This window comes from Acidobacteriota bacterium, from assembly GCA_028874215.1.
Classification (GTDB): Bacteria; Acidobacteriota; UBA6911; order RPQK01; family JAJDTT01; genus JAJDTT01.
Genome location: JAPPLF010000086.1, coordinates 1 through 54,922 on the forward strand (window position 1 = coordinate 1; position 54,922 = coordinate 54,922).

At 60.7% G+C, this 54,922-nt stretch carries 45 protein-coding genes, 1 tRNA gene, 1 other RNA gene, 2 pseudogenes and 1 riboswitch; of the genes and pseudogenes, 14 read left to right on the plus strand and 35 right to left on the minus strand.

All coding sequences use genetic code 11. From position 1 onward, the window contains the following. Positions 1–442: 442 nt before the first annotated feature. From OXT71_17020 to OXT71_17085, 14 genes and pseudogenes are all read right to left on the minus strand, one after another. Complete coding sequence (locus OXT71_17020) at positions 443–1,321, minus strand: hypothetical protein (protein ID MDE2928099.1); 879 nt, start codon at positions 1,319–1,321, stop codon at positions 443–445. 119 nt (positions 1,322–1,440) lie between these two features. Then, positions 1,441–3,366: an ATP-dependent helicase gene (locus OXT71_17025; protein MDE2928100.1), complete on the minus strand. Its 1,926-nt coding sequence runs from the start codon at positions 3,364–3,366 to the stop codon at positions 1,441–1,443. Positions 3,367–3,680: 314 nt separating this feature from the next. Next, positions 3,681–5,153 (minus strand): DUF1501 domain-containing protein, encoded by a 1,473-nt coding sequence (locus OXT71_17030; GenBank protein ID MDE2928101.1) that lies wholly within the window; start codon positions 5,151–5,153, stop codon positions 3,681–3,683. 95 nt (positions 5,154–5,248) lie between these two features. Further along, positions 5,249–5,683, minus strand: coding sequence for a type II toxin-antitoxin system VapC family toxin (locus OXT71_17035; GenBank protein ID MDE2928102.1), 435 nt, complete (start codon positions 5,681–5,683; stop codon positions 5,249–5,251). 11 nt (positions 5,684–5,694) lie between these two features. Beyond that, on the minus strand, positions 5,695–5,940 hold the full coding sequence (locus tag OXT71_17040; protein MDE2928103.1) for a plasmid stabilization protein: 246 nt from the start codon (positions 5,938–5,940) through the stop codon (positions 5,695–5,697). Positions 5,941–6,045: 105 nt separating this feature from the next. Continuing rightward, on the minus strand, positions 6,046–6,417 hold the full coding sequence (locus tag OXT71_17045) for a DUF1501 domain-containing protein (protein MDE2928104.1): 372 nt from the start codon (positions 6,415–6,417) through the stop codon (positions 6,046–6,048). Between the two features lie 63 nt (positions 6,418–6,480). After that, on the minus strand, positions 6,481–6,852 hold the full coding sequence (locus OXT71_17050; protein ID MDE2928105.1) for a helix-turn-helix transcriptional regulator: 372 nt from the start codon (positions 6,850–6,852) through the stop codon (positions 6,481–6,483). Positions 6,853–7,323: 471 nt separating this feature from the next. Continuing rightward, positions 7,324–7,575: pseudogene (locus OXT71_17055) on the minus strand (DUF1501 domain-containing protein). Between the two features lie 143 nt (positions 7,576–7,718). Next, positions 7,719–8,021, minus strand: coding sequence for a type II toxin-antitoxin system RelE/ParE family toxin (locus OXT71_17060; GenBank protein MDE2928106.1), 303 nt, complete (start codon positions 8,019–8,021; stop codon positions 7,719–7,721). Further along, the gene (locus tag OXT71_17065) at positions 8,002–8,259 is read right to left on the minus strand and encodes a type II toxin-antitoxin system ParD family antitoxin (GenBank protein MDE2928107.1); all 258 of its coding nucleotides are present in this window, start codon (positions 8,257–8,259) and stop codon (positions 8,002–8,004) included. Before OXT71_17065 ends, OXT71_17060 begins: the two co-directional genes overlap by 20 nt. Before the next feature lie 83 nt (positions 8,260–8,342). Further along, entirely contained in the window at positions 8,343–9,824 is a 1,482-nt protein-coding gene (locus OXT71_17070) for a DUF1501 domain-containing protein (GenBank protein MDE2928108.1), read from the minus strand. After that, positions 9,814–12,033 carry a PSD1 and planctomycete cytochrome C domain-containing protein gene (locus OXT71_17075; GenBank protein MDE2928109.1) on the minus strand — a complete coding sequence of 740 codons (2,220 nt, stop codon included), beginning with the start codon at positions 12,031–12,033 and terminating at the stop codon, positions 9,814–9,816. Before OXT71_17075 ends, OXT71_17070 begins: the two co-directional genes overlap by 11 nt. An 80-nt stretch (positions 12,034–12,113) precedes the next feature. Beyond that, positions 12,114–12,986, minus strand: a complete 873-nt coding sequence (locus OXT71_17080) for a phytanoyl-CoA dioxygenase family protein (GenBank protein ID MDE2928110.1) — start codon at positions 12,984–12,986, stop codon at positions 12,114–12,116. A 125-nt stretch (positions 12,987–13,111) separates the two neighbouring features. Next, entirely contained in the window at positions 13,112–13,633 is a 522-nt protein-coding gene (locus OXT71_17085; GenBank protein MDE2928111.1) for an isoprenylcysteine carboxylmethyltransferase family protein, read from the minus strand. Positions 13,634–13,850: 217 nt separating this feature from the next. On the opposite strand from OXT71_17085, the pseudogene OXT71_17090 reads away from it, so the two are divergent. Both OXT71_17090 and OXT71_17095 read left to right on the plus strand, forming a co-directional pair. Beyond that, a pseudogene (locus OXT71_17090) lies at positions 13,851–14,057 on the plus strand (HigA family addiction module antitoxin). 512 nt (positions 14,058–14,569) lie between these two features. Beyond that, positions 14,570–15,553 (plus strand): hypothetical protein, encoded by a 984-nt coding sequence (locus OXT71_17095; GenBank protein MDE2928112.1) that lies wholly within the window; start codon positions 14,570–14,572, stop codon positions 15,551–15,553. Positions 15,554–15,653: 100 nt separating this feature from the next. Here OXT71_17095 and OXT71_17100 read toward each other — a convergent pair whose 3' ends face one another. The 9 genes from OXT71_17100 to OXT71_17140 form a co-directional block, all read right to left on the minus strand. Next, positions 15,654–15,956, minus strand: a complete 303-nt coding sequence (locus OXT71_17100; protein ID MDE2928113.1) for a type II toxin-antitoxin system death-on-curing family toxin — start codon at positions 15,954–15,956, stop codon at positions 15,654–15,656. Between the two features lie 529 nt (positions 15,957–16,485). Further along, complete coding sequence (locus tag OXT71_17105; GenBank protein MDE2928114.1) at positions 16,486–17,607, minus strand: sialidase family protein; 1,122 nt, start codon at positions 17,605–17,607, stop codon at positions 16,486–16,488. Positions 17,608–17,737: 130 nt separating this feature from the next. Beyond that, the gene (locus OXT71_17110) at positions 17,738–18,598 is read right to left on the minus strand and encodes an ABC transporter ATP-binding protein (GenBank protein ID MDE2928115.1); all 861 of its coding nucleotides are present in this window, start codon (positions 18,596–18,598) and stop codon (positions 17,738–17,740) included. Then, positions 18,595–19,695 (minus strand): iron chelate uptake ABC transporter family permease subunit, encoded by a 1,101-nt coding sequence (locus OXT71_17115; GenBank protein ID MDE2928116.1) that lies wholly within the window; start codon positions 19,693–19,695, stop codon positions 18,595–18,597. The genes OXT71_17110 and OXT71_17115 overlap by 4 nt, the downstream gene beginning before the upstream one ends. An 11-nt stretch (positions 19,696–19,706) precedes the next feature. Beyond that, on the minus strand, positions 19,707–20,687 hold the full coding sequence (locus OXT71_17120; GenBank protein ID MDE2928117.1) for an ABC transporter substrate-binding protein: 981 nt from the start codon (positions 20,685–20,687) through the stop codon (positions 19,707–19,709). After that, complete coding sequence (locus OXT71_17125; protein ID MDE2928118.1) at positions 20,684–20,809, minus strand: hypothetical protein; 126 nt, start codon at positions 20,807–20,809, stop codon at positions 20,684–20,686. Before OXT71_17125 ends, OXT71_17120 begins: the two co-directional genes overlap by 4 nt. Before the next feature lie 21 nt (positions 20,810–20,830). Beyond that, positions 20,831–23,263: a TonB-dependent receptor gene (locus OXT71_17130; GenBank protein ID MDE2928119.1), complete on the minus strand. Its 2,433-nt coding sequence runs from the start codon at positions 23,261–23,263 to the stop codon at positions 20,831–20,833. Continuing rightward, positions 23,260–23,505 (minus strand): hypothetical protein, encoded by a 246-nt coding sequence (locus tag OXT71_17135; protein MDE2928120.1) that lies wholly within the window; start codon positions 23,503–23,505, stop codon positions 23,260–23,262. Before OXT71_17135 ends, OXT71_17130 begins: the two co-directional genes overlap by 4 nt. Before the next feature lie 4 nt (positions 23,506–23,509). Next, positions 23,510–24,085: a cob(I)yrinic acid a,c-diamide adenosyltransferase gene (locus OXT71_17140; GenBank protein ID MDE2928121.1), complete on the minus strand. Its 576-nt coding sequence runs from the start codon at positions 24,083–24,085 to the stop codon at positions 23,510–23,512. Positions 24,086–24,323: 238 nt separating this feature from the next. Beyond that, positions 24,324–24,523, minus strand: a riboswitch (cobalamin riboswitch). A 110-nt stretch (positions 24,524–24,633) separates the two neighbouring features. On the opposite strand from OXT71_17140, the gene OXT71_17145 reads away from it, so the two are divergent. The 7 genes from OXT71_17145 to OXT71_17175 all read left to right on the plus strand — a co-directional run bounded on the left by OXT71_17145 (position 24,634) and on the right by OXT71_17175 (position 34,556). Continuing rightward, the gene (locus tag OXT71_17145; GenBank protein MDE2928122.1) at positions 24,634–25,752 is read left to right on the plus strand and encodes an adenosylcobinamide amidohydrolase; all 1,119 of its coding nucleotides are present in this window, start codon (positions 24,634–24,636) and stop codon (positions 25,750–25,752) included. Further along, the gene (gene cbiB, locus OXT71_17150) at positions 25,743–26,720 is read left to right on the plus strand and encodes an adenosylcobinamide-phosphate synthase CbiB (protein ID MDE2928123.1); all 978 of its coding nucleotides are present in this window, start codon (positions 25,743–25,745) and stop codon (positions 26,718–26,720) included. Before OXT71_17145 ends, cbiB begins: the two co-directional genes overlap by 10 nt. 144 nt (positions 26,721–26,864) lie before the next feature. Further along, positions 26,865–27,065: a DUF4177 domain-containing protein gene (locus tag OXT71_17155; protein MDE2928124.1), complete on the plus strand. Its 201-nt coding sequence runs from the start codon at positions 26,865–26,867 to the stop codon at positions 27,063–27,065. 102 nt (positions 27,066–27,167) lie between these two features. Then, positions 27,168–29,528, plus strand: coding sequence for a DUF5916 domain-containing protein (locus tag OXT71_17160; protein MDE2928125.1), 2,361 nt, complete (start codon positions 27,168–27,170; stop codon positions 29,526–29,528). A gap of 202 nt (positions 29,529–29,730) precedes the next feature. Further along, positions 29,731–31,398: an Nramp family divalent metal transporter gene (locus tag OXT71_17165; protein ID MDE2928126.1), complete on the plus strand. Its 1,668-nt coding sequence runs from the start codon at positions 29,731–29,733 to the stop codon at positions 31,396–31,398. A gap of 923 nt (positions 31,399–32,321) precedes the next feature. After that, the gene (locus OXT71_17170; protein ID MDE2928127.1) at positions 32,322–33,248 is read left to right on the plus strand and encodes a macro domain-containing protein; all 927 of its coding nucleotides are present in this window, start codon (positions 32,322–32,324) and stop codon (positions 33,246–33,248) included. Positions 33,249–34,289: 1,041 nt separating this feature from the next. Beyond that, positions 34,290–34,556, plus strand: a complete 267-nt coding sequence (locus OXT71_17175) for a transposase (GenBank protein MDE2928128.1) — start codon at positions 34,290–34,292, stop codon at positions 34,554–34,556. A 450-nt stretch (positions 34,557–35,006) separates the two neighbouring features. Here the strand turns inward: OXT71_17175 and OXT71_17180 are convergent, their stop codons facing one another. The 3 genes from OXT71_17180 to OXT71_17190 all read right to left on the minus strand — a co-directional run bounded on the left by OXT71_17180 (position 35,007) and on the right by OXT71_17190 (position 35,803). Next, positions 35,007–35,234 (minus strand): hypothetical protein, encoded by a 228-nt coding sequence (locus OXT71_17180; protein ID MDE2928129.1) that lies wholly within the window; start codon positions 35,232–35,234, stop codon positions 35,007–35,009. A gap of 204 nt (positions 35,235–35,438) precedes the next feature. Then, positions 35,439–35,642: a hypothetical protein gene (locus OXT71_17185; GenBank protein ID MDE2928130.1), complete on the minus strand. Its 204-nt coding sequence runs from the start codon at positions 35,640–35,642 to the stop codon at positions 35,439–35,441. 2 nt (positions 35,643–35,644) lie between these two features. Beyond that, positions 35,645–35,803 carry a hypothetical protein gene (locus OXT71_17190; protein MDE2928131.1) on the minus strand — a complete coding sequence of 53 codons (159 nt, stop codon included), beginning with the start codon at positions 35,801–35,803 and terminating at the stop codon, positions 35,645–35,647. A 177-nt stretch (positions 35,804–35,980) separates the two neighbouring features. Here OXT71_17190 and OXT71_17195 point away from each other — a divergent pair, with 177 nt between their 5' ends. Beyond that, positions 35,981–36,145 carry a hypothetical protein gene (locus OXT71_17195; protein MDE2928132.1) on the plus strand — a complete coding sequence of 55 codons (165 nt, stop codon included), beginning with the start codon at positions 35,981–35,983 and terminating at the stop codon, positions 36,143–36,145. A gap of 224 nt (positions 36,146–36,369) precedes the next feature. On the opposite strand, the gene OXT71_17200 is transcribed toward OXT71_17195, so the two are convergent. The 5 genes from OXT71_17200 to OXT71_17220 all read right to left on the minus strand — a co-directional run bounded on the left by OXT71_17200 (position 36,370) and on the right by OXT71_17220 (position 45,618). Then, the gene (locus OXT71_17200) at positions 36,370–37,572 is read right to left on the minus strand and encodes a GIY-YIG nuclease family protein (GenBank protein ID MDE2928133.1); all 1,203 of its coding nucleotides are present in this window, start codon (positions 37,570–37,572) and stop codon (positions 36,370–36,372) included. Next, a complete protein-coding gene (locus tag OXT71_17205; protein ID MDE2928134.1) occupies positions 37,565–39,628 on the minus strand; it encodes a DEAD/DEAH box helicase in 2,064 nt (687 codons plus the stop codon). Before OXT71_17205 ends, OXT71_17200 begins: the two co-directional genes overlap by 8 nt. Beyond that, entirely contained in the window at positions 39,625–39,822 is a 198-nt protein-coding gene (locus OXT71_17210; GenBank protein MDE2928135.1) for a type II toxin-antitoxin system mRNA interferase toxin, RelE/StbE family, read from the minus strand. The genes OXT71_17205 and OXT71_17210 overlap by 4 nt, the downstream gene beginning before the upstream one ends. 88 nt (positions 39,823–39,910) lie before the next feature. Beyond that, complete coding sequence (locus OXT71_17215; GenBank protein ID MDE2928136.1) at positions 39,911–42,664, minus strand: lactate dehydrogenase; 2,754 nt, start codon at positions 42,662–42,664, stop codon at positions 39,911–39,913. Between the two features lie 998 nt (positions 42,665–43,662). Then, on the minus strand, positions 43,663–45,618 hold the full coding sequence (locus OXT71_17220) for a zincin-like metallopeptidase domain-containing protein (GenBank protein MDE2928137.1): 1,956 nt from the start codon (positions 45,616–45,618) through the stop codon (positions 43,663–43,665). 186 nt (positions 45,619–45,804) lie between these two features. Between OXT71_17220 and OXT71_17225 the strand changes: the two genes are divergently transcribed. Further along, positions 45,805–45,891 (plus strand) — tRNA-Leu (locus tag OXT71_17225). Positions 45,892–46,035: 144 nt separating this feature from the next. On the opposite strand, the gene OXT71_17230 is transcribed toward OXT71_17225, so the two are convergent. Beyond that, positions 46,036–47,253: an integrase arm-type DNA-binding domain-containing protein gene (locus OXT71_17230; GenBank protein ID MDE2928138.1), complete on the minus strand. Its 1,218-nt coding sequence runs from the start codon at positions 47,251–47,253 to the stop codon at positions 46,036–46,038. Positions 47,254–47,418: 165 nt separating this feature from the next. Then, positions 47,419–47,775: a transfer-messenger RNA gene (gene ssrA / locus OXT71_17235) on the minus strand. 90 nt (positions 47,776–47,865) lie between these two features. On the opposite strand from ssrA, the gene coaE reads away from it, so the two are divergent. The 3 genes from coaE to OXT71_17250 all read left to right on the plus strand — a co-directional run bounded on the left by coaE (position 47,866) and on the right by OXT71_17250 (position 52,385). Beyond that, on the plus strand, positions 47,866–48,477 hold the full coding sequence (gene coaE / locus OXT71_17240) for a dephospho-CoA kinase (protein MDE2928139.1): 612 nt from the start codon (positions 47,866–47,868) through the stop codon (positions 48,475–48,477). A gap of 197 nt (positions 48,478–48,674) precedes the next feature. Next, positions 48,675–51,089 (plus strand): sialidase family protein, encoded by a 2,415-nt coding sequence (locus OXT71_17245; protein MDE2928140.1) that lies wholly within the window; start codon positions 48,675–48,677, stop codon positions 51,087–51,089. A 15-nt stretch (positions 51,090–51,104) separates the two neighbouring features. Further along, positions 51,105–52,385 carry a sialidase family protein gene (locus OXT71_17250; protein MDE2928141.1) on the plus strand — a complete coding sequence of 427 codons (1,281 nt, stop codon included), beginning with the start codon at positions 51,105–51,107 and terminating at the stop codon, positions 52,383–52,385. Between the two features lie 11 nt (positions 52,386–52,396). Here OXT71_17250 and OXT71_17255 read toward each other — a convergent pair whose 3' ends face one another. Continuing rightward, the gene (locus OXT71_17255; protein ID MDE2928142.1) at positions 52,397–52,702 is read right to left on the minus strand and encodes a transposase; all 306 of its coding nucleotides are present in this window, start codon (positions 52,700–52,702) and stop codon (positions 52,397–52,399) included. A 371-nt stretch (positions 52,703–53,073) separates the two neighbouring features. Further along, positions 53,074–54,768, minus strand: coding sequence for a cache domain-containing protein (locus tag OXT71_17260; GenBank protein MDE2928143.1), 1,695 nt, complete (start codon positions 54,766–54,768; stop codon positions 53,074–53,076). Positions 54,769–54,922 lie beyond the last annotated feature (154 nt).

Here is a 54,922-nt window from a genome sequence, read left to right on the forward strand (position 1 = left end):
TGGAAAGAGTCTACATGAATGAAGCGGGGGTGTCAAGCATTAGATATAATTCCCCTTGTATTTGGACGGCCTTATCGAAGGTCAATGGCAATTCGGCGATCAGGTCTCACTTAAGCTCATATTCCGAGCTGCGCCTGCCAGTGGAATTGTCTGTCAGCCTTCTGCATTGGGAGCAGAACTGTTCCTATGGGCTTTTGGCTATGGAGAGTCGCCGCTTGAAAGTTTGTTTTCTACCGATCTCCATACGATAGTCGGCGATCTACCGAGCATCGTGTCAGGTGCGGTCGCGACGAAAAGGACCTAAACTGACTACACGCGAGAAGAGGACTGTTCCCTTCTGCCACTGTAGGTCGGGGGCAGAATGACCCGCCGATTATTGACCGTTCTTCAATAGTACATCCTGTGCGTAGCAAGGCCATGGCCAATATCATCTCATTCTCTCTCAGCATGACACCACACGAACCTTGAAGAGCTTCGCGATGTCCTGGAGCTCCTCTGGAAGTACACCGCCGAGTGCCAGTCGACAGTCCGCAGTCGGGATCTCACGATCATAAACCTGCTGAGCCCGCAAGACAGCCCTATACTTGATGCACTGAAAAATGCCACGATGGATCTCGCTGAATCCGGCATCAGCGGTCTTTACCTCGACAGCCACAGCTGTCTTTGCGAAGTAAACGTCAACCTTGTCACCGGACCACAAGACGTGCTCCTCTACGCCATTCTCATCCGTCTTCACACCAACTATTGCAGGAGTAACGGCGATTTGTTGTTTCAGAGTCTTGTGTGCTTCGCTTTCCGGACCGGTGTGCCATCCGCCAGACCGGGGATGTGGACGCTTCGGCGAGTGGGGCTTCTTCGGTTCGTCCAGACCACATGTTCTCAGTACGTCCCCCCAATGCGGAAAGTCGAAGATCTCCTCCAGGGCATGCTCGATAATTGCCCGCTTCTCCCGAACGCTGCAGCGCTCTGGATTGAAGCTGATACCCCGGACATCACAAAAGTGCTTCAGGTACTCGGTTGCACCGGCGCCGGGCACTCGTGATTTCTCGTTCACAACCATGAGGTTGATCAGTGGTACTGGCTTGGTCACCTTTTTCCGGGCCGCGTACTCTTTGCACACGTCACCAATCCTTCCAGCTGGATGGCCATAACGTACCGCTGGAACCGTCGAATTTCCCAATTCGCGTCGGACGATCTTGTCCTGCCACTCGCCATAGGTGATCTCGCGGCGATACTGTTGAGCATATTCGACAAGAATAGGAAAACCGATTCGGGCGGTACGTTCCGCCCACTTATCCCCTTCCAATCTTGAGATCTGCATAAATCCTCCATCCCTTCTTGACTGTTCTACAGTTAAGGGGGGCCAATGTATTTAAATTCCCTCTGACTGTAGTAAAGAACAGGTGACTGTTCCTATCTCCTCCTATCATATGTCCTCGCTCATCCTTGAACGCGCCATTGGTTTGCGGAGAGCCATTGATTCCCGGCAATTACGCCAGTGAGTCCCTGCGGCAACAAAGAACTTCGGGAAGTCCTAGCCCATCTCACGCCGTTGATCGTAACTATCCCGTCAGTGGTTCTGCCCATGTTCTTCATCAAGTCGTCGAAACGAACTCGTCTAGACCATGAAACAATCAACGAATCTTTCGCACGTGTGACCGCCACATAGAGTAGCCGGCGTTGTTCCGCAACAACCTTGCTCTTGTTCTCCCGGCCCGGCATGAGTTGGTCAGCAACCCCTGCAACTATGACGTTGTCAGCCTCGAGTCCTTTGGCGGAGTGAAGCGTCATGATCCTAACGCGTGGCTCCTCGCGATCTGACGTCAAGGGAGCCCTCGTAGCTATCTTGTACCTCATTGAATTAAGAATTTTGCCTAAGTCTGGGGTGTCCTGGGCAGCAAGCAGCTTACGTGCTGCTGTACGCAACTCTCGGAGATCTTTATCCAACCACCTTTGTTTCTCAGGGTCGGACTCTAATTCGGCCGATGCCGGACAAAATATAAGGTCGATGACCTCGCTTGGATCCAAGCCTTGCTCAATCAGTTTAATTGCTTTTTGGGCTCTCCTTTTAACATGAGTTTGGCCAGCGTGGGATACACTGATGTCGCCACTAGCAATTCCGCGAATCAGTTCGTGGCCTCCAACATCTGGCGATAGACCAGAGTATGCCAACGCGTTTCTACGAACAGCTTGCTTTGGCTCCGTTCCGTGAAAACCCAGCCATACACGAGTAGCTACCCAGTCTTCGGAATCCGCCAATAGGGAAGCCGCGGTGAAGGCCTCCTGCGCGATTGGATGTTCCACAATCTCCTCAGTAAATGCAGTCCTAGCGTCTTCGCCAACACTCTCTGCAATGCGGTATCCGATGAAACGTCGGGGAACGAGAACTAGAAAGGACTCGCCAGAGTGGGAACCTATGTAATTCGCCAAACCCTGGATTTCATCATCAAGTGTGTCCCATTGAACAAGAGTTAGTCGGCCTCGACGTCCACTCTGCGGAAGCATACGCGGCTTAGTGCTGCCCGCCTCGGCCATCATGAGGTTCGCGGCCCATAGAATCTGGCTACCACAGCGGCGGTTCTTGGAGAAAGTCAAATCGATGCACTCATACTCTGGCCAGGCTTTGTGGAAGTCGGAGATACCCTTTGGGTGATTAAATCGAAACCCGTATATCGATTGGTCATTGTCACCCATGACTGTCAGCGAACCCTTGCGCGACCACACCAGACCCACAAGTTCCTGTTCCGCTGCCGTTAGGTCTTGGTATTCGTCAATTACAACATGGTGGAATTCACCGGAAGGAATATCCTCGCTTTCGAGACCTAATACGCACAGGAATACGACCTCACCAATCAACATTGAGCGATGTTGTTGCAACCAACGCGTCACGGCGCCCGCGAAAGCTGCGTTCACGTAGTTTGCCCGTTGCGATCTACTTGCCTGCAAAAGACGTAGTTCCTCTCGGCGCGCGTAAATGTTTCCGATTGAACGCGCAGCTTTTTCGATGTCGTAGAGCAAAGCATCCTGTTCGAAATTCAGAAGGAAGCGAAGCCTCATACCCCGCAAGGCAGCTGGATTCTTTCGGAGTAGATCGTAAGCTAGCGAGTGCAAAGTCGAGACTCTGACGTCTCGTCCAAGCGCCTCCTTCAGCTCGCTAGCGATTGCCCTTGTGAATGTCCCGACGAACATTGTTGTCGGGTTGATTCCGTCCCCCTCAATAAGCCTTCTGGTACGTCGTTTTAGACAGGTGGTCTTCCCGGAACCGGGCCCCGCAACTACTCGAATCACCGGGGAGTTCGACTCTATCAACTCCCGAGCTTCCTCACCTTCGATTCCCTCCAGCCAAGGGGCTTCTTTTTTTCTCATCGTTCATCCCTCAACGAATATTCGTCAAACAACCTTCCCGAACTAGTATCTCGTCGAATCTAATGCAAACTGATCGGCGAACACGGCCTCAGTCTGACATCGTAGAGCCAGATGTTCCTGGCAGTGCGTCGCCCGGCACCTCGTAAAAAATCAAAAATGGACCTCAATTGGACTTCTATAGACCGCATTGAGAAGCAACTAATCGCGTATCCCACGCTGTCGATTTCCGAAACACCTGAGTTTTCAGAAGAGGACGAGCTAGAATTAATGCTGGCTCAGCATCGTCGGATCAGCCTCCACTTACCAGTACCCGATCAGGCAATCAGCTCGTGCACGACGTTGCCGTAGACGTCGGTCAGGCGGAAGTCGCGGCTGTTGTGGCGGAAGGTGAGCCGCTCGTGATCCAGGCCCAGCAAGTGGAGGATGGTGGCGTGGAGATCGTGGTGGGAGACGCGGTCCTTGATGGCGTGCATGCCGAGATCGTCGGTGGCGCCGTGGGTGATCCCTGCCTTGACGCCGCCGCCCGCCATCCACATGGAGAAGCCGTAGTGGTGATGGCCGCGGCCGAGGGACTCCTCCGTACGCGCCTCCTCCATCGGGGTACGGCCGAACTCGGTGGCCCAGACGACGAGAGTCTCGTCCAGCATACCGCGTGACTTCAGGTCCATGATGAGGGCCGTGATGCCTTGATCGGTGCGGGCCGCGTTTTTGCGGTGGTTGTTGATGAGTCCGCCGCGGTTGCCGTGCGCGTCCCACCATCGCCTTTGGGCGCCGTCGAGAATCTCCACGAAACGGACGCCGCTCTCCACCATCCGCCTCGCCGTGAGGCATTTCCTCCCGAAGTCGGTGTCGCCGTAGAGCGCCTTCACCGACTCCGGTTCGTTCCGGATATCGAAGAGCTGCGGCGCTTCCATCTGCATGCGGAATGCCGTCTCGAATGCCGCGATGCGCGCGTCGAGCTCGGGCTGAGTGGCGTGCATGCCGCGGTGGAGGCGATTCAACTTCCGCACCAGATCCAATTGCTTGCTCTGCTGGCCTCGGCTCAAGAATTCCGGCGCCGTGATGTGCGGCACGGGCGGCTTTCCAAGCTCGACGTCCGCCAGCGTGGCCTGGTGGATCCCCGGAAGGAATCCAGCATCGTAAAGCGCGCGCCCGCCGGACGGAAGGCCGTCCTTCATCACCACGAATCCCGGCATGTTCCGGTTCTCCGACCCCAGCCCGTAGGTCACCCAAGAGCCGAGACTGGGGTGGCCCTGTACGGAATAGCCCGTGTGCATGAGGATCTGGCCGGTGGAATGGATCGCCGAATCGGTGTGCATCGAGTTGATGAACGCGATGTCGTCGACCACCTTCGTCAGGTTCGGGAAGATCTCGCTGACCCAAGCTCCGCTCTGGCCATAGCGCTTGAACGAGAACACCGGCGGAACGATGCGGGTGTTGGTGTAGTCCTTCTCCGGGTTCAGGCCCTCCAGGTCTTCCTTGGAGAAGATTTCCCGGGCCAGTTTTCCGGCGTACTTTTTCAGAAGCGGCTTGTGATCGAAGGTCTCAAGCTGGCTCGCGCCGCCGACCATGAACAGGAGGATGACGTTCTTCGCCCTGGGGGCGAAGTGTGGTTGCTTGGGCGCGAGCGGCTCGCTGAGGTCACCTGGGGGTATGGCCGGCGCACCGCTCGCCGTCTGGTCCGTGAGCAGGCTGGCCAGGGCGATGCCGCCCAAGCCGAGTTCCTTGAGGAATCCGCGGCGGTCCCAACCAACCGGTCGAGTTCCAAAGCTTGCGTCAGTCAACATGGATGAACCTGCTCAGGCTCGTGAAGGTGTGACGGTATTGTACAGGAGAGAGGAGATGACTGTCCCCTTAAGAGTAAGAGAGAGTGCGCCTTGTTTCACGGAATAGCTCTTCTGCCCACCCAGGGGTCGATGACATCGATCCCTGTCCCCTCGAAATCCCGAACATTTCTTGTCGCCACCGCCGCGCCCCGAGAATGGGCGATGGCAGCGACTTGGCAATCGGCCTGTGCAATCGGTCGGCCCGCCTTGCGCCGCTGCGCAGCGATCTGCGCATAGGAGCGAGCCGCCTCGCCGTCGAAAGGCAGCACGCGACCAGAGAACAACTCGCTGAAGGCGCGTTCGGCCGCAATTGCGAGACCCCGGCGCCGCTTGCCTTCGGGCAGAAAAGCGATGCCAGCGCGGATCTCCGCCTCGGTCACCGCCGTCACGAACAGATTGCGCACCAACTGGTCGTTCACCCAATCAAAAACAGCGGGCCATGGATTATCATGCATCAACTCGGAGACGACATCGGTGTCCAGAACAATCATCAGCCGCCCCCTCAATCGAATCCAGGTGGCTCACGCATCGGTTCGCGCGGCGGAATATCCAGTTCCACACCGCCAAAGGGCCTGAACAGTTCCTGGAGCGCCGCGGCCAGCCCCTTCTTCGGGGTTGCCTCCATGTCAACCGCCTCACGCAGAATGGTCCGTGCTTCTTCCTCCATTGAACGCCCGTTCTCGGCCGCCCTGATGCGCAGCCGTGTTTTAACCTCGTCATCAAGTTTGCGGATCGTAATGCTCGCCATCGCTACGCCTCCACTTCTTCAGTTTCCGTACGTAAGCTATGCCGTGATTGCATTGCAATCAAGACCAAGATTTGCGCATTTTGGCAATCGCCTCTTTTCGCCCGATCAGGCGATGATGTCGTGGACGACATTGCCGTAGACGTCGGTCAGGCGGAAGTCGCGGCTGTTGTGGCGGTAGGTGAGCCGTTCGTGGTCCAGGCTCAGGAGGCGGAGGATGGTGGCGTGAAAATCGTGATGCGAGACTCGGTTTTTGATGGCGTGCATTCCGAGTTCGTCGGTGGCGCCGTAGGTGATCCCTGCCTTGACGCCGCCGCCCGCCATCCACATGGTGAAGCCATAGTGGTGATGGCCGCGGCCGAGGGATTCCTCCGTACGCGCCTCCTCCATTGCCGTGCGGCCGAGATCAGAACGAGAACGTGACCGTTCCCTAAAGCCGCCGCTTGCATGATGCCGCGCAGGCTCGAGAAGGTGGGGCAGTGGTGTATACGGCTCGCAGTGAGGGGGTGGCTGTCCCCTTCTCCTGATAAATCTCCATGTGAATCAGATCAGGTCGTCCACGTCGACGCCGAGCGCCTCGGCGAGCGCGGCCAAGGTTCGAGCCGAGCCGGTGCGGACGCCCCTCTCTATTTGTGACAGATAGAGGGGGTTGATACCAGCGGCACCGGCGAGCTGCTTCTGAGTCATGCCGCGATGGTCCCGGTATACCCTGACAGCGTTCTCTCCCGCCAGAAGGCGATCCACCAACTCGATTGGAAAAGACTCTCCCCCCACGGACTTGGCGTGATCGTAAAGCTCTTCGTCGGTTAGCCCTGCGGCGACATCCAACATCGCCAAGCGAGTGTACTCCCGCCACGGGATCACGGCGAATGCCGGGTTCCCGCCATCGTCGAGGATAACTTGTGGTTTGGTCATGGCCCCCTCCTAGTTTTTGTAAATATCGCCGCGTGGGCCGATGCGCAGGATGTCTATGACTCGGGCCTCTTCGTTCTGCTCAAAAATGATCCGCCACGGGCCCACCCGCAGCCGAAAGCCAGGACGGCCCCGCAACGGTGTGACGTCCACGTCCCGGGCACTGGGATTGTGGACTAGCTTGTCCAATTCGACCCGCACGCGGTGAGCATCCCGAGATCGCATTCTTCGCAGGGTTTTGATGGCGTGCTTCCGTATCGTCAACCGGTACATATTCGCCCTGCTCGCGACCTCAATATATATAGCATATCGCTTTATTTTGGTTCAATCTGATTGCTTTAGCACAATTGAGGGACCCTACGAGAGAGAGGAGGTGAGTGTTCCCTTCTTGTATGGCTGACAGCGCACGGAAGTCGGCGACAAGAAAGTCGCCGCTCCCAGAGGGTGATTGGAAAGTCGCCCCTCCTCGGCTGATCAGGCGATGATGTCGTGGACGACGTTGCCGTAGACGTCGATGAGGCGGAAATCGCGACTGTTGTGGCGGTAGGTGAGCCGTTCGTGGTCCAAGCCCAGGAGGTGGAGGATGGTGGCGTGAAAATCGTGATGCGAGACTCGGTTCTTGACGGCGTGCATGCCCAGTTCGTCGGTGGCGCCGTAGGTGATCCCCCGTTTGACGCCTCCGCCCGCCATCCACATGGTGAAGCCGTAATGGTGATGGCTGCGGCCGATGGTGGTCTTCGTCAGCGACCTGTCCGCCTCCTCGAACAGCGAGTACAGGACAGAGAGGGTGACTGCCCCCTTCTCGCGCGTCCACTGAGAAGCAGCGCCTTTTCACGGCGCACAAGAAGTGGCGGCCAGGACTTGGGTCCCTACAAGTGCCGCGCCGGTAACATCCGATCGTGCAATATACGGATCACGGCGATTCCGTAATCGGTTATGCGGCAGTAGACCAAATGTCGTCCTACCCTGCTTCGGCTGTAACCTTTGCGGATGTGATCGCAAGCTGTGCCCAGTTGAGGACTAACGGCAAGTTGAGCAAAGGCATCCGTCAATTCATCCGTGTAACGGTTGGCCTGTTTCAGCCCCCACTCTTCGCGTGAATAGAGCCAGATCGCTTCCAAATCGCGCTTGGCTTCCGGTGCCAATCGATATTCAGCGACCCTTTCGGGCATGCTTGGCAGCCATTTGGTCTTTGAAGACGTCGCCGTCGAAGGCCTGTGGTTGTCCGCTTTCCTCGCCTCGGATCAACGCGCTCCGTATCACATCAATCTCGGACTGGCGGGTTTGGTCACGCCGGATCAAATCACGGATATACTCACTGTCATTGACGAAATCACCGCCATCAATCTGCGCCTTGATCCATTTGTCCTGCTGGTCGGTAACAGTGATTGTCTTGCGGGTAGTCCCCATGTTGGCCTCCAATTCTGCACAGTCTACGTTCCCACCATAGATCACGCAGCATCGGGAAGGCATTTCCCGGGAATGAGGAACGGTCACGTAATGATGTCGTGGACGACGTTGCCGTAGACGTCGGTGAGGCGGAAATCGCGGCTGTTGTGGCGGTAGGTGAGCCGTTCGTGGTCCAGGCCCAGGAGGTGGAGGATGGTGGCGTGAAAATCGTGATGCGAGACTCGGTTCTTGACGGCGTGCATGCCCAGTTCGTCGGTGGCGCCGTAGGTGATCCCCCGTTTGACGCCTCCGCCCGCCATCCACATGGTGAAGCCGTAATGGTGATGGCTGCGGCCGATGGTCGTCTTTGTCAGCGACCTGTCCGCCTCCTCGAACGGCGTGCGGCCGAACTCGGTGGCCCAGACGACGAGGGTCTCGTCCAGCAGGCCGCGTGATTTCAGGTCGATGATGAGGGCCGCGACGCCCTGATCGGTGCGCGCCGCGTTGGTGCGGTGGTTCTTGATGAGCCCGCCGCGGTTGCCGTGGGCGTCCCATTTCCGCCCGTGGGCGCCGTCGAGAATCTCCACGAAGCGGACGCCGCTCTCCACCATGCGTCTCGCCATCAGGCACTTTCTCCCGAAGTCGGTGTCGCCGTAGAGCGCCTTCACCGAGGCCGGCTCATTCCGGATATCGAAGAGCCCCGGCGCTTCCATCTGCATGCGAAACGCCGTCTCGAACGCGGCAATGCGCGCGTCGAGCTCGGGCTGCGTCGGATGCATCCCGCGGTGGAGGCGATTCAACTTCCGCAACAGACCCAACTGTTGGCGATGCTGCCCCGGGTTCAGAAACGCCGGCGCCTCGATGTGCGGCACCGGCGGATTCCCGGGCGTGACGTCCGCCAGCGTGGCCTGATGGTAACCGGGGAGGAACCCGGAATCGTAAAGCGCGCGCCCGCCGTCGGAACGTCCGTCCGTCATCACCACGAATCCCGGCATGTTCCGATTTTCCGTCCCCAGCCCGTAGGTCACCCAGGAACCGAGACTGGGATGGCCCTGCCTGGAATAGCCCGTGTGCATGAGAATCTGGCCGGGCCCGTGAATCGGGGTATCGGCATGCATCGATTTGATGAATGTGATGTCGTCGACCACCTTCGTCAGGTGCGGGAAGATCTCGCTGACCCAGGCGCCGCTCTGGCCGTAGCGCTTGAACGAGAACACCGGAGGAACGATGCGTGTGTCGTAGAACGTCTTCGACGGATTCAGGCCGTCCAGGTCTTCCTTGGGAAAGATTTCTCGCGCCTCTTTTCCGGCGTACTTTTTCAGAAGCGGCTTGTGATCGAACGTCTCAATCTGGCTCACGCCGCCGACCATGAAGAGGAAGATGACGTTCCTTGCCTTGGGAGTGATGTGCGGCTGCCGGGGGGCAAGCGGATCGCTGAGATCAACCGCCGGCAGGGCCGGCGCGCCGCTCGCCTTCTGATCCGCGATCAGGCTGGCCAGCGCGATGCTGCCCAGGCCGAGTTCCTTGAGAAACCCGCGGCGGTCCCGGCCAGGCGGCCGAACTCCGCAGGCTGCGTCAGTGAACATAGATGAACTCGTTCAGGTTCATGAGCGAATGGCAGTACTGCACCAACGGGATTGGAGCATCCGGGGACCCGGTGTCCCCGCTTTCCTCCAACGCGCCGGCGCGCCGTTGACCGAGAAACGACAGGCCGATCTCGCGTTCCTCCGCGGTCGGTTGCCGGGAAAGAGCGATTCCGTAGGCCGCCTCGATCTGCCGGCCGGGGTCGTCTCCGACCCTGTCCCGCACCCGTTGCGCAAAGCGCTCCGCCTGCTCCCAGACGAACGGCGCATTCAGCATGAACGCCGTGCTGCTCGGGGTCGTGCTGATGTCACGACGGCCGATGCTCTGCATGTTGTCCGGCGGGTCGAAGATCTTCAGCACCGGATGGAGGTTCAAGCGCGCCGCCATGAGGTAAACGGACCGACGCCAGGTGTCCGGCGTGTCCTTGAAAGGCTTCTTGCGGTTGCCGATGGGAATGCTGGGCCCGTACAGGTCGGTGCGAAGAGCTCCGGAGATGCTCAACATGTGATCGCGGATGATTTCCGCCTCCATGCGCACCGGCCTGCGGTGCCACAGGTACTCGTTGTACGCATCGTTTTGGGCCTGAGCCGAATTGGCGCCGGCCGCCTGTTTGTAGGCGGCGCTGTTCATGATCAGCCGGTGGATCGGCTTCAGTCGCCAGCCCTCTCGGATGAGTTCGGAAGCGAGCCAATCCAGCAGTTCGGGGTGCGTGGGCTCGGTGCCGAGTTTGCCGAAATCATTCGGCGTGCTGACGATGCCGCGCCCGAAGTGATGCTGCCAGAGACGATTGACGATTACCCGGGCCAGCAATCCGCCGGCGCCGTGCTCCGCGTCGGTGAGCCAGTTGGCAAGCATCCGAAGCTTCGGCGATTCAATCTTCGTCTCGGAGCCATTGGCGGCCTCGGAGCCATCGGCGGCCTCGGGACGGGGCCGCCAATCCTCCGCGCTACGGCCGTTCCGCATCAAGACCCGCAGGAACCCCGGTTCGACCGGCTTGACGGGGCGCCCCCAACTGCCGCCGGCAAGAAGATGAGGTGAGGTCACCTCCAGGGCGACGAACTTGCCGCCTGCGTCCGGCTCCTCCTCGGCCTGGTCGAAGAATACGGCCGTCAACTGGTAATACTCTTCGGCGGTGATGGGGTCGATCTTGTGGTCATGGCAACGGGCGCACCCGACCGTCAGGGCAAGGAATGCTTGCCCGGTCGCCGACACCATGTCGTCGAGGCGGTGAAATTTGCGCTCATTGGGGTTTTCGGTCGTGCTCAGGTTGGTTCCCATCTGAACGAACATGCCCAGGTCCCGCCGGGCGGCGGCGAGTCCTTCCGGAGCGCCGGCAACCTGGTAGCGGACGAATTCATCGTAAGGCAGGTCGTCATTGAAGGCGCGAATCACGGCGTCGCGGTATCGATACGCGTCCTCTCGAATTGCGTTGTCCCCCTCATTGGCTCCCTTGCTCTCGCCAAAACGAGCCACATCCAACCAGTGCCGTCCCCACCGTTCCCCGAAGTGCGGGTTGGCGAGCAGCCGGTCGACGAGTTCGCGAAAGGGATCCGCAGAAGGATCTCGAACGAACGCCTCGACTTCTTCGGGCGCCGGCGCCAGACCGATCAGGTCGAAATAGGCCCGGCGAATCAGCGTGGGCCGATCGGCCTCCCGTGCGGGCTGAAACTGCATCTCGTGCAGCTTGGCGAGGAGGATACGGTCGATGGGCGAGTCGGTCCACGCGACCTCATCCGGACTGGCTGGGGAGACCTGTGGCGGATCGACTGTACGCAGGGGGTGGAAGGCCCAGTGGCGCCGACCTGACTCGAGATCCATCTTCTCCGTATCGGCGGCTTGCGCATCTCCCGGATAGGGCGCGCCGAGGTTCACCCACTTGACGAAATCAGCGATGACCGAGTCCGGCAGTTTGCCGCCGGGCGGCATTGCCAGACTGCGATCGGTGTGCCTGAGGGCCTCGATCAGAATCGACTGATCGGGTCGCCCCGGCGCGAGGGCGGGGCCGCGCGATCCGCCCTGCTCGACACCCTCCCGCGTGTCGAGCCGCAGTTTCCCAAACAGCATTCCCGCACGGGAGGCTTCCGCCGAGTGACACTGGTAGCAGCGCTCCGCCAGCACCGGACGGATCTTCTTCTCGAAGAAGTTGATACGGTCCTGACTGGGTTCCTCGGGGGCGCCGAGCAGGCTGAGAACGATTGCGAATACAAACACGCGATGACCTTACGCTTGTATTTGGGATTTTATGTTGGATCGTGGGACGAATTCCACCAGGCGAACAGACGTGTGGGCGATCAGTAAGTCCCGATCCCCAGCACGTCTTTTTCCCAGGGAGTCAGTCGTTTGATCTGTTCCGGGGAAAGAGCGCGAACTTCCGTGTACTCGGGGATGGTCTCCTCGAGGCCCAGCAGCTTTCGCATTTCCGGGAGGAGGCGATCCTGCACGCTCTGCGGGATGACGCGGGCGTTGTCGATCATCCCCTTGACCCACCAGCGATGAAAGAAGGCCAGGATGGAATGCCGTTCGTGGTTGCTGCGGTTGATGCCACTGGCGTGCCAAAGCGCCGCATCCCAAACGATGGCGGTACCCGCGGGAACGACCGCTTGGTGGGATCCCGGGGTGTCGGCATCCGGGTCGGGGATCCGGCAGGAATTGTGAGTGCCGGGCCAGACCAGGGTAGCGCCGTTCTCGGCCGTGAAGTCCACAACCGGCCAGGCGACGTTGATGGCCATCGGGTAGTGCTTTCCGCCCTCGAAGGGGACGATGCTGAACGGAGACCGGTCGGCGTGAATCTGAAACCCGCGCCCGGGCTCCCTGCCCTCGCTGGGACGAATGGAACGCGCCGTCGTGTCGTACAGGACCATGTCCTCACCCAGGTACTCACGGCACACGGAGAGAACCGGCGGGTTCAGGAAAAAGGTTTCGAAGAAGGGGTGCTTGCCCACGATGCAGTGGGCGGACCAGCAGTGCTCGGACGAAGTTCCCAGGCGCAGAGCGATCTCGCTCTCCCGTTGGTAGATGTCTTCGGCCGCCTCAATGGCTGGAGCCAGGTACTCGGCGTCGACAGCGTCCGGGATGATGGTGTACCCCTGCTCCCCCAGTTCTCCAACGTGGAATTCCAGTTCCGAAGGCGTCAGCTCTCTACCGCTTGAGAAACTGCTTTTCATAATTCATGCCCCAAGAAAACCGTAGTGGAAGCGCCACTGCCAGGCAGCGTTTTCGTTGGTCAAACAGCCTACTACACGATCTGCTTCGCGAAAATACTCCGAGAAGGTGACCATCGCCGCCGTCGTCAGGAGGCCGACGGATCCGAACCGCGCCATGGCGTCAGACGTGGCCACCATCGACCCACATTCAGCAAATAGGCCTCGTATGACCCTCCGAATCTTCGACGGAGTATCGGCTCCTCATAGAACAGCACATTCAGGTGGAACGCGACCAACACCACCCCGGCGTACGCGAACAGCACGACGTGGCCAAAGAGCAGCGCCTGGCCTGAAATGATGATCAGCACGCAGACGTACATCGGGTTTCGCACGTACCGGTAGAGGCCGGAAACCACCAGCACTTCGGTCTTAGCCACCGGCGCCGGTGTGCCCCGCCCCTCAAGGGCGAAGCGGGCGAAGCAGTCCAGCAGGCAGGCCAGACCCGCCCCAACCGCCGCGGCACCCACGACGCGCTCGCCCGGCAGGCCGAGCAGAGGCGGCTGCATCGTCCAACCGAACAGTGCGTACGGGCCGACGCCGGCAACGACTCCGGGAGCGACCCAGAAGAAGACGAACGACCCCAAGATCGCACGCGCACGGGCGCCCATCACAGACACGTCATGAGACCCTGCGAGTCTGGCAGGTGTTGTCCTGGAGGCTTCGCGCCTGTTGTCGTGCGCTTTCTGCGTGACTTTGCATGTGGTCTCGTCCCTCGTTCAGCATACCGGAACTCGCGCTGATTCTTATGATCTATGCCTGGGCAGCAAAGGCCGGACGGCGCTCGGGACTGACCAAGAAACGGGGACTGTCCCCTTTTCGGTCCGGGCCGCCGCGGGTTTGGGCGTCACGCGGCAGGCACTTTCGGAGTTGGTGAACGGGCGAACCGGGATCTCGGTGGAAATGGCGATACGGTTATCGAAGGCTTTCGGCTCGACGCCCGAGACTTGGCTGCGGATGCAGATGGCCTACGATCTCTGGCAAGCCCGCGGCCGCGCCGAGGAGATCGCGGTGGAGCGCTTTGTGGCGGCCTGATCGAGCCACTTGCTCTTCGGAGCATCGGCATCTCCGCAAGTCTCACAAAAAAGGGACAGTCAATTTCTCGCTTGACCAGTTGACAACCTCCGCGTCGTGGATTCATACCATACCGGTGAAACGTACAAATCTTGTCCTTGACGAGCGAATTCTGGAAGAAACCCTACGGCTCAGCGGCGAGCGTACCTACTCGAAAGCAGTGACTCGAGCGATGACGGAATTCGTTCGAAGGGCAAAGGCAGGTCGCATTTTGCAACTGGCCGGTTCGGGCCTTTGGGAGGGGGGCTTGGCCGAGATGCGCAACGACCGACCGCGCAGCCAACCCGAGCCTCAGCACGGGACCGGCCCTGCACCTTGTTGACACCTCGGTCTGGATCGAGGTGTTTGCGCGCCCCGCCCGACTCCACCTCGAATCGGTCGCCACGAGAAGGGGACAGGTTCGTTCTTGCTCGTGCTCCCTTTCATTTGACCGGCGATCTCGTAGCGTGTAAGGGTACTCATCAACTTCAAGTATGAGACACATCGTTGTTCTGCTGGTTTCCGCCCTGGTTGTTTTCGGCATTGGGACGGGTTGGTGCGAGGGGGCCGGGGTCGGGAAGCCTGATCAGGAAGGCATCGGGCGTTTCCTCCTGGTCGCGTCGGAAGGGCTCTATATCGTCGAATCCGATGGCCGTTGTTCCTGGTCATTCACGGTCCCTCCGCTCAACGGACAATCTCCCGGCGAGTTCGACCATCTCATCTACGACGGCTGGGCTCTCACCAACGGGAACCTTCTCTATGGAACACACCGTTATGTGCGGGAAATAAATCGCCAAAAGCAGACGGTGTGGGAATACCGGGTCAAGGGAAAGAACAAGGTCAAGACCTGCCTGCCCTTGCCCAACGGCCGTGTGGCGGTGCTCAACAGCCAGGAGCAGGCCATTCTTGAATTGGAATCGGGGACCGGACGGGTTCTGCACCGGATCTCCGTTCCCGCAGAAGGGACACTCCATACCCGATACAACCTGTTGCGTCGAACTCCGGAGGGAAATTACCTGGTTGCACTGCGTGCGGAGGAGAGGTTCGTGGAAGTGGATTCCGCCGGCAAGATCCTCCGCTCCCTGCCCGTCCCGAGCCTACCTGCGCTTGCCCAGACACTCAGCGACGGCGCCACCCTCTGCAGCGGCCGTTTCGGCCTGATCCGGTTTGATGCGAGCGGGAAGAAGACGTGGAGCTTTACTCCGGAGGATGCGGCCCCCCACTTCCCGCTGTTGATCGCAGTCGGGACTGTGGAGCTGCCGGACGATCGATTGCTGGTCGTCAACTCTGACTGGCACTATCTGAATCCGGGGGAGAATCGTGTGCAGCTCTTCATCACGGATTTCTCCAAGAACATTTCGTGGACCCTTCCGGTGAGCGCCTTCGATGGCTGGAAGCGGGGAGAGGTCGAGCCCAAAACGGGTCTGCTGGAACATCGAGGCGGGGTGGTCCAACTCCTGGGCCCGGAGATTCCTTAATCGTATTCGCGGATCTTCACACGCTGGAACGGACCCCGCGATCACGAGAACGTGACTGCCGTCTTCTCGGCTGTCCCGCGCGTTGCCCTTTTTCATACTTCTACTCACCTTCGATCCGATCCGCCCCCAGATTCCTCTGGCGCGATCTCACCAAGCGTTTCTTGAACCACTCCACAAGTTCTTCGTAGCGCATTTCGCCAGTGGCCACACTCGTAATGACATCCGCCAGTATCAGATCGTCTTCTATCAAGCTGTAGTCACTCCTCACAGCCAGCAATTCGACCAAGTACACGGCCGTACGTTTGTTGCCGTCTACGAAACCGTGGTTGGACACGATGCCGTGAACGAGGGCGGCGGCCTTTTGATGAATGCGTCGATGATAGCCGTGATAAGGCCGCGCAATCGCTGACTCGATTGCCTCCTGACGGAGTATCCCAGGTGCGCCCCCATCTATGAGCGCTTCCTTGTGACAGCGAATCGCGTCGGCCCAGGTGATCCGGTAGTGGCGTTTAGCGATTGGCCAGCACCTTCATAGCCCTACGGCGTCTGGAGGAGATTTCTTTGATGATTCGCTCGGATGTCCTGCTAACACGTCGCATGCGGTGGCGCGACGCCCGGTCCGTTCCTGCAGGCCGGTCGGCAATCCGTTTCGTCCGTGTGACTCTGGTTACCGCCTCTCCTTGTTTCTTCGCCACCACCCCAACCTCCTAGTTTGCAGGACCACCTAAAGGCTATCACAGGGTGAGGGTCACCCTTTTCCTCATCTCCAAAGCGAACTGCCGAAACTGGGCAGCTTGGACCGCCGGCCCAGAGCCTATACACACCCGAGAAGGAGACTGTCGCGTTCTTGACTGCCGTCCGCTATTCGACCGCCCGGATGGAGAGGCCTGCGACTTGTGCCTTTTCGACCCTTGAAGTCTCAGCTCACTGGATCACCGCGGCGGCACCTCCACCCGCCACAACTCGAGACACTCACCCGACTGGTAGAGAATCACGTTGGGCTCGACTTCGAAGATCGTGGGATAGGCCATTCTCCGCGAATAGTCGGCAACCGTGGTGGCGAGCCAGCCCTTTCCTGTACCGTCGGAATTGATCGCCAGTTGGCACTTCCTTCTCTGATCTTCGTGTTTCCAGTCCGCCTTTTTCCCTTCGCTGCGCTGCACCAACTGGCCGTAGGCCAACGCCAATCGCCCATCCTTCAGTCTCAGCAGATAGGGGTCCACCCCGGGGCCCAGGCCCATGTCTTCGGGTGGGCTCCAGGTTCTTCCACCGTCGCCGCTCCAGCTCGCCGCCATGGGTGAGTAGTGGCCGGTCCGCATCACGGCCAGCATCCGGCCATCGTCCAGCGGAAGCAACGCCCACTCGTTGAACCCTTCAGTATCATCCATCACTCCGGCACGCGGTGCGGCTACGGTGGAGAAGTACCGCCAGGTGTCTCCCTGATCGTCGGAGCTGATCAGGAAAGACCTCATCTTGAAGGGGGTCTCCATCTTGCTTCGAGGGTCCGTTGTCGGCATGTTGTCTTCCTCGAAGCTGCCGATCATGCACGCCAGCAGGGTCCCGTCCGGCGTCTCCCGAATGCCCCGATGAAAGAAGATAGTCGAGCTCTGCTGGTCCTGGACTTCCGAGAAATCGTCGACGGGAACCGATCCCGCCTCCGGAATGATGAGAACCGTGTCCTTTTTCTCCACCGTCTTGAAACCGTCGCGGGAACGCCACATTCTCCCCACGCAACGGCCCGCCTCGCGGCAGGTCACGTTCCAATAGAAGCCGAGGAACAACCCCTTTCTCCAGTACAGCGTGGTCAGCTTCTCGGCGAACAGGACGGAGCCGAAGGGCGGATCGGACTCGTCCACCGGCCAGAAATTCCTGCCACCGTCGTTGCTCTTGAGCGCCCCGTAGACATAGATGGTTCCATCCGGAGCCTCGACCGCCCTGGGATGACGGCATCTCGCTGCCGTCACCTGCACCTCCAACTCTGCCGCAGCCTGGGTCATGACCGAGGTCGCGGTGATGAACACCAGAAGGTGGAGTCCTCTCCGAACGTGCGGCATTGGCGGTACCTTCCCAACTTTGAGGCTACCCCGTCTTGTTGGACAGTTGAAAGTGATTCATTGATTTATTGAGGTCCAGTGGGATGAGGACCTGACAGATGAAAAGGTATCCGTCCCGGACGGTGCTCATTTAGCGCTCGCCTTCCTGGTGGGGATTTTCGTTGATGGGCGACTGCTCCGGATGCGAGCGGTTCCTCGACTCGGATCCGGTCCGGTCCCCGTTGCGACGATGAAAGACCAGAGTCTTGACCCCCCTCGCCGAGTGCAGGCGCTCGACCTGGACGGAGAACACGGCTTCAACCAACTCTTCTCGCAGGACCTCATGCACGGGACCGAAGGCCTGCAGGCCGCCCTCGTTCAGCAGGCCCGCGTGGTCGGCCCAGCGGACGACAGCATTGAGATCGTGCAGCGCCAGGGCGACCGCTTTGCCTTCGCCGGTCAACTCCCGGAGCAGCGCAAGGGTATCGAGCGTGTGATCCACGTCCAGACTCGAGGTTGGCTCGTCGAGCAGGATCACGTCGGCTTGTGTTGCCAGGCTGCGGGCGATCAGCACGCGCTGCTGCTCGCCGCCGGACAGCTCGTTGACCAAGCGATCGGCCAGATGGCCGACGTCGGCTCGCTCGATTGCCGCCTCGATCGCCGCCGTGTCCACGGGCGTCGGGGATTCGAAGCGGCCGAGGTGCGGATGCCGCCCCATCGCGACGATATCTCGCACTGTGAAAGCGAAGTCGACGCGGGTGTCCTGCGGCACAAAGGTGATGCGGCGCGCCAGCTTCCGGCGGGTCAGCCCGTCGAACCCCTGACCGCCGATGGTCGCACGGCCTTCGGTCGGACGCCACAGGCCGGCAAGGAGCCGCAAGACGGTCGACTTGCCCGAGCCGTTCGGGCCGACCAATGCGGTGACGCGCCCAGGCGGGATTTCGAGCGACACGTCCCGGACGAGCCAGCGCCCGTCGATCCGGATTCCGGCGCCGTCCAATCGCAAACTCACAGGTAGCCGATCTCCTTCCGTCGCCGGCGGAGCAGGTAGAGGAAGAATGGCGCCCCGAACGCCGCGGTGACGATACCCAGCCGGATCTCGGTCGGCGGATGGACGGTGCGGGCAAGCAGGTCGCACACGATCAGGAACAGCGCGCCGGTGAGCACGCTGGCCGGGAGCAAGGTCCGATGTGACGGGCCCAGCAACAGCCGAATCATGTGCGGCACCACCAAGCCCACGAACCCGATCACGCCGCTCACGGCCACCGCGGCTCCGGTCAACAGCGCCGCCGTCGTCAGCAACGTGCGTTTCACGGTCTCGACCTCGACGCCGAGCGACGCCGAGGTTTCCTCTCCCAGCAGCAGCAGGTCCAGGTCGCGGGTATGCGACAACGAGACGAGCAGACCCAGCGTGAGAAACGGCAGGCTGATCCAGACGTGCGTCCAGGTACGGCTGTCGAGGCCGCCCATCATCCAGAAGACAATCTCAGCCGCCACCTGCCAGTTGACAAAACTGAGGGAGATCAGCAGGGACGAAACGGCGCTGATCAAGGCGCCAAGAGCGATTCCCGCGAGCAGCAGCGTCGCGATGGGCGTGCGCCCGCCCAGGCTGGCGATCAAGTAGACGGTGAACAGCGCCACGAAGGCCCCGACAAAGGAGCAAAGCGGCAGCCACAAGGCCGACCGCATCGCCAAGTCGGTGACGAAAGAGATGACCGCGCCCAACGCCGCGCCCTGGCTGACGCCGATCACGCTCGGTTCGGCCAGCGGGTTGCGGAAGATGCCCTGGAGCTGCGTCCCGGCCATAGCCAGCGCGCCGCCGGCCAGTGCGGCGACGATGACGCGCGGCATGCGAATCAGCCAAACGATGACCCGTTCCGTTTCAGAGACACCGGTCACGTCGACCCAGCCCTCCGGCAGGATCGACGCGGCGATAACCCGCACAACCGTACTCCAGGCGATGTCCGTGCTGCCGATCGAAACCGCCGCCACCGCCACCACAGCCAGCAACGTCGAGACGACGGGAAAGTAGACCAGCGCCGGGCCGATTCGCACGTGGGCGGGGTGCTCCGGCTCGGCAACCGCCGCGGCGGGGCGTTGCTTCGTCAAGGCTTCGCTCCTCACTTCGCCTCCGGGTAGAGCACGACGGCGAGGGCTTCCATCAGCCCCACGGCGTGCTGGGACATGGACAAGTAGCGGCGGTTCTCGACCACCAGGATTTGGCGCTCCCGGCCGGCCGCGGTCACGGTGACGCCGGGGTCCGCCAGCAGGCGTTCGCGGACGCTTTCGATGGAATCCGGCTCCCCGGCGCAAACGATCCAGTCCGGATTCCAGGAGGCGACGTGTTCGCTGCTGATGGAGCCGTAGGGGCCGATCCCCTGCTCCGCGCCCACGTTGACGGCGCCGAGAGCGGTGACGATGTGGTCGAACAGCGATCCCTCGCCGTAGGTGTAGGAGAAGCTGGAGAAGGCGAGTACGCGGGGCGGGGGGGCGTCCGCCGGGCGGCGCGCCCGGGCGGCGCGAACTCGCTCGCGCAGCCGGCCGATCTCGCGGTCGGCGGCGGCGTCCTCGCCCGTCAAATAGCCTGTCGTTTCCAGGCCCTTGGCGATCTGGCCGAAGTTTTCTGCAACCGTTCGCATGCGGAAGACCGGTACGCCGGACGCGCGCGTCATCTCCACGTAGTCGGCCCGGGCGGACTCGGCCACCAGCATCAGCTCCGGCTTTCGGCGCAGAACCGCTTCGGGGTCGGACGTGACGACGACGTCCATCCGGCTCACGATGTCCGCCACAAAACTGTAGCGCGGGTCGTGCGCCGCGGCGCTGACCCCAACGATGCGCTCGTGCGGCACAACTGCAAACAGAAAGTGGTCGGTCACGAGCGCTTGCGAGGCCAGCGATTCCGGCGGGCCGGCGAGCGTCAACTCGAAACCGTGGATGTCGCGGGCGGTCCGCGGGAACGGATCGCTTGCCGACGCGCCTTCCCAGGTCTTCCGCGTTCCCGACAACGGCGCCAGATCGCCGCCGAAACGCCAGGCTGCGACGAAGAGAGCTGCGCAAAGCAGCCCGCCCGCAATCAGCGCCGCCTGGGTCGGCCGCGTCATGCCGCCTCCAGGTAGAGCGCCGCGGCCATGCCCTCGACGAGGGCGATCACGTGGTGCGACAGGGTCAGAATCACGTTGTTCGGCAGAATCAGGATCTGACCCGTGCGGGCGGCGGTGGTCATGTATCGTCTCTCAGGTCGTGTCTAGAACTTGAAGCAAATCCCGCCGATCGCCCAAGCGCCGGGCGCTCCGAATCCGTCCTCGTAGATGTCGTTGTCGAAGACGTTTTCGACTTTGACGTACAGTTCGAGGGTTCTCTGATCGGCGACCGGGAGGTCATACCGGAAGACAACGTCGGCCTTTACGGGGCCGTCGAAGAGCATGCGTCGCCCCCGCGCGCCGAACGGCGAGAGGATGTAGCCGCTGGCGGCGAACAGGTCGAAGGTGACGTTGAACCGCTTCGCAATCCACTGGGTTGCGGTCAACGTGTAGACGTGTTTGGAAAGCCCCGGGATCTGGAAGTAGTCGGCGCCGATCGTCGGGGTGCGCGAATCCGAGTTTGTGTACGTGTACGCCGCCTGAATGCCGGTGCGGGACGTCGGCGAGACCTGGGTGCTGAACTCGACGCCGCGCGCGATGCCGCCGCCGGCGTTCCGGTAACCGCCGAAGCGGCCGAAGATGTCGTTCGCGGGGAAATTGGCGAAATCGAACATCACGGTCTCTTGCAAGTTGGTGTAGAACAACGTACCGCTCATCCGCCATTTCGAGCCGAACAACCACTGGTCGATGCCGCCGTCGACCGAGATCGCACGCTCAGGATTCAGACGCGGGTCGCCCCAGTAGTTGAACCCCCCGGAGAACGACGAGAACGTGCCCCCAAAGCGCTCGTACAGCGACGGCGCCCGGAAGCTGTTGCCGGCATGGGCGCGCAGCTTGGTCTGACTGCCCCGTACGAAGTAGGCCACGGAGGCGTCCCCGGTGTAAGCGCTGGCCGGGGTGCCGACCTCCGTGTCGTCATACGGGTTCTGCGTCCCGGAGAACCGCGGCGAGCCGAGATCGAAGAACTGAACTCGGCCCGAGAGCGAGACGTTCAGCGCGCCCTGCAACAGGCGAATCTGGTTCTGCGCGAACAGTGCGTGGCTCGCCTGGTCGATGTCGATCGTGCTTTCGGCCGGTGATGGGCTCTCGTCGGTATTGAAGTTGAAGTACTTCTCGTCCTCGTACTCGTAGCCGAGAGTGACCTGGTTGTAGACGCCCAAACGGTGGTCGGTGCGCGCCTGGAAGGTGTGCGTCTGCCCGTCGAATCGGCTGTCGTTGTTGAACACCGGATCGAACCGTCCGGGACCGGCCGGACCGTCTTGGAGGGAGCGTTTGGAGTCGACGTTCTGGTAGGAAAACCGATACGAGCCGTCCGGCGTGAGCTGGTGCTGAAAGATCAATGCCGTCGCGCGGAAAGACGAGACGCTGCGGTTGTCCGGGTCGATTTGAGCGGGAACGAAGGTCGCCGAGCCGGCGTCGAAGGGCATTCCCTGCTCGAAGCGGCTGAGCTCGGAATCGGGTAGCGGGCGCGCCGGCACGTTGCCTGCCGCAGGGAAGTTGGCGACGACGGAATCGGTGAAAACGGGGCTCTCGGTCAGCCCGAGAACGGCGTCCGAGCCCCACACTCGCCCGCTCAATGAAACCTTCGGATTGAACGAAACCTTGGCGAAACCTTGCGCGCTGTTGTTCCGATACGGGCTTCCACCGCGATAGCCGTCGACGACGTTCAAGTGGGAGAAGCCGCCACTGTAGACGAAGCGGTCCTCCGCGAGGCCCCCGCCGATGCGGCCGACTCCGCGCATCATGCCGAGCCCGCCGCCTTCGGCGCGCACCTCGCCGTGCGGACGCCCGCCGCCCTGGCTCGAGCTGATATTCATCACGCCGCCGATCGCGTGTGAGCCGTAGAGCGACGAGCCGGAGCCGCGCAAGAACTCGACACGTTCGGTGTCGACGATATTCATGTTTTGGAAAAAGGACGTCGCGTCGCCGTGCGTCCCTGCCGCGTCGCGGAAGCGCAGCCCGTCGATGAGGACGGCCGTGTCGTGGTTGCGCAAGCCTCGGGTCTGCACTGTGGTGAAGCTTCCGGGGCCCCGGAGCTGCTGCACCCGCACACCCGGTACGTTCCGGATGGCTTCCGAGAGGGCGAACTCATTGCGAAGCGCGATCTGCTCGGAGTCGACGACGTCGAGCGCCTTGGCGACTTCTTGCAACGTCAGCGGAGTGCTCGACGCCGTCACGACAACCGCCACCTCGGCGCCGGAGACCTCCAGCTCCAGGTCAACCGTCTGTGCGCCCTCGACCCGGACCAGTTGCTGACCGCTCAACACGGCATCCTCGGTGCCCGCCTCGATCAGGTATCGGCCGTCCGGCACGCCTTGAATCGAATAGGAGCCGTCGCCCCGGCTGATCGTTTTACGCAGCTCGCCGCTGTTGCGGTCGAAGAGCCGGATGCGGGCATTGGGGACCGCCAGACCGTCGGGGTCGAGCACGCGGCCTGTGATGCTGTCGGCCGACAGCGCGGCTGGCGTCAGCACGGCGACCAGCAGGCCAGCAAGTAGCGCGGAAGTGGAGCAAGCGAAATGGAATCGGAATTTCATGGGTGTTCATTCGTGCGAGGTTGAGGCAGCGCCTCGACGGCGTCAACGCGCGCCGGGACGGCTTCCGCCAGATGTTGGGAGACCGAGAGCGGCCGCTTGGCGGGCATCTCGGCGGGTTGCTCATCGGTTTGGAGCCGCCGGCTGGCGAACGTCCGGAGACCCGGGAAGTCGTCCGGCATGCGTGCGAAAGCCTGGTCGAGCGTGAGCCGCTCGGTCTCGGCCGCCGTAATGTAGGCGATCATCGGATCACCACGCCCGGGACCAGCGCGGGCCGGCGTTCTCCGACGTTCGCAACCTCGCATCCAAGCCCTGCTCCTTCTCGATCAGGCGGCCGAGAATCCAGAGCAGGTCGGAGAGGCGATTCAAGTAGGCGAGGATTACCGGACGCACGTGTTCGCCCGATTCAGCGAGCCGGACGGCGCAGCGCTCCGCTCGGCGGCATACGGTTCGAGCCACATCCAGAGCGGCCGACACCGTGTGCTCGCCGGGGATCGACCAGTCGTCGAGAACGCCCTCCATCGCCTCGATGCGGTGGATCTCCGCCGTCAGCCGGTCGACCATGTCCGCCGTGATGACCGGCTGCTTCCTGGGGCTCTCCGGGGGCGTCGCCAAGGCGGACCCGACCAGGAACAGCTCGCGCTGAATCTCTTTGAGTAGCGCTTTCGTCGGCTCGTCCGGGCAGATCGAGCGTGCAAACCCAACGTTCGAGCTGAGCTCGTCGACCGTCCCGTAGGCCTCGACCCGAATGAAAGATTTCGAAACCCGGATCCCGCCGGCCAAGCCGGTCTCGCCAGCATCGCCGCGCATTGTAGCTATGCTCATTTCGCCACCTCCTCGCCCATTGGTTTGTGGGCTCAAGAATTGCGGCGTACAAATCCGCGGACCAACCGGAGTCGGCCCGATCGCTAATCAGGAATGGGTCGAGAGTGTCTGGTAGAACCTGTCCAGGGTCCAGGACGGATCGGTCAACTTGAGCAAGAACGCAAGTCTGATCCCGACGGTCGCCGTCGGCCCAAGAGGAGGGGTTGCCAGGTCGTTCATCCGGTTCCTCGCGGATTCAATACGCCTTATCGCCCCAGGAAGGTCTCCTGACTCGCGGCTTCAGACGAATTGGATCGCCCACGCTGCTCCCGCCTTCCTAAGGCTCTCGCCTCAGTGGCTTGTTGGAAGCAGCTTGCCGCTCACAGTGGCGGGACCGCGCCGGATTCGCACCGGCTTCCCTGTTACGCCCGTAAGGGCTCCTGAGAGCGGCTCGACTATATCGGCATTCCGAGAGGGAAGTCAAACGAAGGCTTCCCTCACGTCGGACGGTGTATAATCGAAGGCTCCAAGAGATGGTAGCTTCACCGCACCAGCTTCCCGCGGAGACTTTGCACGCCTCCGGCCTTTTCGTCGCTCGCCGCTTCGGCCGCCACCTCGTCGTCGAGTTGCTGACGGTTCACCGCGTTCTGAGCACTTCCGCGCGCGGGGGCGGGCAGCAGGAGGAATTGCGCTATCTGGTGAACCACCAGAGCTGCGAAGCCCGCGGCGACGTGGCGCGAATGGAGCTGATCCATCGCCTCGGGCTCGCCGGCTATCACGACCACGTGTGTTCGGAGATAGGAGTCGATCCGGAAAACGCAGCGCTGATGGGCACGGCGGCCAACATGGCCTACGCCGTGCATCGCTGGGCCGAGTTCGAGGACATCCGGGCCGATGCATTCGTCACCGCCGGCGTCTCCGGCAACGCGGCGCGGGCAAGCGACCCCGCGCAGTGGACGGAGACCGGTGACGGCTGGAGGAAGCTGGCGAACCAGGGCACGATCAACACCATCCTGCTGCTCAATTGCCCGGTCACCGCCCCGGCCCAGGCGCGCGCCGTGGTGACGATGACGGAGGCGAAGTCCGCCGCGTTGGCCGAGCTCGCGGTCCCGAGCCTGTACTCGCCGACGATCGCGACCGGCACCGGCACGGACCAGTTCTGTCTGGCAGCGCCGCTCGATCCCGGCCGGAAGGCCCACGCTTCGACCAGTCCGCACGTCAAGCTCGGCGAAATCATCGGCGTCGCCGTCAAGGACGCGACGAAGGAGGCGTTGCGCTGGCAAAACGGTCTTGAGCCGTCCTACATCCGCGGGCTCTTCCACGCTTTGGGACGCTTCGGGCTCACCGAGGAGCGGGCGCTCAGCGGCCTTGCCGAGCTACTCCCCGAGGCGCAACATACGTTGCTCCGGAAGAACCGGAAGGCCGTGTTCTTCGAGCCTGGCGTAGCCGCCGCGGCCTACGCCTTCGCCGCTGTCCTGGACCGCATCGCCTTCGGAACGCTGCCTGCCGGGATGGCGAAGGAATCGCTTCGGCAGCAGGCGGCGTGTCTGGCCTGCTCGCTCGCCGCGCGTCCCCAGGACTGGCCGTTGTTCCGGCGCGAGCTCGCCGAGTCAGGTGAAGAACCCGACGACACGATGGATCTGGTCGTTCGAGCGTTGGCGCTGGGCTGGAAATCGAAGTGGACCTGATTCTCTTGGCCCCGCGCGCGGAATTGCTGGCGGCGGCCGTGGCCCTGGACTTCGTATTCGGCGATCCGGTCTACCGCTGGCATCCGATTCGTTTGATCGGTGCAACGCTCGCCTGGTGGGATGTTCGACTTCGCGGCGCCGGCGCCGACGGCCGCATCGGCGGCTGCCTGTTGTTCCTCGCCCTGGCGGTTCCTTGGGCGGGCGGCTTGTCGGTTCTGGTTCTGAGTCTTCAGCGGACACACCCTTGGGCGTCGACGGCGCTTCACCTGTTCGCACTCTACAGCCTGATCGCGCTCGGCGACCTGCTCAAACACGGCCGGGAGGTGGATCGGGCGGCGACGAAGGGCGATCTCCCCGCCGCCCGCGCCGGGATCGTCAAACTCGTCGGCCGCGACGCCGACCGTATGGATGCCGCCGCCTGTCGGCGCGCCGCCATCGAAAGCATGAGCGAGAACCTCGTCGACGGATTCGTCTCGCCGATTTTCTGGTACGTCCTGCTGGGCCTTCCGGGGATCGTGCTGTTCAAAGTCGTCAGCACGATGGACTCCATGGTCGGGTACAAGACACCCAAATACCTGAAGTTCGGTTGGTGTGGAGCGCGCCTGGACGACTTGATGAACCTTGTCCCGGCGCGGCTGACATGGCTGCTGATCGCGCTCGTCGCGGCGTTCGTCCCCAGCGCCTCGGCGCGAAAGGCGTTGGCTGTCGGCTGGCGTCAACATGCGGTGGTCCCCGGACCGAACGCGGGATGGAGCGAAGCTGCGATCGCCGGCGCTCTCCAGCGCCGCCTCGTCGGGCCGATCTGGTGGCGCGGGCGCCTGGTCACCGACGTGTGGCTGGGAGACGCCGGAGACTCCCCCGCAAACTCGGCGGGTGACTTCCGCCGTGCGGAGATCGTCATCTGTTGGACGGCCGCGGCCGTCGCGGGCGCTTCCACTGCACTTCTCCTTCTCGTGACTTTCCGGTAGGGATCGGCAATTTCCTGGTCAGATCCGCGCTATGCGTTGATCTCCCCCCTGAATCAGGTCCACTCTCTGAGTGAAGGTTTGTCGTCGCCGGGCCTGTGGGAAAGTGACTGTCCCCTGTACCCTTCTCTTTTAAGGGAGGATGGGATGAAAAAGTGGGAGTACAAAGTTCTTGATTCGAAGGATATCCCTCGTGCGGGAATCCTCAAGGGCAGGGACCGACCAGGCGTCGAAAAGTATTTCAACAGCCTTGGCAGAGAAGGATGGGAACTGGTCAATATTGACTTCCGGGAATTCGAGGGGCGTTTCGAGTTCACAGGGGTGGCCAAGAGAGAGCGTAGCTGGTAGCCATGGACTGATCCTGAATGAGCCCGCTCGGGTGAGAACGTGACTGTCCCCTTCTCGATGCGGCATATGCCTGCGGCGCAATGTGGCACCGGAGGATGATCCTTGTTGCGACCGAAGTGCCTGGTGGCGGGATCGGTTCTTCTGCTGTCGAGCCTTGTGCAGCAGGCGCCGGCCGGCCAGACAGACTCCACCGGCGTGGTCGATCCGGCTCTCATCGACGGTCCGCCGGCTCCGTTTCCTCCGGCGGTGATAACCCGCAACGATCAGGGTCAGGCGACGGTTCGGGCGGTGAGGCTGGATGAGAGCATCGACTTCGACGGAGTGCTGGACGAAGCCGTCTACGGGACCGTTCCCGCCATCAGCGGCTTCATTCAACTGACGCCGGATGTGGGAGCGGCGGCGACCGAGCGGACCGAGGCGTGGATCCTGTTCGACGAGACGAATATCTACGTCTCGGCGCGGGTCTGGGACTCGGCGCCCGAGAGCCGGTGGGTGGCCAACGAGATGCGCCGCGACACCAGCCAGCTCCGTCAGAACGACACGTTCGCCGTGCTGTTCGATACGTTTTACGACCGCCGCAACGCAGTCCACTTCTACACCAATCCACTCGGCGCCCGCGCAGACCAGCAGTTCACGAACGAGGGCAATCCGAACGCGGACTGGAACCCGGTCTGGGACGTGCGTACCGGCCGCTTCGACGGCGGCTGGACGGTGGAGATGCAGATCCCGTTCAAGACCCTGCGCTACCGCTCGGATCCGCCTCATATCTGGGGCGTTCAGCTCCGCCGCGCCATCCGGCGCAAGAACGAGTGGGTCTATCTGACGCGGTTGCCCGTCGCGTCCGGAGCCGGCGGCGGGGCTCGCGGGATGTTCCGCGTCTCGCAGGCCGGTTCGCTGGTTGGCCTCGAGCCTCCAGCGGCGGGCCGCAACATCGAGCTCAAACCCTATGCCATCGGCGGCGTGACCACGGACAGGGCCGCGACCCCGATGAAGATCAACGAGGTCAGCGCCGACGGCGGCATCGACGTCAAGTACGGCATCACGCAGAACCTGACCGCGGACTTCACCTGGAACACCGACTTCGCACAGGTCGAGGTGGACGAGCGGCAGGTGAACCTGACCCGCTTCCCGCTGTTCTTTCCGGAGAAGCGGGAGTTCTTCCTCGAAGGACGGGGCATCTTCGGCTTCGCCACCGGCGGCTTCACGCGCGGCACCAGTGTGGCCCGCCGGCAGGTCCCCGGGTTCTTCGGCGACGTGAACGTGCCGCAGCTCTTCTATAGCCGGAAGATCGGGCTGGAGGAGGGCCGCGTGGTGCCGATCGTGGGCGGAGCGCGGGTCACCGGCAAGGTTGGAAGGTTCGATGTCGGGCTGCTGAACATCCACGCCGGCGAGGAGTCGGTCTCGGACTCCAAGCCGACGAATTTCTCGGTCGTCCGTCTCCGGCGCGACATTCTGCGGCGCAGCTCCGTGGGCGCGATGTTCACCAACCGCTCGGTCTCCCGGGTGGCCCCGGGTTCAAGCCAGGCCTACGGCGTCGACGGCACCTTCGCCTTCTTCGAAAACGTCAACCTGATTACCTACATTGCCCGGACCCAGCTTCCCGGTCCCGAATACCAGGGCAAGGACCTGAGCTACCAGGGCAAGTTCGAGTACGCGGCGGACCGCTACGGATTCCAGGTGGATCACCTCGTGGTGGAGGACAACTTCCTGCCGGAGGTTGGCTTCCTGCGGCGCGACAACTTCCGGCGCACCTTCACGTCGGCGCGATTCAGCCCCCGGCCCGAGTCGATCAGGAGCGTCCGGCAGTTCACCCTGGAGGGCGGCATCGACACCATCCTGACGGCCGACGAGAACCACCTGGAGACGCGCCAGAACATCGTGGCGTTCGAGACCGAGTTCGAGTCCAGCGACCGGGTGACTCTGACGGTGACCGACAGCTACGAGCTGCTGGTCGAGCCGTTCGTTCCTGCCGGCGCCGGATTCTCGATCCCGGCGGGAGGCTACAGGTTCGCCGACGTCCACATGGCGTACTCCATGGCACAGCAACGCCGCTTCAACGGGACGGTGGCGGTGAGACGGGGCGCCTACTTCGGCGGGGACCTGACGACGTTGGAGCTCACGCAGGGCCGCATCGCGGTGCTGCCGCAGATGTCGGTGGAGCCGACCGTGTCCTTCAACTGGATCGAAACGCCGTACGGGGCGTTCCAGACGAACCTGGCGGTGACGCGGGTCAACTACGCGTTCAACCCCCGCATGTTCTTCAGCGGGCTCATCCAGTACAACTCGGCCAGCAACTCCTTCAGCAGCAACCTGCGCCTGCGGTGGGAGTACAGCCCGGGCAGCGAGCTCTTCATCGTCTACACCGACGACCGCGACGTCACCGGCGGCTTGCGTCCCGACCGGGGCTGGGACCTGCGGAACCGCGGCCTGGTCATCAAGATCAACAAGTTGTTGCGGTTCTGACGGCGACCTGACCCGAGTCGTGCCCGAAGAAAGGAAGAAAAGGTGACTGTCCCCTTCTCACATCCAAGGTCATTGAAGAGTGCTGAATCTTCCACGCGCCGGGAATGTAAACTGCGGGTGCCATCGTGAGGATCACCCGAATTCGCGCAACTGGTGTCATGCAGCAAAGAATGGCCGGCTCGTTCCATCAACCGAGTCCGTCATGAACGCCAAACCATCGTCGCGCAAACAGCACGAAACGAATGACCCGGCCGATCTGTACGCGCGCGATGCGCATACGTTTCGTGAACCACCGCAAGGCATCGGGACGACACTGCGGTACTTGGGACCCGGACTGATCCTGGTCGGCTCGATCGTCGGTTCCGGCGAGTTGATCATGACGACCAAGCTCGGCGCACAAGCTGGTTTTGCACTCTTGTGGTTTGTGCTGCTCTCATGCGTCATCAAGACCGTTGTCCAAGCCGAACTGGGACGCCATGTGATTTCCAGCGGCGAGACGATCTTGGTGATGTTCAACAAGCTGCCCGGACCACGCGGACGGCGGCCGGGTTGGCTTTGCCTGGAGTGGTTGTTGATTGTCGTGGTCAGCACATACCTCGGCCTGGGCCTCTGGTCGTGGGATCAGGCTGCCGGGATCGGTGCGGGCGGATTGGCCGCCGGCGTGCTGTCCATTTGGATTGCGGCTGCGTTGTTGCTCGCGATGCGAAGCCGGCAACGCGAGATGGCGCAAACGCCGGATGCCCAAAGCCGGCCGATGTTGGGGTGGTTCCTGTGGCTGTACCTTGCTTGTCAATTGGTCATGTTCATCAACGTCGGCGCGGTGATGGGCGGGGCAGGCCAGGCGCTGGCGCTGGGTTTTGAAAACGTCCTGGGAACCACCGACGCCAAGCTGTGGACTGCCGGCGTCGCCGTGGTTTGCGGGGCGCTGTTGCTGGTGGGCCGTTACAAGATGCTGGAACGAGTATCGCTGGCATTGGTTCTGGTTTTCACACTGATCACGTTTCTCTGCACGGCGCTGCTCTACTGGACGGACAACGCCATCACGTTCGAGCAAATTCGCCACGGATTCCAGTTTTCGTTTCCCGAGTTTCTGGGAATGGACGTGACGCTGACGATGATCGTGTTGACCGCACTGGGCATGTACGCGGGGACGGGGATCGGCACTTGGGAGATGATGCACTACACCTACTGGTGCGTCGAGAAAGGCTACGCGCGACACACCGGCGCGAATCAACCCGGAGACCAGTGGACGCAGCGGGCGCGCGGGTGGATACGCGTCATGTATACCGACGTGCTGCTCACCATGGCCGTGTTCACCATCAGCACCGTCTGTTTCTACTTGCTCGGTGCGGCGATTTTGTATCCGGAGCTCGATCCGGCGGGTAAAGAGACGCTCGGTGTGCTGCAACACATTTTCACGGAGTCGTTGGGCCCGTGGGCGGCCACGCTCTTCGTGGTCGGCGGGTTCGTGGTGCTGTTCTCGACGACCTATTCCGGCACGGCTGGGAGTTCACGATTGGTGTCGGATGCTCTTTGCGTGATGGGAGTGATTGACGCGCGCGACTACGGGGCGCGCCTGCGCTTCACGCGCTTCTACATCGTTTTCGGCCTCACGATGGGAACGGTGACGTATTGCCTGCTGCAAAACCCTCCGCTGATGTTGATCATTTCGGGATTTGTGGCAGTCGTGCTCTATCCCGTGTTTGGTCTGGGAACGCTCTATTTGAGGTACCGTGCCGTGGACGAGCGAATCCGTCCCGGACCATTCACCACCTCGTGGCTGTGGATTTGCGGATTGGCCCTGGCCGTCATCTCACCGGCAGCGGGGTTGCTTGTGCTGGCGTTGAATCAAGGCTGGCTTGAGTTTTGATCGGCTTCCCGCCCGGGAGAAAGAAATGGTGACTGTCCCCTCCGCGAGAGAGATGGGACGCCTTCCCGGAGAGGCGAGCTGGGTCTCGAAAAATGGTGGAGGCGGTGGAAACCAAACGCACACCATAAGTGACTGATTTTATGGGAATAGGTATCTCTGACCCATTCAGGTTGCCCCCACAGATGCCCCCAGGTATTGAAATGTCACTGCTGGCCTCAACCTGTCAGGCATCCTACCCAGCCGACAGCATTTTCCGCCACCCGGGGCAAATTGGACTACACCTGCCAAGGGAAATCAGCTAAAAAGCAGCGGCTCGGAAATCCCTGACTGCCGCTTCGATCATACCGGCCTCCTCGTCCAACTACAGATCATACCAGAGGCCATTTTCAAACTAGGACACCACCTGCTTTCTCATGGAGATTTGTCTGGGAAGTGCGGTAAGATCCGTCTGGGCGGTACAGATTCCGGGAGGGTGGCGGCCAAGGAGGCCTTCTTCCTAACGATTTGGCTCGTCCACTTGAGCACGAGGAGGAGGTGATCTTTTATTCGGTACTGGACTTTTGCGGCACCTCCAACCCAAGTACCTAGACCTTGGCGCATTGTCAAGGGCGAGCGTCCGAAGTTACCGGACGCAACTCAATTGATACTCGGGACATTCTTACCTTCGTCGCACCCATGTTCGTCCGGCTTGCATCGGCAAAGTTGCATTGGCAACGCACCGAGGACTGTGTCTCCGTGGGATCCACCCAAATCGTTCATTGACCTCGTAGGGCGTTGCCCGTGGATGCCGAATTCGGAGCTGAACAATCGGGACACGGACATAACGAGTGCCACGCATCCTTCACGGGAAGTATTTTTTCCTTTGTTGACAGCTAAGGTTTATAGATAGCCTTTGTTCGAAAATCAGAAAGCAGGCGAAACGCATGATCACCTATGTTAGAGGGAGTCTGTTTAGGTCACCAGCGCATGTCTTAGTGAATACGGTCAATACTGTGGGGGTGATGGGCAAAGGCGTCGCTAAGGAGTTTAAGCGACTCTTTCCCGACATGTATCGACAATATCGTGACCTCTGCGAACAAAAGAAGTTCGATATTGGCAATCTGTTTCTGTACAAAACTGACAATAAATGGGTACTTAACTTCCCTACCAAGAAACACTGGAGGAGTCCATCCCGTCCTGAATATATTGAGCATGGATTACAGAAACTCGTGTCGAACTACCTTGATTTGGGGATCTACGACTTAGCCATGCCCTTGCTCGGATGCGGGAACGGGGAACTAGATTGGCCCACTCAAGTGGAGCCAATCTTCAAGAGATACCTGAAGAACCTCCCAATTAACGTTTTTGTGTACTTGTACGCGCCTAGCAAGGAGCCAATTCCTGAACATCGCAATGTTGCATCAATGGAGAGATGGCTCCGTTCAGAACCTGAACATCTTCCATTTTCTGAAGTGTGGCTAGATCTCCTACATTTGCTTGAAAAGAAGACGGAGTTTCAGACCCTTGCTGGAAAGAACAACAAGTTCCAAGCCTCAGCTTCCGAGGAACCGAAAGGAATCTTGATAAGATCCCGTGGTAGGGCAGCATTTGTTGATGCCGCGGATCTCTCCGATTTTTGGCAACAGCTGAGGTCCTACGGTTTTACATCTCGACAGATTGCCCCATCCGGACTGTCCCGCAAAGCTTACTACCTGATGCCAATTTTTGCCGATCTTAACTATGTAAAGGCAGCGAACATCTCAGAATCGTACAGGCGTCTGCGGAACGGCACCGAGACTATCGGCTTGCAGTACATTCCACAGATCAGGCCGGTGGGTTTGTTCAATAATCGCATCAGCGTGAATCTTTAGGGCGCTAGCTGTGCCTCACACGCGCAAGCACAATCGTCGAAGGATAGTCGCTAAGTTAGATGATCTCGTTAGTAGATATAAGTACGATGCGCGTTCATGGTGGCCGAATTTTGTGTTTCATTATACAACACTGGAGAATGCGATCTCGATCCTGGAAAGTGGAATTCTTTATAGCCGAAATAAGGTGATAGATCGTGGACTACTCACGTCAGATAGTGCCAGCTCAAGCGTATTAGCCAATACTTCAACTGTTTATCAAAAATACGCTCGACTGTATTTTCGTCCCAAGACGCCTACTCAGTACTCAAACGAGGGAATTCGACCTCGGGACGCTGTCGTTTATGAGGCTCATTGCCCTGTTCCGGTGTTTCTACTCTTCGACTCAAGAGACATCCTAACCCGCGAAAGCACCCGATTCTCGCGTGGATCCTTGGCAGGATTTAAACCCGGACGTGTTGGAAAGAGAGCATCCTTTTTCGAGAAATTGCCCTTCAACAAGATCTATCATAACTCGTGGCTAGGAGAAGGCGAGAAGCGGGAGATTATAGCCCTCAGGCACGCTGAAGTGATTGTACCTGGACAGCTAGACTTGGAATCACTTCGGTATATTTGGTGCCGGTCCGAGGCGGAGAAAGAAACCTTGATTGCACTTCTCAGCAACACTCAGCGAGATAAATGGGCCAACCGGATATTTCATGGAAAAAAGTATGACCTGTTCTTCTCCAAGTGGACATATGTAGATCAGGTCACACTTGATAAGACCCAGTTCCGATTCAACTTTAACCGTAATACAACCACTCCGGGGCCGTTCGATCTAACAGTCGTTGTAAAAGACCGCGGTACTGGAAAAGTATTACGAGGCCGGGAGAAACAATTCGAGGCGGATGGCAGCATATCATACCAATTGCCGAAACCTATACTGAACTATACAGTTGAATTGCGTCTCGACAACTGGCTCGCATACCGTTGCGAGTGGAAAGAACCTCTAAACCTATTTTAGCGGAACCGTAGAATCACCGTCCGTCGCCAGCCTACGAGTCCATGCCGAACCACGCCGCGTTGAACGATTCAGCCGGGCAGTACGTTGATGGAGACGTGACGACGAATGGAATTGAGTCGCTCTGGACTCTGTTCAAGCGGGCCTACTGGGGAACGTGGCATTGGGTGTACCACACGCACTTGCAGGCTTATCTGAACGAGTTCACAGGTCGGCTGAACCAGCGGCGACTCTCCACCCTCGAGGCAATGGGCGAGATCGTCCGAGGCATGGACGGAAAGCGATTGACCTACCGGGATCTGGCAGGATAGTTTTACACCAATTCGCTGAAGGGAAACTGGTTAAGCTCTCACCCCCAACCAATCCCTCCTGACAGGACAATTGTTCCTGAAAGGAGAGTCACATGTAAAATCAGATCGGTGAAGACAGGCCGGACACATTCGCCTTACGGCTGATGCCAAATGGAATTTATCTCGTCGATGGGAGGACGATCCCAATTGGAGACGACCCCCCCATAAGCGTTGATCACGCAGAGTCGATCATTGGAGTCCATGACCGACCCAACAATTGCAAAGGCTTGCTGGGGAGTCTTTTGGGTGTGAACGTAGAATAGAGACATCTGAAACTGATACCATCTTCCCAAGTCTTTGATCGCTGTCCTGACCGCCTCGTAGTTTTGTCCAGGTTGATACAGATCGTATGCGATGAAAAGGTTGTACGCCATATCATCCTCCTATATGCAGGGTTGATGTGGTTCCGTTTTAAGTAGTCATATCCCTTTTAGAGGTTGTTTCAGAAAGCCTATTAGCAGCATCCGTAAGTGTTTTTGCCCAATCAATTGCTTCCTCCAGAGTCAGGAATATATCGAGGAACAACGGATGTTTTAGTTCATCTTCTCCGTAAGTAATACCTATATTGACTCCCACCAATCGCATTTTCTCATCACTAACAAAACTTTCTACCTTCAATTCGGGTTGGAAACCCTGCATATTTAACCTGCCTTTCTTTTTCTGTCTTGCGGTCCACAGTCCGGTGGTGTAGATTCTTGGAAAGGAGGGGCCGGTAGCGTGGAGTGACGAGTGAAATGTTCTTCAGTCGCCACTCAGCCCAGACCGGGAAGCAGGTGACATTTACTTCTCGCCTGGCCCCTCCCGAGCCCTCCTCCAACAATATATATCTTCGTGGTGTTTCCGTCAATTGATCAGCTGGTCCCTGCTGGAGTTGAGAAGGATTCCGAAAAATGATCCGTTCATGAGTACTAGGACGAGGAACGAGAGCGGTATCGGGATGCCGAAATGCCGGAACAGACCGTGAGCGATGCAGCCGGATCCCCACGCAAAGCTGAGCATGAACACCACCATCATGAACTTCAGGACGAACGGCGGTAGCCGATTCATGGTCATTCCCGATCGATCGCTTTCCAAGACGGATCCCGGACGTAGGCACCGTGGGTGCCGGCATCATTATCCCAGCCGTTGTCGAACAGCCAGCTGTCCCCGGTGCACTCATCGAGCAGCACCCGCTTCCTGTCCACCGACAGGTCCGGAATGACGAACACACAGTCAACGGTGGGGAGAACTTCGGTTTCCGTGGGAGTTATGAGGCGTGTAGGTGAGGGTTGCCGTCCCCCCGTTATCGTTGGTCGATTGCCCGTTGCAGATCTGCGATCGCGTTGAGCTTCCACGGGCTGCTCCCAGCTTCACGCGAGCCAGCCGGCGAGAAGGCACCCCGCGGCATGAGCAACCGAAAACCGAGCCGCAAGTCTCGAACCTCCAAGTACGACGAGCTCATCAGCATTCCCAACGCCACGGCAGAGGAGATTGCCCAGACCATGTTCATGGGCAAGCCGAAGCCGAAGGACGAGTGGCGCTATCTGAAACGTCGCAAGGCGAACACCTGATTCTCAGATGGCTGATCAGGTGAGCAGATCCCGAAAAAATCGTTAGAAGTATTAACAGCCAACGTAAATTTGTTGGCATGAGTGTTTGTTCCATAAGTATCGTTAGCCCACCACCAAATACGGCAGTTAACAACACGATAATAAAACGTTTCATGTGTTGAGTATATACTGCTTGTCTGGCACTGTCACGTCTAGTCTATAAGCACTCCTTAAGCGGACGCACCTTATTCGCATCCAGTCGTCCTAACGACCAAGGACGCTGCATTGGCGTCATATCTGTAGAGGGTGATAGTTCCGTCCCTGATCTTCTCCACGGCATCGTCGATTGCGGCGAGAGGAACAAGGAACCATTCTCGTGGGCGCACGGGGTTGCCGAAGCGATCCTTGATCTCGATGTCAAGCCGCGCAGGGTCGAAGAAGCGATGGACGAGGCGTTCCAGCTTGCTGCGGTCGATGTTGAATAGTTGGTAGGCGGCAACGATTTCGACATCCGCCATGAGGAAGGTCGGTTGGAGCCGCGCGCCTGCGATGCGCTCCTGAACCTCGCCGCTGGTGACGCCGATCTTGTGGATCAGTTGTCGATGTTCTGCGATTCGAGGAAGATCGGACTTGCTCCGCAGCACATAGATCGTGCCGCTCGCTTGGTCGCCCTCCTCGGCGTGACGGTCGAAAAGCGGTCCTGCCGTCGGCTCGGTGATCCGCCGACCCGCCGGGTCCTTGTGGAGCGCCCGCTGGAGGGAGCGGCGGAGCAGGTTGCTCTCGGTCCCGTTGTCGAATATCACGCGGAGGCGAGCGTCCTTGTCACCGTACTTCTGGGTGAAGACTCGCCCCATCGATGCGACGTACGCCTTCTGTCCCCCCACTACGAAGAACCTACCGGGTTCGATCTCGGCCTTCCGCTCGAAGGGTCGTGTTATTCGAATACCCTCCTCGATCTCCCTTTGGGCTTGCTCAAAGAGCGGCCGGAACTGTTCGTAATCCCGGCACTTCGTGCGACTTGCGATTTCCTCAGCCACCCGCTTTTCGGCGCTCGACCGAACATGGCGCAGCTCGGTTATACCGGTCGCTGCCGCTTCGATTCCGAGTTCGCTGAGCAGTGCATCGTCATCCAAAGTGTCCGGAGCCTTGTCCCCGCTTCCGGCACCTTCCCTCAGCAAGCCATGCCGATCTAGCCGTGTGAGGACCTTCCGGCACTCCTCCGACTCGACGATGCGATCCAGCCGCACTGCGTAGAGTCGTTCGAAGGTATCGCGGCTCGCGGCCCGGTCGGGAGCCCGGCCATTTAGATCCATAAACCGCTGGATTTCCTCGAAACCCGCGATTATCCGACCTTCGCGGACCGTGCGGCGGAACACCTTCTTGGGTGCGACCTCAACTCCGAGTTCGTCAAGAAGGGCAGCGTCCTGTTCGGTGAAACCCTTAGGCACGGTCGGCCTCCGCGCTCATGCGGACCAATACGGCGATGCCCTCGGCCATGCGTTTCTCCCAAGGATCTGCCGCGGTGATGGACGGCAGTCGACCGCGTTCCTGCTTGAATCGCCGGGCACGCCTCGCAAGATCGCGAGCCTCGTCGGGTGTGATCTGGACCTTCTTTGCCGTGATCACAGCATGCACCTGCTTGAGGCTGCTTTCGTTCATCGCCTTCGCGAGGATCGCATAGGCCGCACCGAACGGATTGATTCGGTCGATCAGGTCGATATCGAGGTCGCGCACGTCCATGAATCTCCGCACTCCGTCGATCAGGGCCGTGTTACGGACACTCGTTTCGTTATCCTCGCTGTCTTCCTGCTCTACCGAGACGGCCTGCTTGGCCACTTGGTGCAGGTTCAGCGCAGCGACCGCATGCTCGCGAACCGCTTCCTGGTCTCCTTCGTCGAGTTCCGGGAACTTCTCCTTGACGATTTTTCCCATTCGCACCTGGGTCAATTCCTCGGGCACCAATTCCCTGTCGAACAGGCCGCGCTCAACAGCGACCTTGTCTTGCATGAACGCGGCGATCACTTCGTCGAGGTCCTCCCGGCAAATGCGAGCGGCCTCATCTGTCTTTGGCTCCACTATCCCCTTGATCTCGATCGTGATCTCACCGGTCTCGTCGTTGACCCCCGCATTGCTTCGATTCGGGTCGTAGCCCTCCTCCCCGTAGTCGAGCCCGTCGACCGGCCCGCTTGCCTCCGTCTTCGCCGTGAAATTGAAGCGCGGAGCGAGCACCTGCTCCATAAGAAGGCTCGCCGCTATGGCCTTGAGGGTGTCGTTGACGGCTTCTGTCACGGCCTCCTCGGAAGCGTCCGGCTCCGCGATCAGATTCGTGAAACGGGTCTGGGCCTTCCCCGGCGCATCGCGCGTCGCGCGACCGATGATCTGTACGATCTCGGTCAGGCTTGACCTGTATCCGATGGTCAGTGCGTGGTCACACCAGATCCAGTCGAAGCCTTCCTTCGCCATCCCGAGGGCGATGATGATGTCCACGTGGTCTCGGTCATTGTTCGATCTGGCATCCCTGAGGGCGGCGGCGACCCGGTCCCGCCGGGCGGGGTTGTCGTCTACCAAGTCGGCGATCCGCAGCTCCCGCCCATCGGCGGCCTTGACCAGCTGGAATCCCGTCTCAGGATCCGCCCCTGTCCACTCGCCAAGCTCCTCGAGGATATGCTCCACCTCCCGAATCTTGTCCTTGGTGCTCTCGCGCGCGTTGACGCTTGGGATGTGGATGATCGTCTTCTCGGCAGGGTCGAGCACCTTCAGGATGTCGTCCGCGTAGCTACCGGTATAGAAGAAATAGCCTATGTCGAGGCGCTTCAGATGCTCGTAGCCGCTCAGCTGCTCGTAATAGGTGTAGGTGACGGTCTGGAACCGCTCCTCGTCCTCGGGCATCAGCACGGGCTCGGCATCGCCCCGGAAGTAGGAGCCCGTCATCGCTACGATATGGACCTTGTCCCGCGCCATGAGTTGGCCAACGTGGGCGCCGAGCTTATTGTCCGGGTTGGCGGAAGCGTGATGGAACTCGTCCACCGCAATCAGCCGATTGTCAAAGGCTTCCGCCCCGAATCGGTCCATGGCGAACCGGAAAGTCGCGTGCGTGCACACGAGCACTTGGTCGTCGCTCCCCAGGAACACCTTCAATGACTTGACCTTCCCACCGTCCGTGCCGGGTGCAGAACAGAGATTCCATCTTGGCCGCACGGTCCAGTCGGCCCAGAAACCGAAATCACTGAGCGGCACGTCCGCGAAGCTCGCACCGATGGTCTTCTCTGGAACTACGATGATCGCCTGACTGAGCCCCTGGTTCGCTAGCTTGTCGAGCGCGATGAACATGAGCGCCCGGCTCTTCCCCGAGGCTGGCGGCGATTTGACTAAAAGATACTGCTCGCCCCGCTTTTCCCACGCCCTCTCCTGCATTGGTCGCATCCCGAACTCGTTGGACCGTGTAGTGCGTCCCGTCTGTGCGTAGTGAACGGATAACGAGGGGATTCCCTTGGCGGAGGTCATCCGAATAACTCCACGTGAGTGCCAACACGGACGAAGTTGATCGAAACCCCCGGGTTCGGCGCATCACCAACTTGATAGAAAAGATCGAAGCCCCCGCCGATATGGCAATCGCGGTGATTCGCCCGTGCGCCTCTCAGGGCATGGTCCCTCCGTTCGGGACCGAGCGGAGCCTTGGTGGCTATTAGTTGGAGCATGGAACTATGCGTCATCATCCGAACACCTCCTGTGTCGCAATCGCGATATAAGCTGTCATTCAGGTGTGCCTTGGTCAACCCGACCCAGTCAAGCAACCGTCTCTGAGGCTGTCATCTTGGTGTACAGATCGAAGAGCTTCTCCAAACGCTCCGTGTCGTTCCGGAAACGCCGACCGATGTAGATACGCTCCAACACTTCGTCGTTTCGGTCGTGAGCGGCGCGGAGATTCTCCGGCATCCGACCAGGAGCGTAGAGATCGGAGATCGTCTCGGGAAAGTACGCTTCCCGCGCCAGAAGAATGTTCTCAGCGCAAGCTGTCAGATCCGCCCGGTTCTTCGTGGTGAGAATCGGCACCGGGAAGGTGTTCCAGCCGAGCGTGTTGGAGTAACGGAAGTCGGTCTTCAGTTTCCCGCACACTGTGCCGATCCAGACTAGGTGCAGTCGAGACGCGATCAGAGCCAAATGCCAAAGAGGGGCATCGTAGACGGCAGACGCGGAGTCGGCCACGATGGTACCCGGCGCCAGATATCCCACGGGGAGATGGCTCCGGTTCTCCGACGAGTGTCGTGGAACGATGATGGAGGACTCCGATCCGGACTGGCGGACCTCTCCGAACCTGTGCGCCCGCTCCGCAGCCACACGCGTGGGCCTCTTCTTGCTCTCAAGCCGCATCTGACGGACGGCCTCGATTCGATTTCGGATGGACGGAATCGCCCGCGCTTCCTCCAGAACGGTGTCCTCGATCCACAGGCAGTAACGCGATTCACCGCGTATGAACTCTCTCGACCCATAGATACGTCGGACGAATCGGGCTTGTTGTTCCTTGGTGAGCCCGAGTTCCGTTACCTCGTCGCGGGTGAGGAAGAGGTGTCCACCATCGACAGGTTTGTTCCCATAGCTCATCTTGGCCAAGCCGTTCAGAGATTTCCGAGCCGCCCTCACCACCACATTCGGACCGGCGACCAGGTAGGCATTGATCGAGGCAGCCTCTCGCCGGACTGTCCCGCCGTCTCGGCCTGTAGAAAAGAGTCTCCGGTTCTGACCCGGATGGTTAGACAGCCCGACGATGGCCACGGTCACGCCCGCATTGTGTTTCGCCAAGTTGGCCCACTTGAAGCTGGTGTGGGCGAAGGCGATCTCCTGCCCGGCGGCGAAGATTGCCGGCCAGAGGATTGCTGCCTGCTGTCCCTGATTTAGCGAATTCGTCGTCACGAACGCCGATACGCCTGGCGTCGTCTGCATGTAGTCAGCCGCCTTGATGAACCAACCGGCAACGTAGTCGAGCGACTTCCATTGCTTCACCCGGTGCATGAAGACGTGCTTCAAGTCCCCCTTCTGGGCCGTGGACTGCCATGTGCTCCCCAAATAGGGCGGGTTCCCGCAGATGTATGTCTCCCCGCCTTCGTTCTCAAAGTCGAATTCGAATTGATCCAGCGGCGTGCGGAATAGATCGTCGGAGACGAGTTTGACCCCAGTTCCGGAGGGCGGGCAGACCCGCCTCCAGTCGACGCGCAGGGCGTTGGCACAGGTGATCCAGTTGTCCTTGTCGAGCGGCAGGACCTCGGCCACCGCCTCCCGTTGTCCGAGGTAGTTGACGTTGCACTGATACTCGGCGATGACAAGAGCGAGACGGGCGATCTCGGCAGGGAAGTCGGCTATCTCGATCCCGCGAAAGTTGCTGATCGGGATATTGGATTTGCGCTCACGCTCTCCTCGTCGGCGGTTGATCTCCGCCTCGATAGCCCGCATCTGCTTGTAGGCGATCACGAGGAAGTTTCCGGAACCACAGGCCGGGTCGAAAACCCGAATCCGCGCCATGCGGTTTCTGAGATTGAGGAGCTTGCGCCCGTTGTCCCCCGCCTCCTCCAGTCTGGCGCGTAGATCGTCGAGGAAGAGCGGATTTAGCACCTTCAAGATGTTCGGCACACTCGTGTAGTGCATGCCCAGGTTGCCGCGTTCTTCCTTGACGGCGACCGCTTGGACCATCGATCCGAAGATGTCCGGATTGATCTTCTTCCAGTCGAGACTCCCGATGTGAAGGAGATAGGAGCGTGCGATCCGGCTGAAGCGCGGAGCCTCCGCCGCGTCCGCGAAGAGCCCGCCGTTCACAAGGGGAAACACCGCTGCCCAGCGGGGGAGGCCGGACCCTGCCCGATCCTCAACGGGGGTATTCATCGCACGGAAAAGTTGATCGATCATCTCAGCGGTGTCGGATCCATCGGCCATGGTCATCTGGTCGATTGTGCGTGTAAACCTCGCTTGGCTGAGAAAGATGTCGGTGTCCTCGGCGAAGAAGCAGAAGATGAGCCGCGCCATGAAGTGATTCATTTCATGGCGGCGGTCCGGTGCCTCCCACTCGGGGTTCTCCTTCAGAAGCTCGACATAGAGTCGATTCAGCCGACCCGTCGCCCTGATGTCGAACGCGCTCTCTCGGATCTGCTTGACGGTCGTAATTCCCGCAAGCGGGAGGAAGAAGCCGAAGTGATCAGGCAAGTCCGAGTGATCGCAGACCAGGATGTCGCCGCTTCCCAGCTCCTCGGCGTGCACCTCTCGCACGTCGGTCGCCAACACGAATTTCGCCTTGGCTCGGGCGGTCTCCGGACTTGCCTTCAGGGCGGCCAGCACGGCCGCAGCATCGCCCTCGGAGGCGACTTGGATGTGGATGTTGTTGCGTTGGAGAACCCCGCCGATGTCGGACCGATTCGTCGTGCCGGCGCGGAGCCGCTTGATGGTCGTCTTCTTGTTTCCGAACGCCTCCAAGAAGGCGAAGGGAAACTCCTCTGGGTCGAAAGGCTTCTCCGCGAGGCGGGAGACTGCCTCTTCAATCTCTACGGCGTTCATCGGTCACTCTGGAGTCCGCTGGACATCTGCAACACTCATTACGAAAATCGCAAGATAACACTGGAGCAGGCAGTTTGGATCACCGCACCGACTCCGACCGCCCTACAAAGGGCGGTGCCCATCGCCTGGTCACGGTCTGGATCAGGGGTGGGAGCATTGCCGTGCTCAGCCGAGTGATGTGGGATGCTGCGAGGACTTGGGAGTGAGTCGCCGTCATCACGCTGACTGTTCGCGATGGAGGTGTTGCTCGTGATTCTGCGCGTCGCGAGAGTGTGCTATCGATTGACAGCACCAAGTGCCGCGCGATCTCCGTTCGAAGCTGGTCCGGCTGTCTGGAGGGTTTCGGAACTTCCACCGCACTCCCCTTCGATGCACTGTTTTCCCGTTCACAATTGTATATCTGAAGTTATACGCGAACCACTGTGATGAACGATAACCCAGACCTACTGTAGGTTCCCAAGACGGAGCGGCATTAACGATCAACTCAGCCGTAGTGATCTCCCGGCCACGAACCGGCCACCTGGAATTCCGACTGCATTCGGCCATTTCATTGGGTGGTCAGTTTGCCTTCCCGCAGGGATCAATGAAGAAGTGAGCGACCCCCCCCGCGCATGCCGCGCCGGTGTCCAACGGAGTGGAACACTGGCAGCGCTTGCGTGACGTGCGAGGCACGAAAACAGGGGGGTCGCTCACTTCTCCTCCCCGGACTCCCCGTCCGGGCGCGCCTCCTCCGGGAGGACGGGGACAAACCGAAGGAGTTCAACAGGTTGGCAGAAAGGGGGCTTGTAACAATCGCCGCTCCGAGAGTGGAACACACCCCCCCATGTGCGTTTCACATCCCGGGACTTCGCCGGACAGGCCCGGCGGAGGTGGAACACGGCCCGGGAGCGGTCCGCCACATTGCCGTCAATGGGACTTTCCGTGCTCCTTGCAGCCCGTGGATCCACGACGTCCACAGGTTCCACCCGGGACCGGGCGCGCGCGGCCCCTCAGACGCTCTACAACCCTCCCCCCGGTTCCGCTGGAATCCGGACCGAGAGCCAGGTCCGGCCCCGGTCGATGCGGATGCGGTTTTTGGGGATGGGGGCGGTGGCTCGCTCCAGCAACGCCTGGCGGTGGTCCATGGCGTTCACAAAGCCGCCGTAGCGGGCGAGGTATTCCTGGTCGTTGGCGAGAGCGGCTTGCTCGATGCGGCGGATGATTTGCTCCTCCTCGGGGAACAGGGGCTGGAACTCGGCCTCGGGCCCCGGGCGGGACCAGCGCCGCAGGACCTTTTCGGCCCGCTCCCGCCGGAGGTCGTCGCGGGCCACCGCGACCACGTGCACCGGATGGTCTTGTGCGCGCAGCGCGGCCCAGAGCCGGGCGTGCTCCGCCCCCCACGAGAGCAGCTCCGAGTCGGTGTCCCGGCCGGGATCGACGTAGACGAAGGTCGCCCGGTCCTCCTTCAGGGCCAGGGGGAGCATGCGGGGGAAGTACCGGCTCCGTCCCTGGGCATGGCCGGCATAGTGGCGGCACGGGAACAGCCGCCTGGAAAGGCCTAGCGCCTCCAGCGCCGAAGCCTTCTCCCGCCCGGTGGGAAGCCACCGCCGCTGGGGGTGATCGAGGACGTAATCGAGCGAGAGCAGGCGGCGGAACCGGACCCAGGCGGAAGACCGGGGGTGGGGGACGCGCTCCAGTCCCAGCGCCCGGTACAGGGCCTTGGCGGCGATGCGGACGAGTCGCGTGGTGGTGGGCAGTCCGTCGAGGTCCTCCTCGACACCGTGGCGGCGTCTGAGGAGGAGGCGGACGAAGCGCAGGGCGCGGTTTCTCCGGCAGCGGAAATGGGCGCAGAACTGGGCGCGGGTGAACCAGCCGCCGTGGCGGCAGACCAGGGCGATCCATTCGGCCTCGGGTCCGTGCCAGCCGAAGCGCTCCAGCACGTCGGAGCCCGGCGCCGGACGGGGCGGTTCCAGAGCGGGGAGCGGAGGGGAGGCGAGCACCGGGGCAATCTGGCGGAGACGGATCCGTGGCGCCTCCCGGACGTCGGAACGGACCGAGGACGGCTCGGTGGTCCGCTCCTTGATCTCGCGGGCGCCGGAGAGCAGGGCCTCGCTCATGCGCCAGGCGTCGGCAGCGGCCCGGACCAGTTCCCGGGGATCGGACTCCAGGAGTTGGATCCAGTGCTTGGTGTAGAACTCCCCATTGCGGGGCCGGTGGCCGAGGCCGATCCGGACGCCGGTCATCAGGGCCGCGATCTCGGCCCGGAGCTCTTCGCGGGCGGCAGCAGTCGAGCCGGTCCCGTCCCGAAGCGCGGCGGCGAGGACCGGTCGGTTCAACCGGTCCGGATGGCCGGTCCCGTGGCCGAGTTCGTGAAGAAGGGTCTGGTAATAGCGCTGGGAGCCGACGAACTGGGAGGGCGGCGGCAGGACGATCCGGTCCTCTCCCAGGTGGTAGTAGGCCCGGTCGCCGGGTTCGTGGCGGCGGCCGACGCCGCTGGCTTCGAACAGGCGCTCGACCCGTTCGTAGACCTCCCAGGAAGGCGGGGGCCGGTTGTCGCGCGGCGGGAGGAACAGGCCCCCGGTCTGCTCGACGTTGAAAAGAGCGGCCGAGCCCTCTTCGGAGCCGTCCTGGTCCGGGGGACTCTCCGACGGCTGGAAATCAAGATCCCGGGCCGGGAGGGGGAGGACACCAGTCTGATCCTTGGAAATCCGGCCACCGGCGGCTTCGATCCGGTCCCGGGTGCCCCAGCGGGGGTCCGAATATCCCCGCTCGGCGGCCCGGCAGAGAAGGTGCAATCCCTGGACTCCGTCGTAGGGCTGGCGGGAAGGGAATCGCTCGGGCCAGATCCGGTCCTCGGAGGGCTGGTGTTGTTGCCAGGGGGACCGGCGGTTGCGGAGCTGCCCGAGGACCCGCCGGACGAAGGTCTCCAGGACCGGCCGGGGTTCGGGGGGTGGGACTCGGCGGCGCCAGAGCATGAGGATCGCACCTCTTCCGGGAGTGCGGGTCCGGAACCAGGATCTCGTGGATTGAGAATACACTCCGGAGAAAACCCTTGCCGGGATCTTCCCTGGCGGCTGGAGACGGATTCGTCGGCCGTGGCTTCCGGGCGCGCTTCCTGGATATGATCGGTCCGCCGGTCCCCGTTGGAGGGGTGGATAGATGCCCGGGTGGCGAAACCGGCAGACGCGCGGGACTTAAAATCCTGTGGAGGTTCTCCCTCCATGTGGGTTCGACTCCCACCCCGGGCACTCTTTGAAAGCCGCTCGCCACAGACCGCACAGGAGATTGAACGCCGGTTCCCTTCCCTTGCAGGCGATCTCTGGATGTCTTGGGTTTTTTCGACGGGAAACCAGCCGGCACTAGAGACCACCGCTCAGGTGAATTTCTCAGTTTTAAACCAGTCGCTTTGGCTGCATCGGAACGACATCGGCCTTCAGTTGATCGAGGTAGTCGGCCCACTCCTGCATCATCTGTCTCCGTTCCGGCAGATAGGCCGTGCGGTTGTAGGCTCGTCCGTTGGGATCCCGCACCGCGTGGGCCAACTGGTGCTCGATGAAGTCGGGACGAAAGCTCAGCACCTCATCCAGGATCGTTCTCGCCATCGCCCGAAACCCATGGCCCGTCATCTCCTCCTTGCCAATTCCCATCCGCCGCAGGGCGGCCAAAACGGCATTGTTGCTCATAGGCCGGCCACCGTTGGGAGTGCGGACACTGGGGAAAACATAGCGTCCCTGCCCGGTCAGGGGATGCAGTTCGCGCAGGATCTCGACCGCTTGACGGGAAAGCGGAACAACATGCGGGAGTTCGGTCTTGCTGACAGTGTAACGCCACTCGGCGGCCTCAAAGTCGATGTCCGACCATTGGGCGTGACGCAACTCCCCAGGCCGCACGAAGACGAGAGGCGCAAAGCGCAGGGCGCAGCGCACGATCAGCGTTCCTTGGTAGCCGTCCAAGACCCGCAGCAAGGGTCCAACCTGCCGGGGTTCGGTCAGAGCGGCGAAGTGGGTTCTCTTGACCGGCGGCAATGCGCCTCGCAAATCACCCGCAGGGTCACGCTGGGCTCTTCCCGTGGCCACCGCATAGCGAAACACCTGTCCGCAGATCCGAAGGGTTCGGTGGGCACTCTCCAGAGCCCCCCGGTTTTCGATCCGGCGCACCACCGCCAGCAATTCTGGGGCGGTGATGCCGGCAATCGGCTGGCCGCCCATCCATGGAAAGATGTCCCGCTCCAGTCGGCTGAGGACACGGTTGGCATGACTCGTGGCCCAGTTTGGAGCATGTTTGGTGAACCACTCCAGAGCCACGGCTTCGAAACTGTTGGCGGACCGTTGCGCCTTCGCGGCCTTCTGTGCTTTGCGGTGCTCGCTGGGATCGATGTCTCGGGCCAACAACTGGCGGGCTTGATGGCGCCGAGTCCGAGCTTCTTTCAGCGACACGTCGGGATAGACCCCCAAGGAGATCCTCTTCTCCTTGCCGCCGAAGCGGTATTTCAGCCGCCACCATTTGCCGCCACGGGGAGTTAATTCCAAGTACAGACCGCCTCCGTCGAACATTTTTCGGGTCTTCGCGGAGGGTTTCGCATGACGAATGGCCGTGGCGGTGAGGGGCATCTGGGGGCAACTCCTTCAGAAGATTTCTGATCTGCCCCCAATATTGCCCCTAGATGCCCCCGGCTGTCAAGGGAACTTACTGGATCGGTCTAGGCAGAAAAGTTCCCTAAATATCGGGTAAATAAGACTTAAATGGAATTATTTGGACGGCATTGGATGTGGAATTGGTGGAGGCGGTGGGAATCGAACCCACGTCCGGAAGCCTTCGGCGGCAGAGTCTACATGCTTATCCAGTTTCCCGATCCGACCCAGTTGGCATGGAAACTGGAAAAGCCGCCAGCCGGATCGTCCCTCATTGAGGTCTCGGTTCCCCGCCGAGGGAGGGGCAAGGAACCGGCAAGCCCGCTGAAATGACGCCCCGAACCTCCCTGCGGGCCTGAAGGCCGGAACGACCGCGTCAATTACGCGGCGAGTGCGAACTCATCGTTGGCACTTGTTGTTTTTTGCCACGGTTTTACGAGGTGGTGGCACCTCGACATGCATCCACGACCTCAACTACTCCCGTCGAATCCAGTCGCCCCCCTTTCCTTGTCCGTAGTGTACTAGACGGCATCTTGGTCTGTCCGGTTGCAAAAAAAAGAGTGGCGTCCTCCAGGCTGCTATCATCTTCCCGTGCTCAAGATCGGACTCACGGGCGGGATCGCCTGCGGCAAGAGCTTTGCCCTGAACGAGTTCCGCCGGTTGGGAGTCCGCTGCATCGATGCCGACGACGTGGCCCACCAGGTCATCCTTCCCGGCGAGCCGGCCTACCGGAACATCGTGGAACACTTCGGGACCGGGATCCTGGGAGACGACTCCGCCATCGATCGCACGAAGCTGGGCGCCGCCGTCTTCGGGGACGAACAGCAGCGGCAGCGGTTGAACGGTATCGTGCACCCGCGAATACACCAGGAACTCGACCGCCGGTTGGCCCGGTTGCAACGGGAGGCTGCATCGGAGCCGGTCCTCGCCATGGTGGACGCCGCGCTCATGGTGGAGACGGGCTCCTATCGGAAATACGACTGCGTCGTGGTGGTCTCCTGCCGTCCCGAGCAGCAGTTGGAGCGCCTCCTGGGCCGGGGAGGACTGACGAGAGAAGAAGCCCAGGCGAGAATCGACTCCCAGATGCCCGTCGGGGAGAAGGTCCGGTTCGCCGATTTCGTCATCGACAGCAGCAGGGATCGGGCGCGGACCCGGAAACGGGTCCGGGAGGTGCACCGGAAGCTGTTGCAACTTGCCGAATGAGGGCAACCACATTGGCACAACTTGTAAACTATGTCCTGGCACTTTACACCTCAGGCCGCGAATCCGATCCGGCAGAGCGACCAATGGTCTTTCGGCTACGCTGTCTGCTATACAGATACCCATAAAGCGGGATAGCCTTCTACTCGTCTTTTCCTACTTCTGATGCTTTTCCAAGGAAGGAGAACGGAGGTTCGGCAGTGAAGCGATTCAGGGGTGCCTGGATCCGCAATCTGGGACTGGCCACGGCGCTGGCGAGCGGCTGGTTGGGGATCCAGGCTCAGGAGTCTGCCAGGAAAACGTCCGAGCAGACCGGCTCCCACTCGTTCCGGTACCGCCACGGGAAGTCGCTGGAACACGCTCTGGACGTCCGAACGCACCGGGTGGACGTCGAAGGGGTTCGAGGTGAAGCCTATGTCTACGCGACTTTCATGATGACGCCTGCCAATCCCGTTCCCCACCAGGACGGCCATCCGCAGGCCGCTCAGATCGTCACGGTGGGAGAGAGGAGGGCCAGCGTATTCTACCCTGCGGTACGTTTCGGAATTCGCGACGGTAGCGGTTTGCCGGGAGAACAGTCGCAGCTGGTTCCCTGGGCCTCCGACGGGCGCCTCGATTATTTCGGGGGCTATGCCCGTCCGCAAACACCTTACGATTTCAAACTCAAGCTCGACCTTCGGGCCGGACAAGTGAATGTGTCCAGCAGCGGGCGCGGGGACGATGATTGGTTTCTGCTGGTCGAAAACGCGCCTCTGATCAGCCCGGTTTCCGAGATCAATGAGGCGCGTGTCGAGCAGTTTCCGCAGGCGACCGACATCGAGAGTTTGCTGATCCGTGGAGAGCCATGGGCGACGGGAGAGAGCGTGAGGCCTCACCCTCAGGCGAAAAAAAACCGGGTCGTCAAGCCGGATTCCGGTTTCAGGCTTCAAAGCATGCGATCGCTTTGGCGACGTCCCGGCCGCCACGTGACAATCTCGCGAGACCAGAATCGCTGGCAAGGTTTTGCCGACGTCGTTGCGACTTCTTCCGGCAGGCTCCTCGCAACCTATTGCGACGGATTCCGACACGGCGGTCTCGGCAAGTCGGTCATCAGGATCAGCGACGACTTGGGCAAGACCTGGGGACCGGAAAGACTGATGGTGGCTTCCTATGGAACCAATGAGCGTCTTCAGCGCCTTCGTGACGGATCCCTTCTCTTCATCAGTGGTGAGAAAGTCCCGACCATCGAGATCAAAAGGAGTCGTGACGAGGGCGAGACCTGGACCGTCGTCGGGAGCTTCGACGTGCGAACACTGGGACTCGAGACTCACTACGCTGTGAGCCATCTCCTGGAAGCCTCCGACGGGACCTGGTTCCTGGCCAGCTCCGATCTCGTGCCCCGCTCAGAGACGGATTCGGAAGATCGTCCCCGGGAGAGGCTCCAGGTGTTCCGATCCAGCGACCTGGGCCAAAGCTGGGAGCTTCGTGCCTTACTGGACACCTACTCCGCAAGCGGCCACTCCGGGAGCGAAGTCAGCATCCTTGAGATACCGGACGGGCGACTGGTTATCTACGCCCGAGAGAGCAGAGAGGATGGCTATCCCGCGTTTCGCATATTCTCCCAGGACGGGGGCAAGACCTGGTCTCAGCCCGAGGATTTGCCAATTCCAATATCAGGACGCGTGAAAGCAGACTTTCTCCCCGACGGGCGGATCATGCTGACAACCCGAAGCTACATGGGCCGTCCAGCACTGCGGGCCTGGGTGGAGGATCCCATGGAAAGGGTCGGCTTTCAGATCGGCGGGATCCACTTCAACGATCGCTCCAGCAAGGGCCTCAAGGATGGAGCTCTTTACATCGACAGCGATGGGCGCAGCGGGCAGTTCACGAGGTACTTGTTGCGACCACCACACGGTCCGAAAGGCCGAATCGAGCTGACGGCCGAAGTCCTGGTTAAAGAGAATCGGGGTCAGGCGGCCACCATCGCAATTCCCTTTGCTGGACAATTGCGGATTTTTCCGGATCGCGTCGATTTCGTGGGGGACGAGACGATTTCGGCAGCGATTACTCCTGGCCAGTACCACACCTATCGTGTGACGAGTGACCGGGGACAGGTGGAAATTCTCATAGACGACAAACTCCAGCTCGAAACCTCCAAGCTCGACAGTCGTCGCCTCAAGCACAGCTGGTCTCCACCTCCCGCCAGCCCCCTTCTTCTCTCCTTTGGCAACTATCCGCAGCCCGATGTCTACCTGCCGACGTCGGAGTGGGTGCGGATGCAGATGTTTGCCCCGCAAATCGTGCCCGAGGTGACGGGTCTTAGCCTGTGGAAGCGGGTGGAGGCGACCGTTACGGATCTCAACGGCAAGCTGCACCGAACGTCCTGGGTGGCGGAAAGAGATGGATTCCCGGACCAGTATCAGCTCGATCATGTGATCGAGATCGAGGCCAGTGTGTTCGGTATCGACCAGGGATACTCCGGATGGACCACTTTGCCGGACGGACGGATCTTCGTGGTGAACTACACGGACGATACCGCAGTCGCCTGGCCGGCCACCGGTCCCTATCTATATCGCTGTTCCTGGATTCGGGGGACGTACGTGCTGCCGTCGGATCTACCTCCGGTGGGCAACTAAGGAAGGCAACGTTTGATGAAAAAGAAAAATCCAGAGGTGCACGGGGCCCGCAGGCTGAAGCTTGCGGCTCTGAAGGAGTCGCCGCTATCCCACAGAACCGTGGGCTTCAGCCCACGGACCAAAACAAAGGCAAGTCGAACACCGCGTCTGGCCACGATCGCGTTCCTCGTGCTTGCAGCAAGGGCCTCAGCACCACTGACCGCTCAGGACCAACTCTTCGAACAGACGGATGTCTTTGTCGCGGGTGAAGATGGGGTGACCGAATACCGAATTCCCGTGCTGGTCACAGCCAACGACGGAAGCCTGCTGGCGATCTGCGATGCTCGAGTCAATCGTACGGGTGATGCTCCCAACAACATCGATATAGTCATGAAGCGCAGCATGGATGGCGGCCGGTCCTGGGGTGCGCTCAAGGTGCTGGCGGACGTGGGAGAGGGAGCCGCTGCGGATTCCTGTGCCGTGGTCGACCGGCACACGGGAACCATCCGGGTCTTCTTCGGATACTATCCGGTGGGTATCGGAAGTCGGAACGCCCGGCCCGGCCTCTACGGTCCCACCGTGATGTTGTGGTCTGTCAAGAGCGAAGACAACGGCCAGACGTGGTCGAAGCCCATCGATGTCACCGCCATGGTCAAGAAGTCCGAATGGCAGGCCGGTTCCCCCGGGCCGGGGGTAGGGATACAGACGCGGAGCGGCAGATTGATCATCCCGCGCTACTATCTTGTCGGACTCGACTATTACGGATCGCACGTGATGTACAGCGATGACCACGGAGAGACGTGGAGGATTGGCGGCGAGGTGCAGGCGGAAGGGAAGACAAATGAAAGTCAGCTAGTCGAGTTGGCCGACGGTTCGCTGCTGATCAACATGCGTGGTCAATTTGAAAATCACCGAAAGACCGCCAGAAGCATTGACGGGGGCATGAGTTGGCGTGAGGTCAGCATGGACCCGACCCTTATCGAGCCCCGTTGCCAGGCCAGCCTGCTCGGATTCACGGACCGACTCCTTTACGCCAAAGATCGAATCTTGTTCTCCAATCCTGCTGACCGGGAAAGGCGAAACATGACCGTTCGTCTCAGCTACGACGAGGGAAAAAGTTGGCCGGTTGCCAAACAACTTCATGGGGGTCCCTCAGCCTATTCGTGCCTGACCGTTTTGTCGGACATGACGATCGGCTGCCTTTATGAGCGCGGTGATGAGACGCCATACGAAAAAATCACTTTCGCCCATTTCGATATCGAGTGGTTGACCAACGGCGAAGACAGCCTGTCCCCCAACTCTCCACCCGGGCGTTAAGTTGCGCTTGCCTACCGGGTCCAGTCACTCCTGTTGGATGGCGGCGCACCAGCCGGATCCTCGTCGTCAAACAGCGACATCTGCACGGCTCCGGACTCCACCAATTGACGGATGGCCGGCCCCCTCAGAGCGGTGATCCATTCCAGTCCCGAGGGCTGGACCTGCTCGCGGATCCGCGCCTGAGTCAGCATCCCCCGGTCCCCCAACAGGACCACCCGGGAGAGCCCGAAGCGGTGGCGCAGCTTCTCGACCACCGATCCCGCGGTGGCCGGGTCGGAGGTGTTGCCCTTGAAGACCTGGACGGCCAAAGGAAACAACAGTCAAGTACTTACAGGGGTACACCCTACGGAATACAATTCGAGACAAGACGCCTGAAATCAATGACTTAGGAGAAAAAACCGGTCAGACTGGCTGGAAGTTCAGCCTAACCGCCGAACTGGAGCGGCGACTTTCCAATCGCCGAATTCCTGACTGAAAAACTTGGCGACGAAGAATGGGCGATTGGAATTCGCCCCTCCTCTTTCTCAAGCGGCGACTTTGCTGTCGCCGACCTGGGGGGATTGGCGGACGATAGTCTTCCCTCTACACCGCCGGTTCACCGAATCCCGTAGCGACAAAGAAGAAGACGGGGGGACAGGAAAGTCCCCCCTCCTACCGTGGCGAAGATGTCGACGGCGACCGCCCTTGCCTACTCGGAAGGCATATCGGCGTCCAGAGGAATCATCGGCAGCGTGGTGAAGATACCGTTCATGGAATCCAATTCCACCGCGACCCCCGTAAACCTCTGCGTGATTCCCGGCGCCACGCAACGCACCGATCCCGTGAAGTTGGACGTATCGTATTCGAACATCTCACTGATGAACATGGCGTCCTGACCGTTGCCCGGCAGCGGGACTTCCTTCTCCTCCACCACCTCGCCCCCCATCATCAGATGACAGGTCAAGGTCAACTCGGACTCGCTCAGGTTTCGGAGCGCCACCCCGGTGTCGATGCCTCCGTCTTGGCGGCGCGCCGGGAAGAGGGCGTCCCGGACCGGCCGACCGGCTCCGACCCCGGCCACGCCGGCGCCGGGAATGTCAAAGCGCAAGACCCCGCCGATGGGACTGTCGGGACCTTCGGAGATCACTTTCACCGAGCCGGTCACCGTCTCTCCCCGGCCGTTGGTCGAAATCGTGACTTCTCCCAAGGACTCCAATTCGGACTGGAGCGTGATTGCCCCGTACTCCGTGGCGTCCAGATTTCCGCCCACGTCCACCACCGATCCCGGATCGATGAGGTCTCCCGTCTTGTCGTAGAAGTAGACCAAAGGCCGGATTGGCGTGGCGGCCAGGTTCACCAACACGACATCGGAACTGATGGCGGACCCGTTGCCGAAATGGGCGAAGTCCAGCGCGACCTGATTTCCCAGATAGATGCCGGAGCCGATGACGGCCTTCTGCTGCGAGTTGGGCACCGGGAAGCTCACCGCGTAACCCAGCTTCGAAGAACCGGTGTCCTCGTCTCCCTCGATGGTGGGGTCGTCGTAATAGTACTCCAGGAACTTCCGACCCTCGCCCCGCGCTCCTCCGATCAGTTCCTCGGCGAACCTCACCCCGTTGATGTCCGTCCTCGTCAGGTCCGTGCGCCTGCCTTCGCGAAACGGCTCGGTTGCGTGAAACAGGATGAAGCCCCCGCCACTCACAACCCACAGGTAGATGGAGCCTGACTTCCAGTCCCCTCCTTCCAACCGGAAGGCGTTTCTGATCCCGGTAAGAGTGGCGTAGCCTTCGGACAGGACGGCTTCGCGGTACACCCTGGCCGCTTCCTCGACGAAGGTGATGAGTGTCTCGCGGTCCACGACCTGCGATGCGGTGACGGCCGGCTCAGGCAGATCCGGGATCAGGATGGGGACATGGGAGACATCCTGGGAGTAGCCGCCGACCAGCACGAATCCTCTTCCGGTGATCCCCGAGGTGTATGCGACAGCGTATGCCGTCTTCGGCTCCCCGTCGTGGTACCTGACGAAACCGCCGCCTCCGGCAGCGGCCGCGAGGAGTTCCTGGACGACCTTGAGACCGTTGTCGTCCTCGACCTCCAGTAGATTCTTCCTCTCAGCCGTCACATCGTCCCCATGGATGAACGGCTCTCCGGTCGGGAGAAAGATGATGAGGAACATCGATCCGGACTTCCAGTCGCCCTCCGTTCTCAGCCTCTCCCTGAGCTTTGCTCCTTCGTTGACGTCCGTGATCGCCTCGATTTCCGCCTTCGCCCCCAAGACGAAGGCCTCGAGGGTTGCATCGTCCTTGACCTCGCCGGCAGTTGTCTTGGCCTCGGCAAACCCGCCCGCCAACATGACCAATGCCGGAACGGCGAGAGACAGCGCTCCCTTGCAGTTCAATCTCATCCCATTCTCCTCATTTAAGGGACGCAGCCGGCACCCTGCGTCCTGACCCAAACGGTATGCGTCTATGAGTTGTATGCTACACGCAATCTCACTTGCTCGCCTAGCCTGAACTTCCAGAATGGAATCGACGTAATTCACTGATTATAAATCAGAT

What these genes read in the sequence shown, in the direction of transcription:
- OXT71_17020 (MDE2928099.1), bottom strand. Translation starts at nt 1,321, where the DNA reads ATGCAGATCTCAAGATTGGAAGGGGATAAGTGGGCGGAACGTACCGCC.
- OXT71_17025 (MDE2928100.1), bottom strand. Translation starts at nt 3,366, where the DNA reads ATGAGAAAAAAAGAAGCCCCTTGGCTGGAGGGAATCGAAGGTGAGGAA.
- OXT71_17030 (MDE2928101.1), bottom strand. Translation starts at nt 5,153, where the DNA reads ATGTTGACTGACGCAAGCTTTGGAACTCGACCGGTTGGTTGGGACCGC.
- OXT71_17035 (MDE2928102.1), bottom strand. Translation starts at nt 5,683, where the DNA reads ATGATTGTTCTGGACACCGATGTCGTCTCCGAGTTGATGCATGATAAT.
- OXT71_17040 (MDE2928103.1), bottom strand. Translation starts at nt 5,940, where the DNA reads ATGGCGAGCATTACGATCCGCAAACTTGATGACGAGGTTAAAACACGG.
- OXT71_17050 (MDE2928105.1), bottom strand. Translation starts at nt 6,852, where the DNA reads ATGACCAAACCACAAGTTATCCTCGACGATGGCGGGAACCCGGCATTC.
- OXT71_17060 (MDE2928106.1), bottom strand. Translation starts at nt 8,021, where the DNA reads ATGCCCGAAAGGGTCGCTGAATATCGATTGGCACCGGAAGCCAAGCGC.
- OXT71_17065 (MDE2928107.1), bottom strand. Translation starts at nt 8,259, where the DNA reads ATGGGGACTACCCGCAAGACAATCACTGTTACCGACCAGCAGGACAAA.
- OXT71_17070 (MDE2928108.1), bottom strand. Translation starts at nt 9,824, where the DNA reads ATGTTCACTGACGCAGCCTGCGGAGTTCGGCCGCCTGGCCGGGACCGC.
- OXT71_17080 (MDE2928110.1), bottom strand. Translation starts at nt 12,986, where the DNA reads ATGAAAAGCAGTTTCTCAAGCGGTAGAGAGCTGACGCCTTCGGAACTG.
- OXT71_17085 (MDE2928111.1), bottom strand. Translation starts at nt 13,633, where the DNA reads ATGGGCGCCCGTGCGCGTGCGATCTTGGGGTCGTTCGTCTTCTTCTGG.
- OXT71_17095 (MDE2928112.1), top strand. Translation starts at nt 14,570, where the DNA reads ATGAGACACATCGTTGTTCTGCTGGTTTCCGCCCTGGTTGTTTTCGGC.
- OXT71_17105 (MDE2928114.1), bottom strand. Translation starts at nt 17,607, where the DNA reads ATGCCGCACGTTCGGAGAGGACTCCACCTTCTGGTGTTCATCACCGCG.
- OXT71_17120 (MDE2928117.1), bottom strand. Translation starts at nt 20,687, where the DNA reads ATGACGCGGCCGACCCAGGCGGCGCTGATTGCGGGCGGGCTGCTTTGC.
- OXT71_17125 (MDE2928118.1), bottom strand. Translation starts at nt 20,809, where the DNA reads ATGACCACCGCCGCCCGCACGGGTCAGATCCTGATTCTGCCGAACAAC.
- OXT71_17130 (MDE2928119.1), bottom strand. Translation starts at nt 23,263, where the DNA reads ATGAAATTCCGATTCCATTTCGCTTGCTCCACTTCCGCGCTACTTGCT.
- OXT71_17135 (MDE2928120.1), bottom strand. Translation starts at nt 23,505, where the DNA reads ATGATCGCCTACATTACGGCGGCCGAGACCGAGCGGCTCACGCTCGAC.
- OXT71_17140 (MDE2928121.1), bottom strand. Translation starts at nt 24,085, where the DNA reads ATGAGCATAGCTACAATGCGCGGCGATGCTGGCGAGACCGGCTTGGCC.
- OXT71_17155 (MDE2928124.1), top strand. Translation starts at nt 26,865, where the DNA reads ATGAAAAAGTGGGAGTACAAAGTTCTTGATTCGAAGGATATCCCTCGT.
- OXT71_17165 (MDE2928126.1), top strand. Translation starts at nt 29,731, where the DNA reads ATGAACGCCAAACCATCGTCGCGCAAACAGCACGAAACGAATGACCCG.
- OXT71_17170 (MDE2928127.1), top strand. Translation starts at nt 32,322, where the DNA reads ATGATCACCTATGTTAGAGGGAGTCTGTTTAGGTCACCAGCGCATGTC.
- OXT71_17175 (MDE2928128.1), top strand. Translation starts at nt 34,290, where the DNA reads ATGCCGAACCACGCCGCGTTGAACGATTCAGCCGGGCAGTACGTTGAT.
- OXT71_17180 (MDE2928129.1), bottom strand. Translation starts at nt 35,234, where the DNA reads ATGCAGGGTTTCCAACCCGAATTGAAGGTAGAAAGTTTTGTTAGTGAT.
- OXT71_17185 (MDE2928130.1), bottom strand. Translation starts at nt 35,642, where the DNA reads ATGAATCGGCTACCGCCGTTCGTCCTGAAGTTCATGATGGTGGTGTTC.
- OXT71_17195 (MDE2928132.1), top strand. Translation starts at nt 35,981, where the DNA reads ATGAGCAACCGAAAACCGAGCCGCAAGTCTCGAACCTCCAAGTACGAC.
- OXT71_17205 (MDE2928134.1), bottom strand. Translation starts at nt 39,628, where the DNA reads ATGACCTCCGCCAAGGGAATCCCCTCGTTATCCGTTCACTACGCACAG.
- OXT71_17210 (MDE2928135.1), bottom strand. Translation starts at nt 39,822, where the DNA reads ATGCTCCAACTAATAGCCACCAAGGCTCCGCTCGGTCCCGAACGGAGG.
- OXT71_17215 (MDE2928136.1), bottom strand. Translation starts at nt 42,664, where the DNA reads ATGAACGCCGTAGAGATTGAAGAGGCAGTCTCCCGCCTCGCGGAGAAG.
- OXT71_17220 (MDE2928137.1), bottom strand. Translation starts at nt 45,618, where the DNA reads ATGCTCTGGCGCCGCCGAGTCCCACCCCCCGAACCCCGGCCGGTCCTG.
- OXT71_17230 (MDE2928138.1), bottom strand. Translation starts at nt 47,253, where the DNA reads ATGCCCCTCACCGCCACGGCCATTCGTCATGCGAAACCCTCCGCGAAG.
- OXT71_17250 (MDE2928141.1), top strand. Translation starts at nt 51,105, where the DNA reads ATGAAAAAGAAAAATCCAGAGGTGCACGGGGCCCGCAGGCTGAAGCTT.
- OXT71_17260 (MDE2928143.1), bottom strand. Translation starts at nt 54,768, where the DNA reads ATGAGATTGAACTGCAAGGGAGCGCTGTCTCTCGCCGTTCCGGCATTG.